At 68.5% G+C, this 51,018-nt stretch carries 75 protein-coding genes (1 of these 75 only partly in view); 14 read left to right on the top strand and 61 right to left on the bottom strand.

Annotated elements, in window-relative coordinates; genetic code table 11:
- Positions 1-255 precede the first annotated feature (255 nt).
- Positions 256-525 (bottom strand): GntR family transcriptional regulator, encoded by a 270-nt coding sequence (locus ABGB08_RS38750; protein ID WP_347601165.1) that lies wholly within the window; start codon positions 523-525, stop codon positions 256-258.
- Positions 526-719: 194 nt separating this feature from the next.
- Complete coding sequence (locus ABGB08_RS38755) at positions 720-1,487, bottom strand: GntR family transcriptional regulator (RefSeq protein ID WP_347601167.1); 768 nt, start codon at positions 1,485-1,487, stop codon at positions 720-722.
- Positions 1,488-1,578: 91 nt separating this feature from the next.
- Between ABGB08_RS38755 and ABGB08_RS38760 the strand changes: the two genes are divergently transcribed.
- The 7 genes from ABGB08_RS38760 to ABGB08_RS38790 all read left to right on the top strand — a co-directional run bounded on the left by ABGB08_RS38760 (position 1,579) and on the right by ABGB08_RS38790 (position 7,809).
- Positions 1,579-2,022, top strand: coding sequence for a hypothetical protein (locus ABGB08_RS38760; protein WP_347601169.1), 444 nt, complete (start codon positions 1,579-1,581; stop codon positions 2,020-2,022).
- On the top strand, positions 2,015-2,464 hold the full coding sequence (locus ABGB08_RS38765; protein ID WP_347601171.1) for a hypothetical protein: 450 nt from the start codon (positions 2,015-2,017) through the stop codon (positions 2,462-2,464). Before ABGB08_RS38760 ends, ABGB08_RS38765 begins: the two co-directional genes overlap by 8 nt.
- 238 nt (positions 2,465-2,702) lie before the next feature.
- Entirely contained in the window at positions 2,703-2,831 is a 129-nt protein-coding gene (locus ABGB08_RS38770; RefSeq protein WP_347601173.1) for a hypothetical protein, read from the top strand.
- Positions 2,832-2,914: 83 nt separating this feature from the next.
- Positions 2,915-4,489 carry a hypothetical protein gene (locus tag ABGB08_RS38775; RefSeq protein ID WP_347601175.1) on the top strand — a complete coding sequence of 525 codons (1,575 nt, stop codon included), beginning with the start codon at positions 2,915-2,917 and terminating at the stop codon, positions 4,487-4,489.
- A complete protein-coding gene (locus tag ABGB08_RS38780; protein ID WP_347601177.1) occupies positions 4,486-6,699 on the top strand; it encodes a hypothetical protein in 2,214 nt (737 codons plus the stop codon). The genes ABGB08_RS38775 and ABGB08_RS38780 overlap by 4 nt, the downstream gene beginning before the upstream one ends.
- Before the next feature lie 164 nt (positions 6,700-6,863).
- Positions 6,864-7,064, top strand: coding sequence for a hypothetical protein (locus ABGB08_RS38785; protein ID WP_347601179.1), 201 nt, complete (start codon positions 6,864-6,866; stop codon positions 7,062-7,064).
- Between the two features lie 94 nt (positions 7,065-7,158).
- On the top strand, positions 7,159-7,809 hold the full coding sequence (locus ABGB08_RS38790) for an NUDIX domain-containing protein (RefSeq protein ID WP_347601181.1): 651 nt from the start codon (positions 7,159-7,161) through the stop codon (positions 7,807-7,809).
- A 207-nt stretch (positions 7,810-8,016) separates the two neighbouring features.
- On the opposite strand, the gene ABGB08_RS38795 is transcribed toward ABGB08_RS38790, so the two are convergent.
- The 7 genes from ABGB08_RS38795 to ABGB08_RS38825 all read right to left on the bottom strand — a co-directional run bounded on the left by ABGB08_RS38795 (position 8,017) and on the right by ABGB08_RS38825 (position 11,240).
- Complete coding sequence (locus tag ABGB08_RS38795; RefSeq protein WP_347601183.1) at positions 8,017-8,289, bottom strand: hypothetical protein; 273 nt, start codon at positions 8,287-8,289, stop codon at positions 8,017-8,019.
- Between the two features lie 117 nt (positions 8,290-8,406).
- Positions 8,407-8,787, bottom strand: a complete 381-nt coding sequence (locus ABGB08_RS38800) for a hypothetical protein (protein WP_347601185.1) — start codon at positions 8,785-8,787, stop codon at positions 8,407-8,409.
- Between the two features lie 281 nt (positions 8,788-9,068).
- Positions 9,069-9,476 carry a hypothetical protein gene (locus ABGB08_RS38805; protein ID WP_347601187.1) on the bottom strand — a complete coding sequence of 136 codons (408 nt, stop codon included), beginning with the start codon at positions 9,474-9,476 and terminating at the stop codon, positions 9,069-9,071.
- Positions 9,473-10,303, bottom strand: a complete 831-nt coding sequence (locus ABGB08_RS38810) for a CHAP domain-containing protein (protein WP_347601189.1) — start codon at positions 10,301-10,303, stop codon at positions 9,473-9,475. Before ABGB08_RS38810 ends, ABGB08_RS38805 begins: the two co-directional genes overlap by 4 nt.
- Positions 10,300-10,449 carry a hypothetical protein gene (locus ABGB08_RS38815; protein WP_347601191.1) on the bottom strand — a complete coding sequence of 50 codons (150 nt, stop codon included), beginning with the start codon at positions 10,447-10,449 and terminating at the stop codon, positions 10,300-10,302. The genes ABGB08_RS38810 and ABGB08_RS38815 overlap by 4 nt, the downstream gene beginning before the upstream one ends.
- Positions 10,450-10,464: 15 nt before the next feature.
- Positions 10,465-10,821: a hypothetical protein gene (locus ABGB08_RS38820; RefSeq protein WP_347601193.1), complete on the bottom strand. Its 357-nt coding sequence runs from the start codon at positions 10,819-10,821 to the stop codon at positions 10,465-10,467.
- Positions 10,821-11,240: a hypothetical protein gene (locus tag ABGB08_RS38825; RefSeq protein WP_347601195.1), complete on the bottom strand. Its 420-nt coding sequence runs from the start codon at positions 11,238-11,240 to the stop codon at positions 10,821-10,823. Before ABGB08_RS38825 ends, ABGB08_RS38820 begins: the two co-directional genes overlap by 1 nt.
- Positions 11,241-11,335: 95 nt before the next feature.
- On the opposite strand from ABGB08_RS38825, the gene ABGB08_RS38830 reads away from it, so the two are divergent.
- Both ABGB08_RS38830 and ABGB08_RS38835 read left to right on the top strand, forming a co-directional pair.
- Entirely contained in the window at positions 11,336-11,941 is a 606-nt protein-coding gene (locus ABGB08_RS38830; protein ID WP_347601197.1) for a hypothetical protein, read from the top strand.
- Positions 11,942-12,033: 92 nt separating this feature from the next.
- Positions 12,034-12,348: a hypothetical protein gene (locus ABGB08_RS38835; protein WP_347601199.1), complete on the top strand. Its 315-nt coding sequence runs from the start codon at positions 12,034-12,036 to the stop codon at positions 12,346-12,348.
- On the opposite strand, the gene ABGB08_RS38840 is transcribed toward ABGB08_RS38835, so the two are convergent.
- The 11 genes from ABGB08_RS38840 to ABGB08_RS38890 form a co-directional block, all read right to left on the bottom strand.
- The gene (locus ABGB08_RS38840; protein WP_347601201.1) at positions 12,345-12,734 is read right to left on the bottom strand and encodes a hypothetical protein; all 390 of its coding nucleotides are present in this window, start codon (positions 12,732-12,734) and stop codon (positions 12,345-12,347) included. The two genes, ABGB08_RS38835 and ABGB08_RS38840, sit on opposite strands and share 4 nt — an antisense overlap.
- Positions 12,727-14,613, bottom strand: a complete 1,887-nt coding sequence (locus tag ABGB08_RS38845) for a hypothetical protein (RefSeq protein ID WP_347601203.1) — start codon at positions 14,611-14,613, stop codon at positions 12,727-12,729. Before ABGB08_RS38845 ends, ABGB08_RS38840 begins: the two co-directional genes overlap by 8 nt.
- 18 nt (positions 14,614-14,631) lie before the next feature.
- Complete coding sequence (locus tag ABGB08_RS38850; RefSeq protein ID WP_347601205.1) at positions 14,632-16,410, bottom strand: hypothetical protein; 1,779 nt, start codon at positions 16,408-16,410, stop codon at positions 14,632-14,634.
- An 18-nt stretch (positions 16,411-16,428) separates the two neighbouring features.
- Entirely contained in the window at positions 16,429-16,929 is a 501-nt protein-coding gene (locus tag ABGB08_RS38855) for a hypothetical protein (protein WP_347601207.1), read from the bottom strand.
- Positions 16,930-16,941: 12 nt separating this feature from the next.
- Positions 16,942-17,385: a hypothetical protein gene (locus tag ABGB08_RS38860; protein ID WP_347601209.1), complete on the bottom strand. Its 444-nt coding sequence runs from the start codon at positions 17,383-17,385 to the stop codon at positions 16,942-16,944.
- Positions 17,385-17,810 (bottom strand): hypothetical protein, encoded by a 426-nt coding sequence (locus ABGB08_RS38865; protein ID WP_347601211.1) that lies wholly within the window; start codon positions 17,808-17,810, stop codon positions 17,385-17,387. Before ABGB08_RS38865 ends, ABGB08_RS38860 begins: the two co-directional genes overlap by 1 nt.
- Positions 17,807-18,049: a hypothetical protein gene (locus ABGB08_RS38870; protein ID WP_347601213.1), complete on the bottom strand. Its 243-nt coding sequence runs from the start codon at positions 18,047-18,049 to the stop codon at positions 17,807-17,809. Before ABGB08_RS38870 ends, ABGB08_RS38865 begins: the two co-directional genes overlap by 4 nt.
- A 41-nt stretch (positions 18,050-18,090) precedes the next feature.
- Positions 18,091-21,048: a hypothetical protein gene (locus ABGB08_RS38875; RefSeq protein ID WP_347601215.1), complete on the bottom strand. Its 2,958-nt coding sequence runs from the start codon at positions 21,046-21,048 to the stop codon at positions 18,091-18,093.
- Between the two features lie 155 nt (positions 21,049-21,203).
- The gene (locus ABGB08_RS38880; RefSeq protein WP_347601217.1) at positions 21,204-21,692 is read right to left on the bottom strand and encodes a hypothetical protein; all 489 of its coding nucleotides are present in this window, start codon (positions 21,690-21,692) and stop codon (positions 21,204-21,206) included.
- Complete coding sequence (locus ABGB08_RS38885; protein ID WP_347601219.1) at positions 21,692-22,150, bottom strand: hypothetical protein; 459 nt, start codon at positions 22,148-22,150, stop codon at positions 21,692-21,694. The genes ABGB08_RS38880 and ABGB08_RS38885 overlap by 1 nt, the downstream gene beginning before the upstream one ends.
- Positions 22,147-22,581 carry a minor capsid protein gene (locus ABGB08_RS38890; protein WP_347601221.1) on the bottom strand — a complete coding sequence of 145 codons (435 nt, stop codon included), beginning with the start codon at positions 22,579-22,581 and terminating at the stop codon, positions 22,147-22,149. The genes ABGB08_RS38885 and ABGB08_RS38890 overlap by 4 nt, the downstream gene beginning before the upstream one ends.
- A gap of 26 nt (positions 22,582-22,607) precedes the next feature.
- On the opposite strand from ABGB08_RS38890, the gene ABGB08_RS38895 reads away from it, so the two are divergent.
- Positions 22,608-22,772 (top strand): hypothetical protein, encoded by a 165-nt coding sequence (locus tag ABGB08_RS38895; protein ID WP_347601223.1) that lies wholly within the window; start codon positions 22,608-22,610, stop codon positions 22,770-22,772.
- On the top strand, positions 22,769-23,053 hold the full coding sequence (locus ABGB08_RS38900; RefSeq protein ID WP_347601225.1) for a hypothetical protein: 285 nt from the start codon (positions 22,769-22,771) through the stop codon (positions 23,051-23,053). Before ABGB08_RS38895 ends, ABGB08_RS38900 begins: the two co-directional genes overlap by 4 nt.
- A gap of 317 nt (positions 23,054-23,370) precedes the next feature.
- On the opposite strand, the gene ABGB08_RS38905 is transcribed toward ABGB08_RS38900, so the two are convergent.
- The 13 genes from ABGB08_RS38905 to ABGB08_RS38965 all read right to left on the bottom strand — a co-directional run bounded on the left by ABGB08_RS38905 (position 23,371) and on the right by ABGB08_RS38965 (position 34,298).
- A complete protein-coding gene (locus ABGB08_RS38905) occupies positions 23,371-23,691 on the bottom strand; it encodes a hypothetical protein (RefSeq protein WP_347601227.1) in 321 nt (106 codons plus the stop codon).
- Complete coding sequence (locus tag ABGB08_RS38910; protein ID WP_347601229.1) at positions 23,691-24,368, bottom strand: hypothetical protein; 678 nt, start codon at positions 24,366-24,368, stop codon at positions 23,691-23,693. Before ABGB08_RS38910 ends, ABGB08_RS38905 begins: the two co-directional genes overlap by 1 nt.
- A 10-nt stretch (positions 24,369-24,378) precedes the next feature.
- Positions 24,379-26,799 (bottom strand): hypothetical protein, encoded by a 2,421-nt coding sequence (locus ABGB08_RS38915; protein ID WP_347601231.1) that lies wholly within the window; start codon positions 26,797-26,799, stop codon positions 24,379-24,381.
- A 26-nt stretch (positions 26,800-26,825) separates the two neighbouring features.
- On the bottom strand, positions 26,826-27,824 hold the full coding sequence (locus tag ABGB08_RS38920; protein WP_347601233.1) for a right-handed parallel beta-helix repeat-containing protein: 999 nt from the start codon (positions 27,822-27,824) through the stop codon (positions 26,826-26,828).
- 18 nt (positions 27,825-27,842) lie between these two features.
- On the bottom strand, positions 27,843-28,289 hold the full coding sequence (locus ABGB08_RS38925) for a hypothetical protein (RefSeq protein WP_347601235.1): 447 nt from the start codon (positions 28,287-28,289) through the stop codon (positions 27,843-27,845).
- 3 nt (positions 28,290-28,292) lie between these two features.
- The gene (locus ABGB08_RS38930) at positions 28,293-28,532 is read right to left on the bottom strand and encodes a hypothetical protein (protein ID WP_347601237.1); all 240 of its coding nucleotides are present in this window, start codon (positions 28,530-28,532) and stop codon (positions 28,293-28,295) included.
- A 76-nt stretch (positions 28,533-28,608) separates the two neighbouring features.
- A complete protein-coding gene (locus tag ABGB08_RS38935; RefSeq protein ID WP_347601239.1) occupies positions 28,609-28,953 on the bottom strand; it encodes a hypothetical protein in 345 nt (114 codons plus the stop codon).
- A complete protein-coding gene (locus ABGB08_RS38940) occupies positions 28,953-29,561 on the bottom strand; it encodes a hypothetical protein (RefSeq protein ID WP_347601241.1) in 609 nt (202 codons plus the stop codon). The genes ABGB08_RS38935 and ABGB08_RS38940 overlap by 1 nt, the downstream gene beginning before the upstream one ends.
- Positions 29,558-29,893: a hypothetical protein gene (locus tag ABGB08_RS38945; RefSeq protein ID WP_347601243.1), complete on the bottom strand. Its 336-nt coding sequence runs from the start codon at positions 29,891-29,893 to the stop codon at positions 29,558-29,560. The genes ABGB08_RS38940 and ABGB08_RS38945 overlap by 4 nt, the downstream gene beginning before the upstream one ends.
- A 1-nt stretch (position 29,894) precedes the next feature.
- Positions 29,895-30,950: a major capsid protein gene (locus ABGB08_RS38950; RefSeq protein ID WP_347601245.1), complete on the bottom strand. Its 1,056-nt coding sequence runs from the start codon at positions 30,948-30,950 to the stop codon at positions 29,895-29,897.
- A gap of 20 nt (positions 30,951-30,970) precedes the next feature.
- Positions 30,971-31,747: a hypothetical protein gene (locus tag ABGB08_RS38955; protein WP_347601247.1), complete on the bottom strand. Its 777-nt coding sequence runs from the start codon at positions 31,745-31,747 to the stop codon at positions 30,971-30,973.
- 209 nt (positions 31,748-31,956) lie between these two features.
- Positions 31,957-32,094: a hypothetical protein gene (locus ABGB08_RS38960; protein ID WP_347601249.1), complete on the bottom strand. Its 138-nt coding sequence runs from the start codon at positions 32,092-32,094 to the stop codon at positions 31,957-31,959.
- Positions 32,091-34,298 carry a phage minor capsid protein gene (locus ABGB08_RS38965; protein ID WP_347601408.1) on the bottom strand — a complete coding sequence of 736 codons (2,208 nt, stop codon included), beginning with the start codon at positions 34,296-34,298 and terminating at the stop codon, positions 32,091-32,093. The genes ABGB08_RS38960 and ABGB08_RS38965 overlap by 4 nt, the downstream gene beginning before the upstream one ends.
- 103 nt (positions 34,299-34,401) lie before the next feature.
- Between ABGB08_RS38965 and ABGB08_RS38970 the strand changes: the two genes are divergently transcribed.
- Positions 34,402-35,346 (top strand): hypothetical protein, encoded by a 945-nt coding sequence (locus tag ABGB08_RS38970; protein WP_347601251.1) that lies wholly within the window; start codon positions 34,402-34,404, stop codon positions 35,344-35,346.
- Here the strand turns inward: ABGB08_RS38970 and ABGB08_RS38975 are convergent.
- Genes ABGB08_RS38975 through ABGB08_RS39015 form a run of 9 tightly spaced genes read right to left on the bottom strand, consistent with a single transcriptional unit; the run spans position 35,290 to position 41,763 of the window.
- Positions 35,290-36,885: a phage portal protein gene (locus ABGB08_RS38975; protein ID WP_347601253.1), complete on the bottom strand. Its 1,596-nt coding sequence runs from the start codon at positions 36,883-36,885 to the stop codon at positions 35,290-35,292. The genes ABGB08_RS38970 and ABGB08_RS38975 overlap by 57 nt on opposite strands.
- Before the next feature lie 36 nt (positions 36,886-36,921).
- Positions 36,922-37,128: a hypothetical protein gene (locus tag ABGB08_RS38980; RefSeq protein WP_347601255.1), complete on the bottom strand. Its 207-nt coding sequence runs from the start codon at positions 37,126-37,128 to the stop codon at positions 36,922-36,924.
- On the bottom strand, positions 37,125-37,589 hold the full coding sequence (locus ABGB08_RS38985) for a hypothetical protein (protein ID WP_347601257.1): 465 nt from the start codon (positions 37,587-37,589) through the stop codon (positions 37,125-37,127). Before ABGB08_RS38985 ends, ABGB08_RS38980 begins: the two co-directional genes overlap by 4 nt.
- Positions 37,590-37,808 (bottom strand): hypothetical protein, encoded by a 219-nt coding sequence (locus ABGB08_RS38990; protein ID WP_347601259.1) that lies wholly within the window; start codon positions 37,806-37,808, stop codon positions 37,590-37,592.
- A complete protein-coding gene (locus ABGB08_RS38995) occupies positions 37,808-38,221 on the bottom strand; it encodes a hypothetical protein (protein ID WP_347601261.1) in 414 nt (137 codons plus the stop codon). Before ABGB08_RS38995 ends, ABGB08_RS38990 begins: the two co-directional genes overlap by 1 nt.
- A complete protein-coding gene (locus tag ABGB08_RS39000) occupies positions 38,221-38,670 on the bottom strand; it encodes a hypothetical protein (RefSeq protein WP_347601263.1) in 450 nt (149 codons plus the stop codon). Before ABGB08_RS39000 ends, ABGB08_RS38995 begins: the two co-directional genes overlap by 1 nt.
- Positions 38,670-38,981: a DUF2829 domain-containing protein gene (locus ABGB08_RS39005; RefSeq protein WP_347601410.1), complete on the bottom strand. Its 312-nt coding sequence runs from the start codon at positions 38,979-38,981 to the stop codon at positions 38,670-38,672. The genes ABGB08_RS39000 and ABGB08_RS39005 overlap by 1 nt, the downstream gene beginning before the upstream one ends.
- A 29-nt stretch (positions 38,982-39,010) precedes the next feature.
- Positions 39,011-41,263: a terminase family protein gene (locus ABGB08_RS39010; protein ID WP_347601265.1), complete on the bottom strand. Its 2,253-nt coding sequence runs from the start codon at positions 41,261-41,263 to the stop codon at positions 39,011-39,013.
- Positions 41,264-41,265: 2 nt separating this feature from the next.
- The gene (locus ABGB08_RS39015; RefSeq protein WP_347601267.1) at positions 41,266-41,763 is read right to left on the bottom strand and encodes a helix-turn-helix domain-containing protein; all 498 of its coding nucleotides are present in this window, start codon (positions 41,761-41,763) and stop codon (positions 41,266-41,268) included.
- A 57-nt stretch (positions 41,764-41,820) separates the two neighbouring features.
- Here ABGB08_RS39015 and ABGB08_RS39020 point away from each other — a divergent pair, with 57 nt between their 5' ends.
- The gene (locus tag ABGB08_RS39020) at positions 41,821-42,471 is read left to right on the top strand and encodes a helix-turn-helix domain-containing protein (protein ID WP_347601269.1); all 651 of its coding nucleotides are present in this window, start codon (positions 41,821-41,823) and stop codon (positions 42,469-42,471) included.
- 19 nt (positions 42,472-42,490) lie between these two features.
- Positions 42,491-42,973 carry a hypothetical protein gene (locus tag ABGB08_RS39025; RefSeq protein ID WP_347601271.1) on the top strand — a complete coding sequence of 161 codons (483 nt, stop codon included), beginning with the start codon at positions 42,491-42,493 and terminating at the stop codon, positions 42,971-42,973.
- Here ABGB08_RS39025 and ABGB08_RS39030 read toward each other — a convergent pair.
- The 19 genes from ABGB08_RS39030 to ABGB08_RS39120 all read right to left on the bottom strand — a co-directional run.
- Positions 42,970-43,317 (bottom strand): hypothetical protein, encoded by a 348-nt coding sequence (locus ABGB08_RS39030; protein ID WP_347601273.1) that lies wholly within the window; start codon positions 43,315-43,317, stop codon positions 42,970-42,972. The two genes, ABGB08_RS39025 and ABGB08_RS39030, sit on opposite strands and share 4 nt — an antisense overlap.
- Positions 43,318-43,331: 14 nt before the next feature.
- Positions 43,332-43,589 carry a hypothetical protein gene (locus tag ABGB08_RS39035; protein WP_347601275.1) on the bottom strand — a complete coding sequence of 86 codons (258 nt, stop codon included), beginning with the start codon at positions 43,587-43,589 and terminating at the stop codon, positions 43,332-43,334.
- Positions 43,590-43,687: 98 nt separating this feature from the next.
- The gene (locus ABGB08_RS39040) at positions 43,688-43,951 is read right to left on the bottom strand and encodes a hypothetical protein (RefSeq protein ID WP_347601277.1); all 264 of its coding nucleotides are present in this window, start codon (positions 43,949-43,951) and stop codon (positions 43,688-43,690) included.
- Positions 43,948-44,349 carry a GIY-YIG nuclease family protein gene (locus tag ABGB08_RS39045; protein WP_347601279.1) on the bottom strand — a complete coding sequence of 134 codons (402 nt, stop codon included), beginning with the start codon at positions 44,347-44,349 and terminating at the stop codon, positions 43,948-43,950. The genes ABGB08_RS39040 and ABGB08_RS39045 overlap by 4 nt, the downstream gene beginning before the upstream one ends.
- 377 nt (positions 44,350-44,726) lie before the next feature.
- Positions 44,727-44,888, bottom strand: a complete 162-nt coding sequence (locus ABGB08_RS39050; protein WP_347601281.1) for a hypothetical protein — start codon at positions 44,886-44,888, stop codon at positions 44,727-44,729.
- Positions 44,889-44,924: 36 nt separating this feature from the next.
- On the bottom strand, positions 44,925-45,299 hold the full coding sequence (locus ABGB08_RS39055; RefSeq protein WP_347601283.1) for a DUF6221 family protein: 375 nt from the start codon (positions 45,297-45,299) through the stop codon (positions 44,925-44,927).
- Positions 45,278-45,700 carry a DUF6221 family protein gene (locus tag ABGB08_RS39060; protein WP_347601285.1) on the bottom strand — a complete coding sequence of 141 codons (423 nt, stop codon included), beginning with the start codon at positions 45,698-45,700 and terminating at the stop codon, positions 45,278-45,280. Before ABGB08_RS39060 ends, ABGB08_RS39055 begins: the two co-directional genes overlap by 22 nt.
- On the bottom strand, positions 45,693-45,917 hold the full coding sequence (locus ABGB08_RS39065; RefSeq protein WP_347601287.1) for a hypothetical protein: 225 nt from the start codon (positions 45,915-45,917) through the stop codon (positions 45,693-45,695). Before ABGB08_RS39065 ends, ABGB08_RS39060 begins: the two co-directional genes overlap by 8 nt.
- Before the next feature lie 64 nt (positions 45,918-45,981).
- Positions 45,982-46,407, bottom strand: a complete 426-nt coding sequence (locus tag ABGB08_RS39070; RefSeq protein ID WP_347601289.1) for a DUF6221 family protein — start codon at positions 46,405-46,407, stop codon at positions 45,982-45,984.
- Positions 46,400-46,552: a hypothetical protein gene (locus tag ABGB08_RS39075; RefSeq protein WP_347601291.1), complete on the bottom strand. Its 153-nt coding sequence runs from the start codon at positions 46,550-46,552 to the stop codon at positions 46,400-46,402. The genes ABGB08_RS39070 and ABGB08_RS39075 overlap by 8 nt, the downstream gene beginning before the upstream one ends.
- A complete protein-coding gene (locus ABGB08_RS39080; protein WP_347601293.1) occupies positions 46,552-47,526 on the bottom strand; it encodes a hypothetical protein in 975 nt (324 codons plus the stop codon). The genes ABGB08_RS39075 and ABGB08_RS39080 overlap by 1 nt, the downstream gene beginning before the upstream one ends.
- Positions 47,527-47,614: 88 nt before the next feature.
- Entirely contained in the window at positions 47,615-47,890 is a 276-nt protein-coding gene (locus tag ABGB08_RS39085; protein WP_347601295.1) for a hypothetical protein, read from the bottom strand.
- Complete coding sequence (locus tag ABGB08_RS39090) at positions 47,887-48,462, bottom strand: hypothetical protein (RefSeq protein ID WP_347601297.1); 576 nt, start codon at positions 48,460-48,462, stop codon at positions 47,887-47,889. Before ABGB08_RS39090 ends, ABGB08_RS39085 begins: the two co-directional genes overlap by 4 nt.
- The gene (locus tag ABGB08_RS39095; RefSeq protein ID WP_347601299.1) at positions 48,459-48,866 is read right to left on the bottom strand and encodes a hypothetical protein; all 408 of its coding nucleotides are present in this window, start codon (positions 48,864-48,866) and stop codon (positions 48,459-48,461) included. Before ABGB08_RS39095 ends, ABGB08_RS39090 begins: the two co-directional genes overlap by 4 nt.
- On the bottom strand, positions 48,863-49,213 hold the full coding sequence (locus tag ABGB08_RS39100; RefSeq protein ID WP_347601301.1) for an HIT domain-containing protein: 351 nt from the start codon (positions 49,211-49,213) through the stop codon (positions 48,863-48,865). Before ABGB08_RS39100 ends, ABGB08_RS39095 begins: the two co-directional genes overlap by 4 nt.
- Positions 49,210-49,482: a hypothetical protein gene (locus tag ABGB08_RS39105; RefSeq protein WP_347601303.1), complete on the bottom strand. Its 273-nt coding sequence runs from the start codon at positions 49,480-49,482 to the stop codon at positions 49,210-49,212. Before ABGB08_RS39105 ends, ABGB08_RS39100 begins: the two co-directional genes overlap by 4 nt.
- On the bottom strand, positions 49,479-49,988 hold the full coding sequence (locus ABGB08_RS39110) for a hypothetical protein (RefSeq protein WP_347601305.1): 510 nt from the start codon (positions 49,986-49,988) through the stop codon (positions 49,479-49,481). The genes ABGB08_RS39105 and ABGB08_RS39110 overlap by 4 nt, the downstream gene beginning before the upstream one ends.
- On the bottom strand, positions 49,985-50,824 hold the full coding sequence (locus ABGB08_RS39115; RefSeq protein WP_347601306.1) for a site-specific DNA-methyltransferase: 840 nt from the start codon (positions 50,822-50,824) through the stop codon (positions 49,985-49,987). Before ABGB08_RS39115 ends, ABGB08_RS39110 begins: the two co-directional genes overlap by 4 nt.
- Positions 50,821-51,018 carry the 3' portion of a hypothetical protein gene (locus tag ABGB08_RS39120; RefSeq protein ID WP_347601308.1) on the bottom strand. Its footprint extends 201 nt past the window's final position, so the window shows 198 of its 399 coding nt (coding positions 202-399); its start codon lies beyond the right edge, outside the window; its stop codon occupies positions 50,821-50,823. Before ABGB08_RS39120 ends, ABGB08_RS39115 begins: the two co-directional genes overlap by 4 nt.

Raw genomic sequence — 51,018 nt, forward strand, 5'->3', positions numbered from 1 at the left:
TTGATGCGGCGTTGAGGCGGCCCGAAATCGAAGATCACGGCCCAGAGGCGGCCCAGGGGCGGCCCAGATAGCGTTCGCGCAGGTGGCACCCGGGGCTCTTGGACAACCAGCACTTCTCCAAGAGCGGGCGCTAGGACCTGCAGGGATCGGCTGGCCAGACAACCTGATCTGCGGAAACGTCGTTGGGCATGATTGGCTGTGGTTGGATGACACCGGGGTTCGTCGGCTGTCTCACGGCCCAGAGACGGCCCCGCGTCATTCCACGGCCGGTTGCTCAGGCCAGTCCTCCACGCGGCTCACGTACGTGCCGCGCGACTGGATCGTGAAGACCCAGCCCTCATCCGCCAGCACCCGCACCGCCGCCCGCGCGGTCTTGCGGGCCACGCCGTGGATCTGGCTCATCTGCAGTTCGGATGGGATCGGGTCGAGCGGCTCCAGTTCGCCGGCGCGGATCTGGTCGCGCACGATCGCGGCGATCTGGAGGTACTTCGGGGTCGGGTCGTAGTGGTCCACCACGGCGTTCATGATCATGAAATTAGTGGCTGTCCCGCCTGCCCTGCCCTTGGACTACGGGCACCCCCGGGTAGACGGGCAGCCCCGGGTATACAGGAGGGACAGGCGATACAGGTAGACGAGATCGCCGATGCATGCCTATAGTGCGCGGACCCGGTCGCTGCTGACCCCACCGTCACAGCGGCCGGGGCAGGTAGGCCTCTGGGCTACTCCCCCACTGGCCCGCTGTAGCCCAGCCGCATCGTGTCCGCCGGCAGAACCATGGTCGCGCACTCGACCACCCGGGCCCCGGCCATGTAGCTGCGCTCGACGACCAGGACGATCGACTCCGCGGCGATCGCCAGCGACTTCGCCTCATCGGCCGACGCGATCCGCGCGCCGACCTCTTCCCGCCAGTCATCGACCATGATCCCGATAGCTGCCATCCGATGCGTCACGCCCTGCCCCGCAAGAGGCCCGGCCTCGGGCAGGGCGATCTCGGTGCCGCGGATGAGCTCCAACGGCTCATGCGAGATGGACGCCATCCACGGTGAGCCGCCGCTGCTGAACAGGTAGCGGGTCCGCATCACATCGGGAGTTCGCCCGTCGGCCGGCTCGTCCAGGGCGAGGCGGGCCCGGATCTCCGGCGGCGCCTGGACCGAGTCCGACGCGTACGTCCACGTCCCCTCGCGTCCCTGTTGGAGGAGGTCGGCGGCGAACGGGGAGCCGCCGCGGCGTTCGCGGAACCAGGTGCGGTTCAGGATCCGGATAGCGCCGCGGTCGCGGACGAACGTTCCGGCGCCCGATCTGGTGATGACGAGTCCTTCGCGGCCGAGGGTGCGTACCGCATCCCGGGCCGAGCCTTCGGCCACGTTGTACTGCGCTGCCAGCTCGTGGCGCGCGGGGAGGCGTGCGCCCACGGCGAGTTCGCCGCTGACGATGCGGCGGCGAAGGTCGTCGGCGACTTTACGGGCTTGTCCGGGCTGCTGATCCACAAGTCCAGCTTGACAGGCTGGACATCCGGCTTACAAGCTGGACATCCGGAAGTGAAGCCGGATATCCGGCCTGACCGTTGTGGCGGTGCCTATGACGACCCTGAGCCAGGAGTACGCGGCCCTTTCAGGCAGTGCCGAGGCCGCGGCGCTGCACGCGCGGACGATCGTCGAGGAGCACCAGCCGGACCGTGCGGAGGCGGCGGCGGAAGTCGTCCGGCTGTTGGTGGCCGACGCGCTGGCCCGCACCCCGCCGGGGGACAACGTCGGACTCGTCACGATCGTCGGCGGCGGCGTCGTGAGGTTCGAGGTGCGCGATCCGGACCTGGTGGTGGATGGCGCCGAACCGCCGTTCGCCCTGCTGTCCACGGTCTCGACGCTGGCGGATCGCTTCGGCGACGGCCGAGTCCGTGAAGGTGCCGGCCACATGGCGTACGCCGAGATCTTCATCCACGCGGACGCCCCCGATTCGTGCGGCGGTCTGGAGTCTCCCCTCCTCGTCAGGGCCGAGCGCCAGACCGCCGACCGCGATGGGTGACCTCTACCGGACCGGAATAAAAGGCGGCAGCCCGATCAAGCACGCCGTCGCGGACGGCAAGCCGATGAGCGTGATGGTGGTCGCCGTCTGCGGGGAGATCGTCCGCTCCGAGTGGACGGTGTGGGACAAGAGCGCCCCCGGCGCGTGCGCGGACTGCATCAACCCGCCCAAGCGGGAGTCCCTCGAATCCATCCGCGCCCGCACGCGCCGGGATCACACCACGGCGGGCGATGTTCGTCCCGAGTACGGCGTCGCCGAGAGTCCCAACGACGACTGGCAGCTTGAGCACGCCCTGGTGATCAAGCGCCGGATCAAGCCCGTCGGTCGCGCCCTGTGCGGCGTGCCAGCCCGGCTGGTGATGCCGAATGCGCAGATGCACGTCGCGTTCGACCCCGCCGGCGAAAAGGCGTGCGGCGCCTGCGTGAAGGCCTGGCCGCCTTAACCCCGGACTGCCCGGCGGCGATGGCCCGCAGCCGGGCACGGCCCCGCCCCGGCAATTGAGGGAGCTGAGGCGGGGCCACCCCGAACGTCCGTGAGCGCGGCTTGACGCGATCAGGCCCGACGCCCCGGACACCGGCCCCACCCGGTTGGCGCTGTGCAGGTGGGGCCACCGGCCGGGCACTTCCCGCCCCCGCGGAGTGCCCGGCCACCAACACACCCACCAAAGGAAAGGACCGGCCATGGCCAGGTACGAGAGTCCGTCCGGGATCGTCTCCCACGACACGGCCGGAGGCGCCAAGGTCCGCTGGCACCTCGACGACTGGGGCTGTGACGGCTGCAACACCGGCACGGAACCCCCCAGGCGCTAGACACGACGGCCCGGTACGGCGATCAAAGCGCCGTACCGGGCCGGGCCCGAAAGCCGCCACCCCACCGACGATGGGACGACCCGATGACTGACTATCTTTACCCGCCCCCCGATGGCGCGCCAGCCCCACAAACCGGACAGGCCGAACCCGCGATCCTCGACACGGTCATCGCCTTCGTATCGGCTAACCCCGTCGGATCGGCGATCCTCGCCGTGTTCGCCCTCGTCGCCATCGCCATCACCCTGTTCGCGCTGCGCGCCCTCTACCGCTCCACCGCCCGGCTCCTGCGCGTCCACGTCGCCCCCCGCCCGCCCGAGGACATCCTCACCGTCGTCGCCGCCAGCATCGCCACCGGCGTGTCCGCGCAGGGCATGTGGCGGTTCTCCGGCGACGTCCTCGGCTTCGACGGCCCCCTCCAGCTCCTGCTGTTCGCGTTCATCGAGGTCGCCGTCATCACCAGCGCCGTGCGGGCCCGCCGCAACATGCGCGAGAACTTCTCGGCCGGGGTGGACGGTCTGGCGGTGTGGGCGCTCACCTGCCTGTCCGCGGTCCTGTCGGCTATGGATGCCCGCTCGCTGCCGGAGGCGCTGTTCCGGCTCGCGGCGCCGCTGGTGGCCGCCTGGCTGTGGGAGCGCGGCATGGCCATCGAGCGGCACCGCATCAGCGGCCGCCAGCGCATCCACTGGCGGCTCACCCCCGAACGCGTCCTCGTCCGGTGGGGGCTGGCGGACGCGAGCGACCGGACCGCTTCCGACGTCGACGCGCAGCGTCGCCTCATCCGATTCGGCCTGGCCATCGAGCGAACCCGCACCGCCCGCACCGGCCTCGGCAAGGCGCTGGCCCGGCGCCGGTACGTCAAAACGCGCGACGCCGCCGTGCGGCACGCCCAATTCGCCACCTCGGACAAGCGCAAGGCCGAGCTGGTCGACATCCTCGCCGCGCTACTCCCGCCCGAAGCTCTCGCCCAGCTGCGCCTCACCGGCTGGTGGACCCAGCTCAAGCACCCCGCGCTTCCGGCCTCCCCCGACCCCGAGGTGGTCGAGGCCGCCTCGCAGGAGGGGCGAGCGGCGGTGTCCGCGTTCGAGAAGTGGTCGTCCACCTGGTCGCGGATTCCGTCAGAAGCGGTCGCGCGACTGGTCGCGACCGCCCCCGTTTTCGCGACCGGCCGCGCGACCGGGTGGGACGGTGCCGGTTTGCCCGCAGACCCGTTCGGTGCCCAGTTGGCGCGGTCGCTGTGGCCGGTCGCCGATGTGGTCGCGATCGACCTGTTCGGGCGACCGGTCGCGCGACCGGATGACGACCGGGCGGGTGGTCGCGTCGGAGACCTCGCCGATGGTGATGTGCCGGTCGCGGAACCGGTCGCCGATGAGGGCGATCCGCGACCGGACCCGCGACCGGCCGACGACCGGAAAAGGCCCAATGAGCAGGACCGACGCCGAGTCGTCCGCGTCTGGGTCAACCAGGTGAAGAAGGGCAACGTCCTGTCCAAGCGGGAGCTCGCCGACCGGTCGGGATTCCGGGAGACCTGGTGCCTGGAACGCATCCGCGAAGGGCGCGAGCAGATGATCGCCGAGGGGTGGACCTTCCCCGAGGACGGACCGCCTGTCCCGCCGGTCGCCGAGCTGGTCGCGGTCGCGACCGGACCGGAGAGCCCGTGAGCGGCCAGCCCGACCAGTCGTGGCAGCCCCGCATCGTCCGCGGCGACCAAGCCCGCGGCCCCGGCGACGAGCCCGCCCCGGAGCAGGTCCTGCACACCGACGCCGACGGAAACACCGGACCGGCCGCCGAGCGGATGGCCACCAAGGAGGAGGTCGCCGACGCCCAGCTGGACCCGCGCACGTTCCTGCCGGTCGAGTACGACGCCGAGACCGTCGACGCCGAGACCGAGTTGGTCACCGACCGGCCCGTCGACCAGGACGACGACGGCGACGAGCCGGTCCTGTACGGCAAGGTCCTCAGCCCCAAGAGGCCGGCGCGCAAGCCGATCGTGCCGGAGTGGATGCGCACCCGGCAGGGCCTGCGGACCGTCGTCGTGCACGAGGCCGGGCTGGCCTGGTATCGGGTGCGCCGGCACGCGTTCTACTCGCCGCTGTACGCCGCCCGGGTGCTGCGCTGGGCGCCGGTCGGCGCGGTCCGCGCGGTGGCGGCCGGGTGGCGGTGGGCCTGGCATGCCGAGTCGGCGCCGCTGCGCAGGCGGGAGGCGTCGCCGCAGACCGGCGACGTCAACGCCTACGTGCAGCTACACAAGGTCCGCGACCAGCACGTCCGCGCCCGCCTGCCGATCGCCACGGGCGCGCTGGCGACCGGCATCGGCGGCGCGTGGGCGGCCTGGGCGCTGGCCCCGGCGCCCGCGCTGGTCATCGCCGGCGGCGCGGCGGCCACGATCCTGGCCAAGGTCGGGAGGCCGATCGACCAGCCGATCGTCGAGGTCGCGGTGACGGTGGAGAAGCGGCGACGGCTGACGGCGCTGGAGGTGCGCGAGGCGCTGTGCACGCTGCGGATCGCCGGGCTGAAGGACCCGGAGGAGATCAAGTTCCCGGTGGAGATCCACCGCGACGGCCCCGGCCAGCTCGCCCGTGTGAATCTCCCGCGCGGTGTCGAGGCGGTCGACGTGATCGAGAAGCGCGGCCGCCTGTCCTCGGCGCTGCGGCGGCCGGTCGACCAGGTGTGGCCGATCGGCGGCCCCGACCACGCGGGCCAGCTCGACCTGTGGGTCAGCTACGTCCCGGTGTCACAGATGGCGCCGCCCACCTGGTCGCTGACCAAGGACGGGGCGCGCACGTCGGTGTTCGAGCCGATCGAGATCGGGTTCGACCAGCGGCAGCGCCCGATCGCCGTCCCGCTGTTCGAGCTGAACTGGCTGATCGGAGGCCAGCCAGGATCCGGCAAAAGCTATTTCCTGCGCGCCATCGCCCTGGGCGCGGCGATCGACCCGCTGACCGAATTCAAGATCGCCGAATACAAGGGGACCGGCGACTTCGCCGACTTCGACGAAGCGGGCCTCTGCAGCTCCTACGTGTGCGGGGTCGACGAGGAAGAGTTCGACGAGGGCGCCGACATCCTGGCGTGGGCGCTGGCCGAATGCGCCAAGCGCGGCAAGCGGATCAAGAAGTATCGGGCGGCCGGCCGAGCCCCGAACGGGAAGGTCACGCCCGAACTGGCCGCCGAACCCGGCTCGGGCCTGCACCCGATCGTCCTGGTCTTCGACGAGGTGCACGAGCTGTTCCTGAACCGGCCGGGCGCGGCGGTGGCGGCCGAGCGGGTCATCAAGCGAGGCCGGGCGCTGAACATCATCTTGCTGATGGCCACCCAGATCCCCGACAAGGACTCGCTGCCCAAGAACATCACCCGCTGCGTGGCCATGCGCGCCTGCCTGGCCGTCGACGACCACATCGCCAACGACATGATCCTGGGCACCGGCGCGCACAAGCGCGGGGTGACCGGCACGACGTTCCGCCCGAAGGTCGACGCCGGGTGGGCGATGGTCGTCGGCCTGGAGGCGCCGATCGCCGTCCACGGCGCCTTCCCCAGCCAGGACGAAGGGCGCGCGCTGCTGAATCGCGCGGTCGAGCTGCGCGGCGGCCGCCGCATGGACCGCGAGGACCTGCCTCGCGTCGACATCGTCGTGGACGTCCAGCGGGTGTGGCCGGCCGAGCGTGCGGGCGTGCAGTGGCCCGAGCTCGCCGAGCTCCTGGCGGCCGTGCTGCCGGAGCGGTACGGCGATGAGACGCCCGAGACGATCAGCGCCCGGCTGCGCGCCATCGGCGTGCCGAGCGTGGACGTCAAGCACCGCGGCACGGTGCTGAAGGGCTGCCGTCTGGAGGCCGTCGAGGCGGCCGCGGCCCAGCGGGAGCTGACCCGTGGGTAGCGGCCGAGACTCCCTCCCAACCGCTGTTTCCGGGGCCTTGAGTACCCATTTCACAGGTGGCGCTACCCGCTACCCTTTCCCGTTTCCGCAGATCAGCCTGGGTCGCGCCCCGGGTCGCGGCTTCGCTACCCCTCCGACCGTGCCGCTACCCCGAAAGGACGCCCATGGACACGCTGATGCCCCTCCTGTTCGTCGCCGCCGTGATCTTCATTCTCTACATGTCGGCGATCCGGAACCCGCTGCGGACGTGCCCCCGCTGCAAGGGGGCGGGCACGCTGCCCGCGCTCATCCCGGGCCGGTTCCGGCCGTGCCCGCGGTGCGGCCGGAAGGGCGAGACCCGCGCGTGGTTCGGGAGGCCGGAGTGACCCGAGCTGACGTTGCGGTCGCGTGCCCGGATCCCCACCCCGGGCGCGGGTCCGGAGCAGCCAGCTCTCACCGCGGATGACGGGAGACCAGCAAATGGGCAATACGACGTGGACGCACCCCGATGTGCTCGACCGGGGCGTGCGGGAGGGGTGGGCGGAATCGGAGCTCGACCCCGCCCGGATCGACTGGGCGGAACGCCGCGGCGGCGCGGCGTTCCCGTTCCCTCTGGTCGACGGCCGCCCGGTCAACCCGCTCGCTCCGACCGGCATCCGGTTCGGCCGGGGCGAGCTGGGCCACTGGGGAGAGAAGCAGGCGGCCGACGCGATCGTGACCGCCTGGCTCGCCGGCGTCCGGCACCTGCTGATGGTGGAGCGAGGCGACGGCCACGGCTGGGCGGTGCCGGGCGGCTTCCTGGACCCGGACGAGGCCCCGCTGGCAGCGGTGGTCCGGGAGCTGGAGGAGGAGGCGGGCCTGGTGCTGCCGGGCGCGGTCTGGCGTGTGCTGCCTGTACGGCTGGTGCCGGATCCGCGCGCGACGGATGAGGCGTGGATGGTGACCTGGCCCGCCACGACGGACCTGGGCGAGGTGGGTGAGCTTCCTGCCGTGGCGGGGGCGGACGATGCCCGGCGGGCGGAATGGGTGCGGGCGGACAGCTACGACGGCCTGGTCGCCGAGCTCGACGCGGTGCACAGGGGCCGGGTATTTCCGGCGCACGCGGCGATGCTCGCCGAGCTGCTCGGCTGACACTGCGGCGGGATCGTCCGGGTGCGCCGGGGCGGCCTCGGAGGTCGGGCTGAGTGGCCGCGCCCGGCCGGTTTGGGGGTGAGAAGTCCCCCGGGCCGGGCGCGTCTCCCAACCACGGGAGGGGTCCAGCGTAGGCGGCGGGATTCCGCCCGGCCCGTGCCGTCCGGGCCGCGCTGATCAAACCCCGCCCTCCGGCATGAGGCCGGATCAGTCGAAAGGTGGCGGACCCGACCCGATGATCTCCAGCTGCGCCTTGGGCAGCCGGGAATCGTAGCTCATCTGGACGGACGCCTCGCCTTCACGCCCATCGGGAAGCCGGATCGTCGACATGTCCATGGAGATCGCCGGAATCCCCGGCGCGACCGGCTCCCCGCTGCCACCCCACGACTTGAGCGGCCCGGAGGTGTTAGCGCGGAGGGTGACGAAGACCTCAACCTCTTGGCCGTCGCCGATAACGACAGCCGGTCCCTGATATGCCATGCGCCCATACTGCCTCCCCCGGGCAGGAGCGGGCACGCGAAAAGCGCCCCGCCACCCCCCACGAAGGGAGTGACGGGGCGTTCCAGTCTCCGGGGAGAAGACACCCGCAAGCGGGGGTCAGTAGGGGCGCGACTGTACCCGAGCCGTCATCGCCGCACCGGCGCCAGGCTCCACGTTGCCGCGAACCCACGTGGCCACCAGAACCGCGAGCAAGCCCATCACCCCGGCCGTCTGCTCGGCCGAGAACGCCAGCCCGAACGTGGCCACCAGCGTGATCAATGCTTGCGCGGCACCCAGAATCGCGGCCTGGAACGACGAGCCGCCGTCCACTGCGCGGGTAGCCCAGGCGGTCACCGCGCCCAGTACGGCTGCCGCCGCGGCGTTGACGACCGCAACCGTCGCGTCGTCCCACTTGAGCCAGAAGGCGACCGCGAACTGCAGGGCCGCCGAGAAGAGGCCGAGAACCAGCACAGGCTCCCGGCCGAAGATGGTCTTCATGCAACCTCCGTTGGAGGAATGGGCCGCGCATCCAACACGGCGGCCACGTCTGTTGGAAGTTCAGGCCCGCGCACGCCCCCGGATCGGGGGCGGATAACCAAGCAGGTGTGATCCAAACGTTTTCCCGGGTCCGGGAAAACGGCAGGTCACGAACCGAATGATCATCGCTGGCATATTTGCTGGCATATTCCGCACCCCTTTTTCCCGGGACCGGGAAAAAGGCAGGTCGGAGAAGGTGTGGCTTCCGCGCCGATAAAATCAGCCGGATTGCCACACCTTGATCAGGATGACGGCGAGGCCGACGGGGACGGCGACGCGCTCGGCGACGCGGTCAGGCTCGGCGTGGGCACGGGCACAGTGGTGCACCCGAAGGTCCACGTGCTGGACGTGACGGACACCTTCACGCACGTCTCCGTAGAGGCGGGCCGCCGGAACACGATCCTGCTGGGCATCCACCCCGACACAGTGACCAGGGAGACCTTGGTCGCCTTGCGCGGGCCCTTCGACGGGCACTTGCCGTACCGGGAGAGAGACAGGTCGGCCCGCTCCATCCACCAGAAGCCGGTGAGCGTCTTCTTGGGGACGCAGCCAGCGATGACCTTCGGCTCCGGGCCAGCAGCAGCTGAAGCAGTCGCCGCCGGGCCGAGAGCCAGCAGTACCACGGCTCCGGCGATGAGAATCTTCTTCACTCCGCGACCTCCAGTCGCACGGTCAGGTTGCTGATGGCCGTCTCGATACGGCGCACCACGGCGTCGGCGTCGATCGCTTCATCCCGGGATGCGAGTGCTTCGGCGAGGGTTCGGATGGTGGCCTGCTGCGCGTCCAGGCGGGTGGAGATCTCGTCTACGGCGGCGATGAGCGTCCGGTCTGCCGCGTACCCGTCCTTGGTGTACGCCCAGATCTGGCGGAGGGCGGTCCTCGGGTCGATCTTGTCGCCCGCCGCGAAGATGCCTTCGCGGACAGCCCACAGATCCTTGTCGAGCGTCTGTGAGAACCGCTCATAGACGGCGTCGGCGTACTCCTTGGGGCTGGGCATATCGTCTACCTCCTCATAAGGCGGGTTCCAGAAGCCCGCGATGACGTTGGCGGCGCGGACTCGTCTCTTGCAGGCGTCGCCGGTGTTGGCCTCGATCGTCTGGACTCTGCCGTCGCCGAGGTTCTTCTCGACGATGCCGACGTGGTCGATCCGGCCGATCGAGTCGGTGCCGTCCCAGTCGAAGAAGATGATCGCGCCAGGCTCGGCGTGCGCCTTGATGTTGGCTGCGGTTCCGGCGTGCCAGCGCTTCAGGCCGCGGCCGTCTTCGGCGTGCCAGACGGTGTATGCCCTGTCTCCCTCGGGCAGGACCGCGTCGGTGTTGCCGGAGTCCCGAGCCCATTCGGTGACTCCCTGGTCACACCACGGCGCGGCGAGGAATTCGCGACCGTTCCGCTTCGCATACGAGCGGGTGATTCGGTTCGGTCGGCCGCTCAGCCCCAGGTCTTTGCGGGCGCGGGCGACCATGGCGGCTCCGCTCACGACTGATCGCCTCCGCCCCGGTAGATCCCGTCGGCGTCGGGCGGGCCGTAGAGCTCCGCCAGGACCGCCTCTTCGTCGTCTTCGGTCGGGCCCCAGTCCCAGGTGTCCACACCGGCCGCGACGAGTTCGTGTTCGGCCCGTTTCATCGGTCAGCCTCCAGGTCAATGGCCATTGGCTTCCTCCCTGTCCTCGGAATCCGGGATCGTCACCGGCACCAGCCCGGCGCCGACCACCTGCCGCATCAGCAAAGCCACCTGCCGTTGCAGCAGCTCGACCTGCCGGCTCAGGCGGTTGATCTCGCGTTGCTGCCGCTCCTGTACGCCGATGTCATAGGAGCTGGCTCTCTTGTACGCGCCGTCCTCGGCCGCCAGCCGGGCCTCACGGGCCGCCAGGTCGGCCTTCTGCTCGTCCTGCAGGCGGGCCGCCCTCCGTGACGACCGGACCGAGTAGACCAGCCCGCCGAACCCGGACAGTCCGCCGAGTACGGCCACCACGATGGACACGAATGCCGGGTCCATCACCGCTCCCGCACAGGCTCCGGCCAGCCGGAGATGCGCAGCACCAGCCCGGCCAGGACGATCTGCACGATGCACTGCCAATACGCCTGCGGGATGGCTCCCACCAGCCCTCCGATCAGATAGACGACGGACCAGAACACGGTCAGCCCAGCGATGGCCCCGAACGCCACCTTGTCGTCGTCGCGGAAGGCGTATACGAGGCACAGCACGCACACGACCGCCCACGGGATGGCCAGCGTCCACAGCGGGGCGATCGAAGCCAGGTAGGTGTATGTGGTGGTGCCGACCACTTCGGGTGCCGGGCGGGCGAGGCGTACGGCGCTGGCGGCGCACTGCAGGGCGAGGAAGAGCAGGACCGAGCCGCGGTAGCCGACAAGATGGTCAATCCGGCGAAGCATGCCGCCTGCGCGTTTCCGCATTCGGCCCCCTTCTGGCCATACCTGGACGGTTACCGGTGACAACCAGACTGTGATCACGTGCGTCTCACAGCCATCGCCCTAACCCAGGAGATGCCATGACCTATCCGTACGAGCAGCCCGCCCAATCGCCGCGGAAACGGCGCCGCGGCGGCGGGAATCTGCCGCTGATCATCGTGTCGGCTGTCGCCGCCATCGCGTTGGCCGCGGTCGCGTTCCTGGCCTACGAACTGCTCCAGCGGCCGGCCGGGCAAACGGCTGCGGCTTCGACGCCGTCGGCACAAGCCGAGCAGGTCGCCGAGGAGGAGCCGACCGGGCCGCCTGCCCAGCCGCGCACCCGCACGGCAGTGAAGGCCGCCGCTGAGGCGTTGTGGGACTCGTACGCAGTCGGCGACTACGGCGCGTACTGGGACGCGTGGGCGGCTGCTGACAAGAAGGTGGTGTCGCGGAAGGACTACCAGCGGCGGCACCGGCTTTGCCCGTCCGCCGCCGAAGGCATCAACTGGACGGTCAAGCGCGTCACGGTCAAAGGCGATCGTGCGACTGTCCGAGCCCAGCGGCTGTACTTGATCGACGACTACACGTTCGTGTACGAGGACGGCCAGTGGCGGTATCGGCTACAGCCCGACATCCGCGATGAGTACCAGACCCAGACGATTGACCAGATCGTGGCTCAGGCCAAGGCCGAGGGCCAGTGCGCTTAGCCGCTCCGTGTCCGGATGTGGACAGCTGTCGATGGCAACCCGGCAGTGATCGCGCACGTCACACACGCATCACCTGACACTTAGGAGCCGTGATGGGATATCCGCCCCAAGGCCAGCCTCCGTACGGGCAGCAGCCGTACAACGGCCCCTACCAGCCGCCCCAGCCGCCGATGATGCCGCCGCAGTACGGGTATGCGCCGGTGCAGACCATGCAGGTGAAGGAGCGCGCCTTCAATCCGGTCACCTTCGGCGTCCACGCCTGCCTGTGGTTCTTCGTCCACTCCTGGCTGACGTTCCTGACCATCGGCTTTTGGCTGTTCGTCGCCATTCCGGTGACGTTCATCGGCTGGAATGTCATCCGTACCGTCCCCGTACAGCAGATCCCGCCCGGGTTTACGCCCCGCTAGCCGATCACGTTGTCGGCCCTCAGGCTGGCCAGCGCGTTGTTGAACTGCTGGGACAGGTTCGCGAGGTCCGTGCGGATCGCGTTGACCTGCGACTGCGTCGGCGGATTCGACACGCTGCTGGACGTCATCGTGTGGTCGGAGACGTCCCCGGCAGGAAGCGCGATCACGTCCCCGGCCGAGGTTTTGAACCGCGGCTCCCCCGACGAGCCGTAGGCCACGAACCCACCGCTCGGCGTGTCCGGTGACCCGTCGGGGATGAAGAACGGCGCCGACGCTCGCGCCACCGGTGTCGCGGCGATGGTCCGGGCGTCGCGTTCGAGGCGGGCGAGGCGTTGCTGAATGTCGGCGAGGACGCGTTCCAGGCCGCCGGGCATCTGGTCAGTCAACGGCGGGCTCCTCCAGGATGAGTTGCGCCTCTTCTTTGCCGGTGGTGCGGGAGATGGGGGTGATGGCGATGCCGATCAGGCGCTGGCTCATGTTGAATCCGGCGGCGCCGTTGGTGCGGCCGTGCCACGGGTTGACCATGACCCGCTTGACTTGGTCGCCGAGTGAGGACGGCGAGATGGACGGGGTTTTGCCGAGCTGGACGGTGCAGGAGTAGACGCGCACCGCGCCGGCGAACGTCGCGATCCACCGGGTTGCGTAGTCGTCGAGTTGGCCCGTGTCGATGCTCTGCCCTGGGTGGTCGACGAGCCGGTCAATCCGCAGCCAGCCCGCGAGCAGGTGCGCGGTGGCGGAGATCCAGGCGCTGACTCTGGGGACGCTGCCCACGGTGGCGTCGGTGGCTTCGGGGGTGCCGCCGCGGACTTTGACGCGGGTGCCGCCGCGCAGCGCGTCGATCTCCTCCCCCCATTCGAGGACGTCTCCGCCGGTCGGGCTCTCCTGGAAGGTGTGGACGGTGTCGCCCTGGATCTTCGGGTAGCCCCAGATCCAGTTGCGGGAGACGGTGTTGCCGGTGATCTGCGGGTCGATGGTCCACTCGAAGCCGCCGTAGCTTTTGCTGTAGCTCCACGCCGCGTCCCCGTAGGACCTGTCGTCGGCTTCCTTCACGGTCAGGGTCCGCGGGGCGGCCCCGGATGAGCCGGGCATGAGGGTGAGGCCGATGTTCGCGGTCGGGTCGGATTGGAGATGCTCGAGCAGGGCGCGCACGTTCGCCACCTGTTCGCCGGTGAACTCCAGATCCTCACTCACGGTTACGTGCAGGAGGTAGGCGTCCAGGGTGGAGCCGCGCAGGGTGATGGTGACCGCGCCGCGGCGGGACCTGGAGATCCTCGCGCCGTGGATCCAGTAGACGCCCCACATGGCTCCGCCGCGCCAGATGTAGATGGCGATCATTCCGGGCCCGCTGGTGAGGTCGTCTGATTTGGGTGGGATGACCTTGGCGATCTGGGCGGCTTTGCGCCGGCTGGGGACGTCGAGGGTGCCGCTGAAGAGGCCGGGCTCGCCGATCCGCCGATCGAAGGTGACGTCGCGTGGAACGACGTCGGCCTCGTAGGTGCCGGTCGCCATGTTGTGCACCGTGTACCGGTAGGGGCTGACGCCTCGCCCCGGTGTGAACGGCGGGATGGGCGGAGGTGTCGGCGCGGAGGAGTCGGCGGACGGGATGAGGATCGTCCAGCCGTGGTAGGCGAACACGCCGGGCGACGGAGAGAAGTAGACCTCGTCGACGGGCGCGGATGACACGAATTCGCGGTGCGCGAAGGTGCTGGCGACGTAGTTCCGCGACTGGGGATTGGCGGCGGTCGAGTAGCCGGAGACGAGCGGCCAGTTCACCGTCGTGTGGCCTTGCGGCGGGAACGCGTCGACCGGGTACCCGATGGCGACGCGGAGTTCGAGGCCGCTGGCTGAGGACGGCGCGGCGGCGGGGGTGGGGAAGGAGCTGATGGTCGGGCCGAAGGTTGCGCCGCCGGTGCCGACGACGATGATGCCGTTGGCTGAGGCGTTCCGGACGGCGATCATCACGATGGCGGAGTCGGCGAGCTCGAAGGGCGAGGCTGACTGGGTGAGGGCGTAGAAGTCGGGCTCGTCGCTGCCCGCGTATCGGCGGTAGATCTTGGTGCCGCCGCCGCCGATTTCAGCGGTCCGTTCGGCGATGGCGGCTGGCCAGGTTGCGCCGCCGGTGATGGTCATGTCGCCCAGGCCGCCGAGGTCGGCGAAGTGGACGACGAGCAGGAGGTCGCCTGCTTGGATGCCGGGCGGGCGGGCGAGGACGGGGTTGTCGCCGAGGTAGGCGAGTTGGGAGGCGGACCGGTAGGTGGCGGGCACGGCCACCTCCCCGGCTGGTCAGAGGATGGCGTGCTTCCAGAGGACGGTCGCGGGCGGGGCGTCGCCTTCTTCGGAGGTGTAGGAGACGCGGACTTGCCCGGCGGGGAAGACGAGGTCGGGGACGCTGGTGGAGGTGCCGGTGAGTTTGTCGAGGTGGTCGACGTCGCCGATGCTGATCGTCCCGAGCTTGACGTCGATGATGAGGTTCTCTCCGTCGGCTACGGTGAGGTCGACTTCGATGAGCCGCTCGTCGACGACCTCGCCGTTGAGCAGGGGCTCGACGAGGATTTGCGGGATGACCGACGGGCCGGGGATGCGGATGAGCGGACTGGTGGCGGTGTTCCCGGCGTTGAGGAGCGTCTGGGTTTCGCCGTCGGGGATGACCGCGCTGTTCAGCTTGGACAGCAGGCGGGGGTCGGAGAGCGTCCACTGGACGACGATCCGGGAGTGTCCGAGCCGGAAGTGCTTGTCGACGGGTACGGCGCGGCGGGTGACCTTGCCCATGCCGGTGTAGATGTGGTCGAGCAGCCGGATCGCGAGCGGGTATTCGGTGTCGTCTTCGCCTACGCCGGTGGCGAGGATGAGGTCTTCGACGGTCTCTTCCCACTGCGCGCGTGGGCCTTTGGTGAGGCCGGAGTAGGTGACGATCCGTTCCTGGCTGAGATCCCTGCCTGATTCCGCGCCGTGCCTGGTGGGGTGGGCGACGTTGCCGTTGTCCAGGGCTGGGAGGTCGTACCAGCCCTCCAAGTTGCCGAGCCCGTACGGTGTGTCGCGGCCGAGGAGGAAGCCGTTCCATTCGATTTGCCCAGCGGCCGTGATCTGGTCGCCGGGGACGATGGGCACGAGTACGGAGGGGGCGGGGAGGGTCCACGGCGCGAGGATCGGCCCCGGTGCGGCGGTGGCGTTCGAGAACGCATCTGCCACGGGCGCGGGCATCGACCAGGGGGCGAGGATGACGCCCGGTTCGGCCACCGTCGGCAGCCCCTCGAACACCTCGGCCACGGGCGCGGGCATCGACCAGGGCGCTTCGATCACGCCCGGCGCGGTGGACGCCCCGGCTGAGGCTGCCGGTGCGGGCATGGACCATGGGGCGAGGATGGCGACGGGGGTGGCTTCGACGTCCACCGAGGTGGGGATGTAGAGGCGTCGGCGGCCCTGCCTCCACGCGATCGGAGGCCCGTCCTCGGTGGCGGCTCCGGAGCCGCCGGACAGGGTGCTCCCGACCCCGCTGTAGTCGACGGTGCTGACGCGGTCGAAGGGATACCAGGCGGTCAGCCCCGTCGTCCGCGCGGGCGTGTAGCTCCACGACTCGCGCTCCAGCTCCGCCTGCGTCAGCGTGGTCCCGACCCACATTTTCAGGGCGGCGACGCAGCCGTTGAGCCACCAACCGGAGGCCGGCGAGCCGAGGTTGCCGATCCAGAAGCGGGTTGCGCTGACCGCGCCGGACGGGCCGTTGCTGTTGGAGATGACCGTGAAGGTGCTGGTGGTGGCGGCCCGGATGACGATGGTCTGGGCGGTGCCGTTGAAGGTCGCGCCTACGTAGTACCAGGTGCCGACCGTCATGGCGGCGATCGATGTGAGGTTGTCGGTGTTGTTGAGGCTGATCGTGACGCCGTCGGGATCGGTGGAAAGAAAGAACCAGGTGGTCAAGTCGCCGTTGTCGATGCCCCAAAAGGTGCTGACCTCGTTACGGTCGACGGAGACTTTGAACCAGCCGCATACGCTGATCTGCGTCTGGTTGCCGAGGCCGAGCGTCCTGGTGTACTGCTGCCCGTTTGCGGAGAATCGGACCGCCACGCGGAACCCCCGATCCGGTCAGTTGCTGTAGCTGAGGCGGACGCCGATCAGCCCGGCCTCGTTGGCGAGGTTGTCGTTGCCGTGCGAGCCGATCCGGCGGACGCGGAGCACGCAGGCGTCCCCGGCGGCGACGCTGTCCAGGTTGGAGATAGCCTGGGTGGCTTTCATGACGCGTTTGCTGGTGGTGCCGAGGTGCGCGTCGTCCCAGGCGTGCTCGGTCGCGAACACCTTGGTCTCGATGTCCTGGCTGTCGGTCTCGGGTGTGATCACGGCCAGCGAGACGCCCCAGCGGACCGAGTTCGACGTCGCGTTGAGCGCGTACCAGTAGAGATCACAGGTGATGTCGCCGCTGCCGTAGGCGTGGGCGTTGAAGTAGAAGAACGCGGCCAGGTCAGCGCTGGCCGAGAACTTCAATCTCGGGACGGGAAAGTTCGTCCCGAGGGCGTTCTCATAGGCGGGAAACGGCGAGGCCAGGAACTGGGCCTCTTCGGGGAGGAAGTACTGCTCGATGATCGCCATTGACCTGCCCTCCTACGCCGGGGTCAGGTCTTGCACGGCGATCCCCAACGAGTCCCAGGTGACCAAAAAGAGGCCGTCCTGGGTCTCCAGTTCCTCGCCCCACCAGACCCCGAAAAGGAGTTGGTTGGCGAGGGCGTCCGCGTAGCCGATGCCGCCCTGGGACGTGATCGTGGAGTCGGCCAGTTCGATGTTGTCGGCGTCGAACTTGATCGACCCGGACACGTGGGTCATGGTGGTGCCGAGCAGCAGCACGCCACCCGCCGAGTAGCCCGCACCCGACGACTCCCCCGAGTTCCACGGGGCGCTGCCGTACGCCGTGTCGGTGCCGTAGTTCGGGGTGACGTCCCCCCAGAACGCGAACTTGTGATCCTCGGCACCCCAGTTGAGGGTCGTCAGCGCGCCAGTGAACACGGCCAGCTGCGTGACCACGAAAAGCCCGGGGGCGCTCCACGCCATCAGCCACCACCCCCCGGGTTGTTCACCTTCGTGCGCGACCTCGCGGGCTTCGGGTTCGCTTCAACCGATCCTGGCGGCAGCGGCAGAGGTCCCGCGCTGGCCTTGAGCTGGTCGAGCTCGGCCAGGAACTCACCGAACCGCCCCTCCAAGGACGCGAGCTCCTCGCCGTGCTTCTCCCGCTTCTCCTCGGGGAGCTTCGGGCCAGCCAGGAGGTCGCGGAGCTTCCGGATCCTGGCCACCCCGCGCACCCACGACCTGAACTCAGCGACCTCGTCCATCGCCGCCTGCTTCGCGGCCAGGTTCTCCGGGCTCGGATCCGCGTCCGCCGCTGCTTTGGCGGCCTTCAGCTTGTCCTGCATGTCGGCGACGACGGTGAGCATCTCCGACTCCTCGGACGCCCGCCTCGCCTTGATCCGCGCGCTCACCGAGGCCTCCGCGCGTCGATCATGCCGACGTTGACCTCAACGTCCTGATGGTCGCCCCGCTTGTCGGACCGGTTGGTGACCGTAGCCGTGGTGGACGAGGTGGTCGGCTTCGTGACCACCCGCATCCGCCGGTTGTTCTCGTCCAGCGGCTCCTTACGGACCGGCCGCGACTTGCCGGTGTTGTACTGGAGCGTCAGGCACTTCTCCCGGAAGGTCAGCTCTCGGGGCTCTTCGGGCATGCGGAAACCGCCTCTCGTACGTTGGGTGGTGGAAGCGGCGGTCAGCCGCGTGCTGCGAGGACCTCGAACGCGAACGTCGCGCCGACCCGCTGAATGTCGGCCTCCTCACGGACCGTCGTGCCGTACATGTTCACCGTCACGCCGCCCTGCGAGCCCTCCACAAACCCGGGACCAGCTGGAGCTGCGGTCGGTCCGTTCATCGGTTGCAGGATCTGCGCCTTCGGCATGCCGATCTGCATGCCTGAGGCGGCGTTGACGGCCTTGCCCATCACGCCGGCTACCGCGCCGATGGTCGTCGCGGCCAGCGACTTGATGCCCAACTGGAAGCCGAGCAGGGTGTCCTTGCCGATCCCCATGAACACGCGGCTGGGGCTGTGTGAAGCGAGCTCCTTCTTGGCTGCCGCCACGACCGCGCGGGCGATGGCGGCCATCGCCCCTTCCATCTGCTTGAGCTGGCCTTTCAGCCCGGCCAAGAAGCCTTGCCCGGCCTGCTTGCCGGTGTCGTAGAGGGCGTCAGCTGCCGTTTTGCCGAGCGTTTTGCTGATCTTGTCGATCTGCGTCTGCGCCCGGTTGATGGCCTTCAGGTCCGCGCCGGACGCCCCGACGAGCATGTCGGCGAGGGTGCCGCCCTTCTCCGGACCGGCGTCGATGATCTGCTTGAGGATCGTCTTGTTCAACCCGCGAGCCGCCAACTCCTTGATGTTCTTCGCGAAGTCGCGGATCGAGGCGAGCCGGTTCGCGAGGCCGGTGGTGAGGTCGCCGATGCCGGAGCCCTCACCCAGGTCGATCGTGGTGATCGCCGCGAAGTCGGCGGCCTGCCCGGCGATCTGGGTGGCGTAGGCCTTGGCGTCGGCGATCCTCTTGATCAGCTGTTCGCGCCGGTCCGCGAGCTGGCCGAGGACGTCGGTGTTGGCTTTCACCCAGTTGACGAGGTGGTCGCCCCCGCCGGGTGCGGCCTTGAACGCGTCCTTCACCAGGGTGACCAGGTTCGTCACGGTGGTGCGCATGCGTTCCTGGCTGCCGGTGATGCCGAGGATGAACCCGTCGACGGTCCACACGCCGAGGCGCTGCATCGCCCGGCTGGGAGAGTGCGCCTCGATCGCCGTTGCGGCCGCGCCGAGGACGTCGCCCCTGAGTAGGGATGTCACGACCTTGGAGACCTCGGCGGCCTTCGACTTGATCCCGTTTATAAGTCCTTGGATCGCGTCTTTTCCGACCTTGAGTAGCATCTTTCCGAGGTCGCCTAGTGCGCCGACTATTTTTTCCGGTAGCTTTTTAACCCATTCGACGAGTTGGCCGAATTTGTCGGTGGCGGCGGTTTTGGCTTGACCTACCCATTTCCCGAGCAGGCCCGGCAATTCGCCGAACCAGGCGAGAATGGATTTGACCTTGTCGACAAATCCGAGGACTATCGCTTTGCCCTGATCCCAGCTGGCGCGGAAGTCGTTGACCCATCGCCGGACTTGATCTGTGACGCCTTTTATGGCCCACACCAGAACCGTTACCAGGATCTTCGAAATCTCCGTCGTGATCTTGATCAGGTCGGTCATCACTGGAATGAGTGGCGTCAGTGCAATAACCAGATCCACGACCGGGTCAATCAGCGGGATCATGGTCAAAAGCAGTTCGCCAAAAGCGGCTACTAGATCCGGTAGGTGCGGCGTGATGGCGAGAATCGCTTTCGAGAGCCCGCCTACTAAGGCGGCTCCGATTTTCACCAGGACGGGAATAAGCGGTGCGAAGCCTTTTAGCAGTCCGGCTATTGCTTGACCGAGCAGAAGCAGCGACGACGCGACGATCGGGTCAGCGAAGGCTTTCGCCATCGCGTCAGCTATGGCCACCAGGCCGGGACCAATCGCGGCCAGGGCAGGACCCAGCGCCTTTATGAGGGCGGCTATCCCGGGACCTAGCGCGGCGGCCACGTCGGCGATCACGGGTGCCACGAGAGCGGCGGCTGAGGCGAGTTCCTCAAAAATGGGCCAAAGCGCGTCTACTACTTTTCCGAGCGACTGAAAGATCTTGACGAGAACGTCTTGACCCCGCGCCGAAGCGAAGAATTCGTTGACCTTGCCGAGCAGCATTCCGATCGGGCCGAGCGCGGAAACGCCCGCCTTCTCCATCGCCCCCATGACGCTGGAAACGATGCCGCCGATATCGGAGAAGACCGAGCCCAGCTTGGCCAGGACGTCGAGAGCGGATTGAATCCACTCCATCGGCTTCCCGGCAGCCGTCGCCGCGTTCAGCCAATCCGTGAAGGATTTCGCCGCGCCATCGATTCCGGCACCGAGACCCTTGAAAGCGGGGAGTGTCGACTTGGCGAAATTCGATATCGCTTCCAGCAGCTTCTGCAAAGTGCCGGACTGGATGGACCCGATCTCGGTTTTGAGGGTGCCGAATACGCCTCGAACCAGATCGACCGCACTGCGGGACTGCCCGAATTTCGCGACATCGACGGCCAGCCGTCCGAATTCGCCGCTGACGCCGGTCATGCCCTGCTTGAGCGGCCCCAGCAGAACCTTCGCGGTGGCGTCCAACTCGCCCTTGAGCGGCCCCAGGAACGCCTGCTGGACGGAGGCCTTCAGCCCATCCCACGCGGGCTTGAAGCGCTCCAGCTCCTTGGCCAGCCCCTCGAACGCGATCTTGAGGGTTGCGCTCGCGGCCTTCGCTAGAAGAAACGCGGCAGGCAGCGCGGCCACCAGGCCGACCGCCGGAGCGAGCCCAGCCACCAGAGCGCCCGCACCCTGCGCGGCGGCGAACAGGCCACCCGCGACCAAGCCGACCTTGGCCAGGTTGCCCACCAGGCCGAGCACGCTCTTGCCCGCGCCTAGCGCGAACCCGCCGGCCTTCTTCAGCGCATCGCCGACCTTGCCGCCGAGTTGGGAGTCGGCCAGGCGGGCCGTTTCCTTGAGCTGGCGGTGGATGCCGCCCAGGCCGCGCTCGAACTGGTCGTCGTCTACAGAGGCGTAGGCGACGAGCTCGCCAACCGTCAAAGCAGCCACGGGAGTTCACCTCCCGCGCGCCTACAGGTTGCCGATGAAGGCGCGGGCTTCCTCGCCGCGCAGCTCTACCGGCTCATTCGCGGTCAGCCTGCGGAACACGGCTTCGGGTGACAGACAGGCCAGCTTCACCCCGAACTCGCGGAAGGAGAGGTCGGCTATTTCTTCCGGCGTGTAGCCGTACTCGCGCCGGAAGTCCGCCTCGATCGCGCCCCAGTGGCGGCGGATCTGCCGTTCCTCGTGGCTGAGCTCGCGGCTTTTCCCTGGCTGGCCTGCAGTTCCAGATACTGCTCGTACGCCTCACGGAAGCTGCTCTTCTTGCCTTTGCCGTTGAGGGTGCCCCAGAGCAGGACGACCTGGAACTCCTCGGCCTCCATCCCGGCCTCAACCCAGGCGTCCAGCACATCGGCTCCGAAGAGCATGGCGAGGGCGGGCTTGGCGTCCTCCGAATCGCTGACCTGCTCGATGAGCCGGTCGTACTTGAGCGGCAGGCTGTGCGGGACGGTGACGGCGACGCCGCGAATGACCTCGGTCCTTGGCTTGCCCTGCTTGGCCTTGACCTCAGCCCAGAAGGAGTCCCAGGTCTCGTGCGACTCCTCGGGCGCGTTGTCGTCCAGCAGTTCCTCGTCGTAGATCTCGTCGGTCATCAGGCGACCGCCGCCGTGGTCGTCGGGCCGCTCTTGGTGATGGTGGCCGACCAGCTGGTCTTGTCGTTGCTGGCGCCGCCCTGCTCGCCGAGGCTGAACGTGCAGTTCCAGATCTTCCACTCGGTGTCCATCGGGTGGCGGAAGCGGATCCGGCCGAGGCTGTCGTAGCCGACCTTGTCCTCCCCGGCCATCTCCTCCACCCGCGCCCGGCCGGGCTGCAGGGAGCCGGTCAGGCGGTCCTTCTTCGCCATGCCCTCCAGCTCCATGCTGGCACCGCGCTGCATGACCTCCTGCTCGTAGACGCCCTGGCTGTCGTAGTCGGTGGTGTCGACGGTTTCTTCGTTCTCGCTCTTGTTGATGACGGCGCTGGCGAGGTTTTCGATGCCGAGGAAGGTGTCGGGGGTGGCGGATTCGACCTCGATGATGATGTCGCGGGCGTTGATCTTCACCTGGCTCAAGGGTTGCTCCTGTTCGTACTGGCCCGGCTGACCTCAGCCCGGAAATTGACGGTGTATTCAGGGCGGTCGTTCTTGTCCTGGCCGATCCAGATGGGGCCGGACTGGAGGCCGACCATGAGCTGCAGCCAGGTGCCGCCCGGCAGTTCACGCATGCCGAGCCCGTGGAAGGCGTCGTAGACCTGCTCGGCCCACTGCTCGGCGTCGCGTACGTCGTCGGCGGGCCCGCGCGTGCGGAACTGCAGCCTGGGCTCGTCGTAGTCGTCGGCGAGGCTGCTCTCATCGCCGCCGTAGCGGCTGATGATCAGCACCCGGTCTGGGGCGTCCGGGACGCGAGAGAGGAAGATGTCCCCGCCGACGGAGCCGTCCGCGTTGTAGATGCCGAGGCCGAGCAGGTCGGCGAGGGCGGCGAACTCCTCCAAAAGGGTGGCCACGACCACCTCCTGCGACAATGGCGGCCATGTACGCGATGAGGTGGTGGCAGCACTGGTTCGGCCGCCGTATCCGCTGTACGCGGTGCGGTGCACGGCTCGACCGGGGCGTGCCGATCCTGCGGCGCGTCTCCCCGTCGCGTATCGTCGTGCACGCCTTCAGCTGCCCGGCTGGTGCGACACTGGGCGGGTGAGCACCCTGGACGAGATCGCGCGACGCCTTGAAGCGGTCGAAGGAATCGACTGGTCAGAGACGGCCGAGGAGCACGCGGCGGAGTACTACGGCGACTGGCTCAAGGTCGGGCCCGCCTGGGTGCTGACCGACCTCACGCCATCCAGTCCGGTAGACGTTGCGGACGCAGCTGAAGGCCGCGCGGTCGCCGAGTTCCTCCAGCACGCCGTCGCCGACATGCGAGCCCTACTCGACGCAGCGCGGGCTACGTCCTCAGGCTCCGCCGAATCTGGGCGCGAATGATCTCCCGCATCGTCCCGTCCTCGGTGGCGAGAGGCTCCTCCAAGTACTTGGCTCGTCTCGGCTCGTCGTGCTGAAAGTCCAGCTCTTCATGCTGTCGGACGGCGGATGGTAGGGGGTGCCGTAAGTTACGGCACCCCTCAAACCTCCTTCGTCCACGGACGCGACTCCCGATCGGGACAGCGTCCCTTCTTCCAGTGGCACGATTTCCCGCGACACCTGCAGCAGATGCTCGACTGCGAGCTTCAGCCCCCGCGCCGCGCCCTTCCGCTCGGCCGCCTTCACCTTCGGGCCGTTCCATTTCACCGTGGCTCGCTTAGTCACTGAAGGAGCACCTCCAGATGCGAGGGCAGGGGCAGCCCGCCGCCGTCGTGGCGCTTGGCCTCAAGGACCGTGGACGCGCGCCCCGCGTACGTCACCCGCGAGCCGACCGGAAAGTCCGCGACGTGGTCGAGCTGCGTGTAGAAGGTGCTGTTGGAGACGACCTCAGCGCCGTTCTTGTCGCGGATCTTCCGCCGCTTCTCCTCCATGAACCCGGACCGCGTGACAGCCGGGCCGAAGGTGTCGCCGAACGCCCCCGCGCCCGCGAACGGCTCCACGCTCACCTCATGCACCAGCAGAAACTCCGGCAGGCCCGCCATTAGTACGGCATCCCCGGGCCGAAGCCGGTCAGGCCCGCCTGCTGCAGGATCATCAACGCCTGCGGGGCGAGCTCCTCCGCGACCGAGCCCTTATCGGAGCCGCCACTGGAACCGCTGCCCCGACTGAGCGAGGCCGAGCCGAGCTTGACGCTGCCGTAGTGGTCGGTCACCCCGGTGCCGTCCTCGCCGATCGGCGACCACGCCGCCACCTGCTCCACCGTGGCCCGCATCATCGCGTCCGCCACGGCCGCGTCGGTCGGCAGGCCGTCGTCGTCGGTGTCGTAGATCGCACACAGCAGCTTCTCCTCCACCAGCCGGGAGGCGCGCTCCAGCAGGACCGGCGCGTTCAACGGCGGAGCCTTCTGCAGCTTGTTCGCCAGGTCCGTGGTCGTCGCATAGGAGCGGCCCAGCGTGGTGGCCAGCGCCGGGCCGACCGGCACCTGCTGATGCTCGACCCCCGCGCCCGTGCCCGTGACCGACCACGACAGCACGTAGAGCCCCGCCACCGGATAGGTGACGGCGGCCGACGCGGTGCGGGTGCCGTCGCTGCCGCTGATCGACACCGACGGCGTACTGGTGGTTCCGTCCGGGGCACGCACGGTCAGGACAGCTGCCGTGGTGCCGTCGCCGGGGTCGATCGTCAGCGAGGCGATCTGGGGGTCTCCAGCGTCCGGCATGCGTCACCTCCTATGGACTGGTGGTGGCGACCAGCACAGCCGCGCCGACCGCGCTGGCCACCAGTTCGGGGCCAGCTGACGTCGCCGTCAGGGACGGGGCGACAGTGGCCGGGGTGAGGACGCCCGGCGCCACTGGGGTCGCGCCGCCGGTGGAGAGGATCGGCACCGCGGTGTCGACCTCGATCGCTGTGCCGAGCGGGCGCCGCTTGGCCCGGCCGAAGGTTCCCGCGCTGTCGAGTTCGGCGGCGGCGGCCAGTGCCCGGGCCTTACCCCGTGGCAGGACCACAGCTGTGCCCGTCTCGGCGGCCAGCGTGAGCGGCCGGGTCTTGATCCGGGCCAGTAGCACCGCAGCATCGAGCTCGATGCTCGGCGCGAGCATCCGCGTCTTGGCTCGTGTGACGGCCTGGGCGGTGTCGCTCTCGACGGCCGCCTCGACCGCGATGACGGGACCGGCCGGGCCGAGGGAGACGGCCTGGTCGGTCTCGGCCGCAGCGCTGATTTGCTTGGTCTTCGCGTGGCTGAGCGCCTGGGCGGCCTCGGTCGCGCCGGCTGCCGGGAGGCCGAGGTTCTTGGCGACGCCCAGCGCGTGCGCGGTGTCGTTCTCCGCGGCGGCGGCCACCGCGGTGGTCTTGGCGCGGGCGAGGGTGATCGCCGCATCCGTCTCCCCTGCGGCGGCGACCGCGAGGGTCTTGGCGCGACCGAAGGGCTGTGCGGTGCCGGTTTCGGCTGCGGGGCTGAGCGCGACGGTCTTCGTCCGGCCGAGCGGTTGGGCCGTGCCGACCTCGGCGGCCGTGACCAGAGTGGTTGTCTTGGTTCGGCCGAGCGCGAGGGCCGTGCCGGTCTCCTGCGCTGCCGTCACCGCGCGGGCCTTCGCTGCTCCCAGCGTCTGCGGGGTGCCGGTCTCCACGGCCGGGGTCAGGGCGAGGGTCTTGTGGCGGCCGAGGCTGGCGGCGGTCTCGACCTCAATGGCGGGGCTTAATGCCAGCGTCGTGTCGCCGCCGACGGTGACCTCTATGGCCTCGTCGGTTTCGATGGCCGTCCCGAGTTGGCTGGTTTTGGTCCGGCCGAGTTCCTGCGCAGTCTCGCTGCTGCTGGCCAGGGTGAGGTTCGCGGTCTTGGCGCGGCCGAGCGGCTGCGCCGTACCGGTCTCGCTGGCTGCGGTCAGGGCGCGCGTCTTGGCCGTGCCGAGGGCGGCGGCGGTCTCGAGCTCAGCCGCCGGCGGGGTGGTCTTGGTCTTCAGCCTGCCGAGCGCGAGGGCGGTGTCGGACTCCAGGGCGGGGTCGAGGTCGACGATGGTTTCGCCGCCGCCGACGTTGGGCGTGTAATCGACGGACACCCACAGGGCTGTGACCTGGATGCGCTGGGCGTTCGCGACGGTCAGCTTGACCCCGGCCTGCGCACTGTCCAGCGTCGCCTGTGTCCACGCGGCCCCGTCGGGGTCGGCGTAGGTAACCAGGGAGTAGTTTCGCGGCTCGACGGGCGAGTTGGTCGCGAACGCGGTCGAGTTCGAGACGATCGCGGAACCCTGGGCAATCGTCCCGGCGGAGGTCTTCTCGATCTGCGTGCGGACCGCCGCCGTGGGGTCGGCCGTGTTGTTCCTCAAGCGCAACCCGACCGCGACCACGCTAACCGTGTCCGACGCCCCGATGCCGGAGTCGGCCAACGCGTACATGTCGGTGGCGTCGGGCGTGCCGGTCTGCACCAGGTCGGTGGTGTCGTTCGGGGGAGACTCGTCGACGAGCTGGTAATTGTTCGCCGACCCTGCCGCGTTGGAGGTGTTGGACCAGCCGTGGCTGTCCCCGTCCCCGTTCGGGATCAGGTGGAGGATGCCGCCAGGCCCGGGCCACGAGTTTTGTGCCGAGCCGGAGGCGTCGTTGATCGCCCAGTCGTCGAAAAACAGGTCGGCTGTGGCGTTGGTGGTGATGACGCCCAGGGTGATCCGCGCCCAATCGCCCTGGCTGCTGTTCGCCCCGGAGGCAAAACTGACGCCGTCGAGACGGCCTTCCAGAGTCCCCGATCCTGTCGCGTCGGTGCCGAGCTCCACCATGTACCAGGTGTTGGTGGCCAGAATGTCGGAGTCGGATCCGATCTGGTTGCCGTTGGCCGTCATGAGCTGCAGACGCCCGGCGGTGGTGAGCCGGATCGAACCGGTGGAGCTGTTGGCGGTATCCAGGAACCGGCAGATGTACGTCGTCGCAGATGGCAGGCTCGCGACGAACAGATAGACCCGCTGGAAGCCTGCGACCGCCTGGTTGCTGCTGAAGACGTGATACCGGACGGAACTGGTGGTGTTGGTTGTGGCGATCCGTAGCGCCCGCGACCCCGTTCGCACCGTCGTCGTGGAGAGCGCCGTGGTGCCCAGCGTGGCGGTGATCTCGACGTTGGCGGACAGGGTGCCGAGTTCGAAACCGCACTGCCATAGCCGGGCCATCAGTCACCCCCAGGCCGGTGGGCGTCTCAGGGAGCGCAGGCGACGTTGGCGAAGCCGAGCAGCGCGCCGGTGACGGTGTTGCCGCAGTACACGACGTTGCCGGTCGTGGCAGGGTCGTGGACGTAGAAGCCTCTGCCCGGTCCCTGCACGTCCGCCACGTTGTCGGTGAAGGTGTTGTTCAGGCCCCAGTTACCGAGCCCGTTCTTGGTCAGGTTGCGGTGGTGGGTCTGGAAGCCGTCGAGCAGGCTGTCGTGCCCCTCGTTGCCGATGATCAGCCAGCCGTTGCCCTTCACGTCCACCCAGCTGTCCGCGCCCTCTTCGGTCTGGCCCGACCCGTCGAAGGAGTTGCCCGACACGATCCCGTCCGAGGTGCCTTCCTTGATGTCGATGGCTTCGGCGGTGACGTCGTAGATGGTGTTGCCTGTGACGGTGTTGCGGTCCGACGCGTCAGGCTGGCCACCAGTGAGCACGCCCCAGTTCGCGTCGGAGCTGCCGATGTAGACGCCCTCGCCGAACTTCTCCCTGCGGTTACCCGTGTCGAACACCACGTTGCCGGTGACCAGGCTGTCGGTGGTGAAGGTGCGCAGGTGGATTCCCTCGTCGCCCACGCCGTGTACGGCCAGGCCCTCGACCGTGACGTGCGCGGACCCGTCCACGATCACGCCCTTTTGGGCGTTCGTGACCGTGAAGCCGTACAGATGCCACCAATCCGCGCCGACCAGATGCAGGCCGTAGCCGCTGGTGATCCCGTCGTCGGCCAGAACCGCGCCGGGGCCGCCGCATAGCCAGATCGGCTCCGCCTCCGTGCCGGGCGTGGAAGCCGTCCAGCCGTTGGCGTAGATGCCGTCCGCGACGTGGATCACGTCACCCGGCACCGCGACGGCCAGCGCCGCCCCGAGCTCGGCGGGCGTGTCCACGGTGACGGTCGCCTCAGGGCACGGGCTGTCCGCGTGCGCCGGAAGCGGGACGGCGACGGCGGCGAGGACCAGGCCGATGGCGACCAGGACGCGGGGAAGGTTCGGCATTGTCGCCTTTCAGGCTGCTCAGGCTGCGCTGGTGGCGCGGAAGAAGTCCGTGATGGTCGCCGTAAGGTCAGACCCATCCGGGATGGCGGAGAAGTCATGCTTGGTCAGCGGGCGGATGTTCGTGTCCGTGCCGCCGGTGGTGTCGTTGTCGTAGCAGAACAGCAGCGCGGCGATCTCGTTGCCCGACGCGGCCACCCAGGTCTGGTCGGCGATGTCGACCTCGACCCTGTTGTCGGTGTCGTTCACCGTGACCGTGACCGACGTGACGGTTTTGCGGCCCATGGTGCTTTGCTCGTTGTTCGCCGCCGCCAGCAGCGCACCCAGGTCGTCGTAGTCGCGCAGCGTGTTGTCGGCTTCGATGCCGCTCGCCTCGATGGGCACGATGATGAGGGCGTCGTTGGTGCCGGGCAGGGTCATGTCGTAGGCGACCCGGCCGAGCGACTGATTGAAGACGATGTTCCCCATCGGTCACTCACCGTCCCGGGTGACATGCCAGGAGGTCGGCGCCGACTGCCCGTCCTCGTTCTCCAGACCGGCCAGTCGCCACGTGATGGGGCCGCCCTCGGTCTGCAGGGTGAAGGTGACCTCGCCCTCGCCCGCGGCGATGCGTTCGGCGATCCACCCGGCCGAGAAGTAGTGGTCGTTCGGGATGTCGCCGTCGATGCGCAGCACGCCGTCGCGGGTGCGCCGTAGTCTCAGCTGGGCCATCGGCCTCGCCCTTTCTTGAGGTTGTTCGCGGGCGGGCGCGCACCCTCACGCCCACGCCCGCCCGCGAGTACGTGGGTCAGAAGACCGCGACCATCACGCCGGTCGGGGTGGTCCCCGCGTAGTTGACGTGCACCGTCCCGTCCGCCTGCCGGTGCTCCGGCCCGAAGCCCTTGATCAGCCGGTACTCCCCGGCCGGGATCGTCACCGTCGAATCGGCGACGGCCAGCGCGCCGGAGCCGACGGTGACCGGAGTAGGGAACGTGAGCGTGAGCGCGGCGTCGTCCCCGTTGAGGCAGTAGAAGATCACTCCCTCGCGCCACGCGAAGGAGTTGCCGTCCGTCAGTTCCGCCGCGACGTCGACGTCGCCCGGGTCGATGCCCGCGAGGGTGAGCGCGGTAGGGGCGATCAGAGTGCGGGCCATTAGGTGGCCACCACGTACGGAACGCCAGCGATCGCGGTCAGCGCGCCGAGAGTGGACGGCGCGGTGTCCGTCAGCGACGACCCGTTGGAGGTGCCGGACAGGACCAGTTCGCCCGACCCGGTGACCATCAACGCCGACAGGTTGGCATGGTGCAGGGTCACGCCCGCGAGAGTCGGGACCGCGGTCGCCTTCACCATGATTCCCACCCGATGCCAGCCGGTCGTGGCGATCGTGACCGGAGCGGTCAGCGCCAGCGTCTTGACGGTGTTGGCAACCCAGGCGTCGTCTTCCTGGTCTGCGGTCTGCCTCAGCAGCGCGCCGCTCGGGTTGTACAGCGCGTACCAGTAGTTGGTCGGCGTGTTCGCCGCCGTGGTGGCGCTCATCGTGGTCAGGCTGGTGACCACGTCACCGGCCCGGAGAAAAAGCGGCACCGAGGTCATGACCTGCGTGGTCAACGCCGCGGCGTTGCTCATCGCCTGGATCCGGCGCATGTTGGCCCGGTAGAGGCCGTCGGAGAAGTCGACGCCGGGGAAGTCCTGCGCGTCCATGTCGAACGCGTAGGACAGGTCGTCGCGGAGGATGCCGGTATACCGGCCGTGAACGGTCACTGGTCGTCTCCTTCAGATGCGAACCGCTCGGCGAGCTGGTCCCGGGTGGACTTCTCGGCCTCCTCGGCGGGCACGCCACGCGCGACCGCGTACTTGACCCAGGCGGTCTTTGCGGCCGACTTCGCAGGCCTGCCGTCCCCGCTGTCCTGCGGCTCCTGGTCCGCCGCCGGGCCGTCCAGGGCCTCGACGGTGTAGCCCTTGCGGCGGCAGTAGTTGAGCCCTGCGGAGTGGGTGCCGCCGTCGACGCATTCGGCGACGCCCTTGTAGAAGCCGATGCCGCCGACCTCGCCGGTGTACTTCCGGTCGGGCGCGGTGATCTTGTAGAAGGCCATGTCAGGCCACCTTTGCGCCGCGAAACACGCCGCAGCCCTTGGTGTTGCGGACGACCAGGGCGCCGGGCCCCATCTCGACCTCGCCGGACTTGACCGCGCCGGAGGTGGAGAAGTCGGGCAGCCAGGTCCGCACCAGCGGCTTGCCGGCCATGGTGGCGCCGTGCAGGGTATCCAGCCCGAAGGTGACGGCGTACAGGTCGGTAAGGTTGGTGATGGTGCCGCCTCCGCCTCCGCCGTCCGGGTCGCGGGACTCGATCGGGATGATCGGGGCGCTGCCGTCGGACTTGTCGCCGATGTTGACCAGCACCCAGTCGCCGTAGCGCTCGATGAGCCGCCCGAGCTCGTCCTTCTCGGAGGTGTACATCGACGCCCAGCGGGCCAGCGCACGGAACCGGGCGATGCTGCGGGTGTTGCCCAGGATCGCCTTCTCGCCGGGCGGCAGCGCGCCGGGCTCGCCCTGGTCACCGCCGCCCACGGTGGACGGGACGATCGAAGCCAGCCACTCGTCGATCTCGTCCAGGCGGGAGTTCGCGAGAGCCTGGGTGTTGACGGTCGCCGCGCTCCAGTCGGCGTACATGGCCGAGCCGCCCGGAATGTACTCGGTGCTGCTTCCCGTGAGCAGCTTGTCCAAGCCGTCGAAACCGTTGGCATTGACGGCGGTGTCGCCGTTGATGATCTCCTCCTGGGCGCGGGCCCGCGTGCTGGTGAGGAGCTGCTGCATCTGGAACATGACCTCGTTGGTCTGCGCCGGGCCCAGGTCCGAGAGGACCCGGTCGACGGTGAACGAACCGCCCCACGGCTTGAGGTTGACCGACCGCTGCTCGCGGACGGCGGAACCGGCCGTGTACTCCTGGTTGAGTGCGCGGAATTCGGCGGTGCGGGGCTCGGTGAGCAGCGTGAAGCCGTAGGAGAGAGCGGCGCCGCCCGTGCCGGGGGTTGCGGTGTCGTCCCAGACGATCCGGTCCAGGACGTAGGAGTAGCGGCGGAAGTTGTCGATCACGGCGTGGTCGATTTGGGACCGGGCGTTGATCTGCGCCTGGGCCAGCGTGATGGGCACGGGTGTCCTCCTCGTGCGGGTCAGGTGTTGTAGTGGGCTTTGATCGCGCCTGCGAGGCCCACGGGCTTGCGGGGGCCGGTGCCGGCTGCGCCGTTCATGCCGTCGCTGCCGGACTTTTTGGCCGGGGGCGTGGGCTGGGTGGCGGCGAGCTTGGGGTTGTCCTTGACGGCCGTCTTGATCGCCTCGGCGACGGCGGCGGTGAAGTCCTTCTCAGCCGGGTCCAGTTCGGCGACGGCGTTGAGGAAGCCGCGAGAGTCGAGCAGCGCGTCGGCGTCGCCGCCGTTCTTGCCGGCGGCCTTGTAGACGGCCAGTTCGACGCGGGCTGAGCGTAGGTCGGCTTGGGTTTTGCCGAGATCTCCGGTCAGCAGTTCGATCTGCTTGGCCGGGTCGACCTGCTCGCCCTTCTTGAGGCCGAGGGCCTGGGCGATGGCGTCGAAGGTGTCCTGGTTCTTCTTGGTCGCCGCGTCGAGTGCCTTCTTGTTCTCCTTGGCTCGGTCCTCGTTCTGCTTGGACAGTGCCCGCCATTTGGCCAGTTCGTCGTCGCCGTCCTTCGCCTTGCCCGTTTCGGGCTTGCCGTCGGTGGCCGTGCCGCCCTGGTCGGCGGGGCCAGTGCCGGTGTCCGTGGTGGTGCTGGTGTCGGCGCCGCCGGTTCCCGTTTCGGTTTCCGTGCCGCCGGTTTCGCCTCCACCGTCGCCTTCTCCGGATCCGCCCATGACGGGCCAGATCACGCGGCCGGACGGCAGTACGCCGATGGCCTGGAGGCGGGTGTACGGGTGGATGGGCAGGTCGATGTGCATGTGCGTCTCCCGTTTCGGGATCAGAGGTCGCCCGTTTCGGGCAAGGGGTCCGCCGCGTTGCGCGGCGAAGATCAAAGGGGCATGCGTCAGGGCATGCGAAAGGCCCGGTCCGCATGGGGGTTGCGGGCCGGGCCTTTGCGAGACCGCGCGACGGCGGGCTCCGGGCATGAAAAAGGCCCGCTCAAGGCGGGCCTTCAGGGGTGCGGAAGCTAGGGTTCGATCCAGTTCTCGACCGGCTGCTCCGGCACAACCAGGATCTCCACCGGCTGCTGCTCGGCGTCACGCCACCGGTCCCGGATGGACGTGGGCTCGCCGGTGAGCTCTGGCTCGGGAGCGTTCGTGCTCATGGGGCGATCACCTCCACGTCTATGTGACGCCTACCTTCCGCATCGTAACCGCGGTCCGCTACCACGCGATAGTGAATCCCGCGACCGTTCAGCAACTCGGCCTCCTCTTCGATGCTGAACGGCACCCGGTCGGGACCGACCATGTCGGACAGGCGGATGGCTTTGGAGCCTTTCGGTGCCAGGATCCGCATGATCAGGCCGGGGCTCTCGGCGAAGTTCTCCGCCACACGGACGTCGGCCGAGCTGGATCCGTAGGCTTTTTCGACCCATTCGAGGCCGGAGACGTCGACGTCGTTCCAGCCCGCCCCGAACACCACGTACGGGTTTTGGATGCCGCGGTACACCAGGGCGTCCCGGGTGGTCTGCGAGCTGTCCATGGCGCGGTCGATGGCGTCGACTTGTGGGTGGTCGGGGTCGTCGGCGCGCAACCACGCGTTGATGTTCTGGTAGCCGCTGTTGCGGTACCAGTCGAGCGCTTTCTCGCTCTCCCTGATGTGGTCGTCGGCCCATGGGGGTGCGGGTTCGAGTTTGTACGGGTGGCGGAGGGCGAGCCGCCTCGGGATGACGTTGAGGGCGTCGTCGCCTGTGGCTGCCGTCTTGATGGCCTTGTCGTAGGCACGCTGTCGTTTCGCCGCCGCCTTGACGCTTGTGAGGCGCTTGAGGAGGTCGGTGCGGCGGGCGATGAGGGTGTCGGCGACGCTGTCGGGCAGGCCGGACTCGCGCACGATTCGGCGGATTTCGCCAGGGGGCACCTGCTCGACCCGCTTGAGCGCCGTTTCCTGTTCGGCCGGGGTGAGGCCGCCGAACAGCTGCGCGGCCTGCTCGGCTTGTTCACGGTCGCGGAGGGTGAGCCACTCGTTGACCGTGTTGCCGAACTTGTCGCCCTTCGGCTCGCCCTGCGCCCGGAAGAGAAGCGAGCCGCCGGTGTCGATCCGAACCACGCTGCCGTCGTCCGCGAGCAGCATGTTGTCGAACGTCAACCCGGCGACGTCCCAGTTGGCCAGCCACGCATCGAGCCCGAAGCCCTCGCGGGCGGGTGCGCGGAGCTCGTCCGGAGAGGCTTCCCGGCCTTCGATGACACGGCTGGCGGCCTGCGGCCCGTCGGGCAGGCCAGGCGCGCCGCGGCCCGCGTGGATCTCGGGGGCGAGGATGCCGGCGGCGGTGTACAGGCGCGCGGCAGCGATCTCGTTCGCGGCGTGAAGCTCGGACTTCTGGGTCTTGACGTACCAGCGGGTGCCGTCGGGCGCCTCGTACAGGCCGCCCGGGTTGGAGCCGCCCTGGGGCCCGATCTGGCGGAGGCTGCTGAAGTCGCCGTTCGGCACGGTGGCCGCGGCGCGCGCGGCGGCTTCGGCTGTGAGCCGGTCCTGCTCGGCGCGGCGTGCTTCCTCTTCGGCTCGGGCGCGTTCTTCCTCGGCTCGGCGTTCCGCCTCTTGGCGTTCGGCTTCCAGCCGCTCCAGTTCGGCCTGGGCTTCGGCGTCGCGGCGCGCCTGTTCGGCGGCCTGCTCCTTTAGCAGTCGCTGCCGTTCACGCTCGGCCTCTTCGGCTTCCCGGTCCGCCTGCTGCCGCTCGGCCTCCAGTCGGACGCGCTCCGCCTCGGCAGCTTCGGCTTCGACCCGGAGCCGCTCTTCCTCGGCGGCCCGCTCCGCGGCTTCGCGTTCGGCCAGGACGCGGGCGGCTTCCTCGGATTCCAGGCGGGCCTTCTCCGCCTCGGCCAGGACGCGCTGGCGCTCGGCAGCCTGCTCGGCCTTCTGTCGCTCTGCTTCCAGAGCGGCGGCCTGAGTCCGCGCCTGCTCCTCAAGCCGCCGCCGCTCTGCCCGCTCCGCCGCCAACTGCTCGCGCCGGGCGCGCGCCCGATCGACATCCAAGTCCAGGACCTGCTGCACCGGCCCGGGAGTGATGTCGGCGACCGGCGCGACCTGGGAGTCGCTCGGCACGCGCGGGATGCTTCCGGCGCCGATGGCCTCGCGGTGGCTCTGCCGCTTGAGTTTCGGGTTGGCCTTGAGGTGGTCGCGCATGATGCTCTGCCACTGCTTGACCTTGACCTTGGCCGCGGCCTTCGCCTCCGGGGTGAGGGCCGCGAGCTCGCGTTCCTTGTACTGGCGGATCTTGCGTTCGATCGCCCGCTGCCGCTGGCGGGCCCGGTCGCCCTCGGGGTCGGCGGTCTTCGTTGGCGCCTTGGTGACGCCCGGCAGGTAAATGGACAGGGAGTGGCGGTAATCGGCAGTTGGGGTGGAAAAGCCCCAACTGCCTTGCCTCCTCTACTGTCGCGGCAACGTGGACCGTCACCATCTCGTCATCGCGAGTCGCATGCTCGACTTCGATGTCCCCAGTCGGCCCGCCGATCGACAACACAGCGCCCTCGACCGGGCGGCACAAAGCGCATTCGCCCAGGTGGTCGGAGACGATGACGAGGTCGTGGTCGATAGCGGCCAGCCGGTCCTGCTGAGCCTGTACGGCCGCCCGTGCGGACGCGGTACGCGCGACCATCTCCACGTAGGACGAAAGCTGCCACCGGCGCCCGGCCGTATCGGTGAACGACACGATCCCCTGGTCAACCAGGCGCTGCCACATCGCCTGCGACGCCTGACGCCGCGTGGAGGTCCCGGCGAGGATCCGGGCGGCGCCGGCGGCCTGGACTTCCCGGTACGCGTCTTGCGCGGAGCGGAGGATGTTGGCCTCGACCCGACCGAGGTCGGCGTACACCGCCCCGGCGACCCGCTCAATCGCGGCCGCGTTCGGGATCGCCTTCACGGCCTTGGCGACGAGCGCCTTGTTGCCGTGCAGGTCGGCCAGCGCGGAGGTCCAGCCCGCGTTGTACGCCTCGGACACCATCGCGCGGGCAGCTGGCCCTTTCTTGCCGGCCAGGCGCTTGATCAGGGTCTGGACGGCCTTGCCGAGCTGCTGGATTCCGCCGAGTTTGGCGGCCTGCTTCTCGGTGGGCAGGTCGCGACCGAGGCGGTAGGCGATCGTCTTGATGAGCGCGGCTTCGAGGTCGCGGTAGAGGTCGGCGAGCGATCCGGCGATGGCGTCGAGGAGGTCCGGGTCGGCGGGCATGCCAACCTCCCCGGCGAACTATTTCCTTCGGGTGAAAGGTTGCCCGGCCGCGTCCCTGCCGTTGCCGAGCTGCGCCTGGTCCACGCTGTGCCAATTCAAGCGGGCATGACTGGCTACCAGGGAGGTGGGGGCGCGGGATTCCTACTCTTCGGGCGGGCCGTCGTCCGGCGGCTCCTCATCGCCAGCGGGAGGCTCTAGGGCGGGCGGGCCGGGCTGGATCGCGAACGGGTCGCCCACTAGGGGCGGCTCTTCGTTCTCCTCCTTGATCGCCTCGACTTCCTTGTCGATGGCGACGTCGTCCCATTCGGGGTGCACGAGCCGTACCCGTTCGCGGGTGGAGGCGGCCTGCGCGCGGAACAGCAGTTCGGCGGTCTCGGCGAGGCTCTTGGTGTCCTCGGACACGGTGTCCCCGAAGGTGATCTTCGGCCGTTGCGGGGCGATCTCGGCGCCGAAGATGGCCGCGGCCAGGTGGAGGTGGGCTTCGACGCGGTCGGCCAGTTCCGGCAACCAGTAGTTGATCTTCTTGTCGCGGGTGATGAACGACCGGCGTTCCTTGGCTTTCGCCTCCGTAGCGGTCATCGCCACTTCGCCGGTCAGGCCGAACGACTGGGCCGAGTACCCGGAGGAGCGGACGATCTGGACCACCAGGTCCTGACTGGTCGCCAGGTGCTGCTCGACGCGGATGTCGAACTGGAACTTCTGGATGTCCAGGCCTTCCTTCGGCAGGCCCTGGAATGACTGGTAGACCTCGCGGTCCTGGAACAGTGCGCCCTGGCCAGGGCCGAGGTTTTGCAGGTAGCTGTCCGGGACCACCAGGCGGCCCTTGCCGATCCGTACGTCCCGCATGAGGCTGCTGTAGGTCTCGTCGAGGGAGTCCATGAGGCCTTCGGATCCGGCGTAGTCGCTGCGGCCGAGGTTGGCGGCGGCGGGCAGATTGCGCCAGAGCCGGTTCGGTCTCACGTTGGGGACGTAGCCGCAGGTGAGCATGTCGATGCCCGTCTCGACCCGGTTGCCGTCGATGACGACGTCGGCGAGCGCGGCCGTCTCGGCGTACTCGGTCAGCGGGATGAGGTGGCCGAGCTTGTCGGCGGTGCCTTCGTAGACGCCGTGGAAGATGGCGCCTTTCTCGTGCCGTTCCAGGTGGCGGACCACGATGTGATCGTCTTCGTGCAGGACCCGCCAGAAGGTCGCGGCCTGGAGTTTCCCCCACCGCCATTCGGGGACGGCGGCGTCGGCGTGGACGACGTCGATCCATGGCCGGTCCCGGATGTCGGCGTCCCAGCAGTTGCGCAGGTAGACGCCGCCGAGCGCCGAGCAGAGTTCGGCCCCTTCGAGGAGGGTGGCCTGCAGGCCTTCGTCCACGAATTCGTCGAGGGCGGCCTGGGTGGCTGGGTCGTCAACGGTGAAGGTGGGCGGCTCGGAGAACAGCAGGTCGGCCGAAATGGATGCGATGTCGCCTGCGAGCGGCACGTGCACCTTGGTGCGGCGTTCGCCGACGGGAACGGGCTGTCCCCACCACCAGCGCGCGAGTGCGCCTTGTGCGCCGCCGCGGTACTGGGAGGGCCGGTTGAGGCGGGCTCGGGAGACGGAGTCGAATGCGCCGTCGGTCTCGCCGCCGTAGTAGACGGCGAGGTGGTGCGGATCGCCTCCGTACCAAGTCGCCCATTCGGTGATTTTGTCGAGGACCGGGGTGAGGTTGGGGGGTGGCCAGGGGGTTCCGCCGTCGGGGAGGGGCACGCGACCTCCTGTCTGGGGTGGTCGCGGGCCGCGGGGTCAGTACTCGCGGTGAAAGCCCAGGCGGAGCTCGTGCGGCTCGTCTTGGTAGGCGTGCTGGGTGTCGGCGATGGTGAGGCTGCCCGCGATCCCGGTCTCAGCTGGCTGGGGTGCGGGGTCCTGGTCGAACTGGGCCAGTTCGGCGCGCACGTCTCGGACGAGGGCGGCCACCTCGCGGATGAGGTGGCAGCGGAGGCGGCTGATCACTCGCGTGGTTCCGGAACGTAGGACTCGGCCGGGGCCAGGTCGTCAGGGTTGATGGCGACCAGCTTGCACAGGACGAGCCGTTCCCACTCGCGGGCGTGCGCGCCGTCGGCGAACCGGGCGCGCGCCTCATCCGGGTCGGTGGCGACGGGGTCGGGTCCGTGGACGGTGTGCTCGGGCTGATCGCCTTCCCGGGTGGTCCGGATGATCTCGTAGCCGATGGCCTGGTCGGGCGGCGTCCAGCCGAGCGTGATGAGCGCGGCGCGGGTCTTGTCGGGCACCTCGATGTGGAATTCGCCGTCGATTTCGACTTCGCGGATGACGAGGTCGAGGCTGAGCTGCGGCTTCTCGTGCACGCTGGCGGTGAGGTTGATCCCCCGTACGCCGGTGAGTCGCTGGCCGTCGATCACGACATCGGACCGGCTGCCGGGTGTGATGACGAGGTGGGCTTTCTTGGCGGCCATTCAGTTCTCCGGGTTTTCCAGTTCGTCGGCGGCGCGTCTGAGCAGGTCGGCGAGGCGGCCGGGTAGTTCGTCGTTGTCGACGTCCGCGTGCAGTCCGTGCCTGGTGGTCTCGAAGGTGATGGGCACGTCGAGGGTGCCGAGGTCGAGGGTGGCGGATCCGCCGATGTGGAGGGTGACGGGGAGTGGGGCCGAACCGGCGGGCATTGGGGAGGTAGCCATTACGCCTCCGGGATCTGGACGAGTTCGAGGTGGACGTCCAGGTGTTTCGCGTACCTGCCCTCGGGGTTCGGGAGCGTGGCGACCGACTGGCGGCGGATCTGGAAGTGGTCGCCGTCGATCTCGAACACCGCCCCCATGTCCAGCCGGAGCGGCGCGGGGTCGGAGGTGTCTGAGCCGGGGGCGGTGGCCTGCTGGGCGAACCGCAGTTCCTCAGCGATCGCGGCCGGATCGGCGTTGCCCCTGACCTGAACGGGCCCGGCCTCGGCGGTGGGCGTGCGGAGTGCCTGCGCGAGCCGTACCCAGCCGTCCGCGACCGCCACCAGCGCGGTCGCCGTCTCTGGGTATACCGCCGCCTGGTCTTCGGCCTTGGTCAGTACCTCGGCGGCCCGGTCCGCTGCCTGTTCGGGGGTCATCAGGCGCGCATCCTGGGATCGGCTACGACGATCACTGCGGGCTGGTCGGGTCTCTTCGGCTGAACGTTGACGGTGATCTTGGGCTCCGGCTTCTGCTCAGGCACGCTGATCACCCCGTCCCGGATGAGCGTGTGCGCGACCGCGATCATCAGGCGCTTGTTCCCCCAGGGCACGTCATCCCAGGGGACGGCGGTGGCCTCCCGCGTTTTGTAACCATGGTCCGGAGCGAGCCGCTCATAGGCCTGGTGAAAGGCGCGGGCGACCTTCTCGGCGGCGGTGTAGGCCAGCTGGTCGGGGTCGCCCGGGGGTATCTCGCTGACCGGCTGGGGCTCCGCCTCCCTGCTGCAGACCGCGCATATGCGAGGACCGCCGCATCGGGCTACCGCATTCGGCCGGGGCTGGCTGGTGTCGATCATCCCGTAGGCGTGGCCGTGGCTTGTGTAGGGCATCAGGCGGTCGTCCCGTCCTGCCACACGATGTCGCCATCGGGGCTCGCCGCGAGCCAGTCGTCAGCCAGCACGTCGCTCACGGTCGGAGCCCAGGGCACGAACGAGCCGTCGGCCGTCCGCAGCACCAGGTACGGCCGGAACGCGCACACCGTGCCCTCGGGGATGCCCGTCGCGTTCGCCGTGTTGGCGTTGATCGCGACGCCGTCCGGGTAGCCATGCTGGAGGACGACGTACTGGCCGGAGGCGTTCCAGCCGTCGCGGGTGATCTTCATGCCCTGCTTGAGGTCGATCAGGGCGGCGCTGAAATCCATCACGTGCGTCTCCAGGGGGGGTGAGGGTGTCAGGCGGCCACGAGAAGCTGCGGCTCGCACAGCTGGTATTGCCAGGTCGCCCGCGTCGTGTGGGCTGCGTACCGGATCGCGTCGCAGTTGTGCACGAGAACTCCACCGGCGAAATACTCCGGGCAGTCAGCCACCGTCAGATTCCAAACGGCCTGACGCCCGGGCATGGCGGTGACTCGTAGAACACGAACGTCCGCAGTAGCGGACGCGTGTGTACTTGTTGACGCGGAAGGCGCGCCCGCAGAACTCACAGGTGCGGTCCTCGTCGTCAACGCCGGAAGCGCGCCGCCAGGCCGACTTGCACGCATTCGAGCAGAACCGCTCATTCCGGCTCTGGTTGGTTGTCTCGAAATCGTCTCCGCATTGCTCGCAGACGCAAGAACGCCGCGCGCCAGGGCCGAAACCGCGCTTCGCGGCCAGTTCCCTGTGCCAGGCCCGGCCTTCCGTGGATCTGTGCCACTCGGCGGCCAAGGGGCGGATGCGCGCCAGGTGTTCTTGATGCTCGGGAGATCTGGCGCGCTCGCGTCCTCGCTCGCGATGCGCTTCCTTGTGTTCGGCGATGGTGAGGCAAGCGAGGTTGGCCAGGTCATTGTTGAGAGGGTTGAAATCGACGTGGTGAATCTCACACCCATCAGGAATGGGTCCACGCTCGCGCTTCCAGATCTCTTCATGTAGCCGTCTGACGCCCTGCTGCCTATCGGCAACCCCGGGAACGAAATAGCTGCTTTCGGCCCAGTTCGGCGAGTCTGGATAGCGGCGGAATTTGATGCCATTGAAGACGATGAGGTCAACGCGGATTCCCATGTAGAAAGTTTATCCGCATATCGCAAAGCGTCCAAACGGGTCCAGCCTTTATCCTCCACCCACACCGGGTGATTCCCGGTGCCCGTGAGAATGCCGCCGTCCGACATTTCCACCCGATAAACCGTCGCCGCGGGATCGGTCATCCCGGCATCAATTACGGGCTTCCAGCCGGACCGGGTCAGCACCCGGTCACCCGGTCGCACAGACTCGATCGGGCGCACCCCTCCGGCCGTCACGACCGGGGTCCCGGCGACAAGGCACCCATGGTCGTCGACCTTGATCGGAGCGTCGTGACCTTCCGCGGTCTTCTTGTCGTCCCAGCTGTAGCCCGGGAATTCCTCGATCAGGTCCTTGCAGCTGCTGTGGACCTTCAGCCGCTGTGTGGCCAGCAGGGACGCCACGGTCATGATGCCGGGCAGTACTTCGTTGTCGCCGAGATGCGCGCTGATCCCGTCCTCGTGCAGTTGCGTCCTGAACGGCGCGGCGGCAGGGTCGACGACGGTGAACATCGGGCGGACGCCCTTCGCGTCCGAGCCCGGGATCGGAACCGTGTCGAGCCAGGCCCGCAGGCGGCGCGAGTACTCGACGTCCGTCAACCGGCGGTGCGCGAGCTTGGAGTCGTAGCGCCAGTCCCGCACGATGTACAACCGGCGATCGACGCCCAAACCGAGCAAACCGGCATGAAGCGGATTTGTTGTTCCATGGTCTATGCCGAGCGCGATCCAGCTCGTGATCTGCGGAACGATGTCGACAACATGGACGTCCTCGTCCCACATGTCGTAGACCGCACCCTCGGCTGCGACCCATTCGCCCTTGATGAACCGCTTGTACCAGAGGCCGACATACTCGTTCTTCAGCGAGGCGACGTAGGCGGGGTCCAAGGCGTGGTTGTCGTCGATCGAGAAATGCCAGGTGCGCAGGTCCAGGACGCCCTTGCGCAGCAGGAACCGCTTCCGCAGCCAATGCGCCGGCGAGTCCGGGTTGGTCGTGGCGAACAACTTCGCGCCCGGCACACTCAGCCGCGACAGGAGCATGTCCCAGAAGCCCTCGGGGATCAGCGTCGCCTCATCCACGTACGCGCCCGCGAACGTTCCGCCGCGCAGGCGGCCCTCGGCCGTCTTGTCGTTGGCGGTGATGATCTCGATGCTGCGGCCCAGGATCTTCGCCGTCGGCGCGCCTCGCGTGTAGACGACCAGCTTGGCTGCGGGGCCGGTGATGGCGGGATCCATGAGCGGGCCGAAGACGTTGCGCCACACGGTGTCGAAGGTCTTGCCGATCACGACCAGCTGGCCGCCGCGCGGGGCTGTGGCGACGAAGACGAGCCAGCGCAGCAGGCTGGCGATCGTCTTCCCCGACCTCACAGATCCAGCCCAGATGTTCAGGCGGGCGGTGGAGTGGGCTATCGACTCTTCCTGCTTCTCCGAGAGGCGCAGGTCGATGCCCTGCACGCTCAGTCGCCCGTCCCGTGCTTCTCCTGCAGGCTCCCGAACAGGCTCCCGAGGAGAGATCCGACCTTGGCTGCGTCGTCGCCGGTGTCGTAGTCGGTGAGCCGCAGGCTCTTCTCGACCGCGATGGCCATGCTGCGGAGGATTTTCTCCTGGGCTGCGAAGTCGGGCCGCTCCATGTTGTGCTCGGCGTAGGTGTTGTCTCGGCCGCCGAAGTTGAAGGCGACGCATGGTTCCCACAGTTGGGCGCGGATTTTGAGTGCGTCGTCGATGAGGTGGCTGGATAGGAGGGCGCGTTTGGCGGCGGCGTCGAGGGCGTGGGCTTCGGTGGCGGCTTTGGTTTGGGAGCGGTCGAAGGTGACGCCCATTTTGGTGGAGGCGCGGCTGATGACGGATGGCGCGCGGCCGAGTTCTTTCGCGATGGCGTTGCAGGAGAGGCCTTGTTTGGCGAGTTCGCGGATGCGGTCGCGGTCGTCGTCGGAGAGGGGGCGGGGGGCGGCCATGTTCACCCCCGGAACCAAACGTGGACGCGAGCTTGGGGGGCGCATCAGGCTTGCGGCATGGGTTCAACCGAGCGCGCGGAGATCCGCAGGTTTGTCTATGGATGGGTCTCGGCCTATGAGGCACTGATGGCGGACCTTTCCGAGCCCGTTCACCAGCTGCTCCTGACATGCACGCGTCGCGAACTGCAAACAATGCTCCAGGTGGGCCGCTACATCAAACGCCGCTATCCCGGACGTTTTGGCTCTTCCTCGTCCATTGACGAGGGCGTTGCCGATGCCGTCGCCATCCTGTCGCGGGATCTTGTTGGAACTACGTCTGACGTTGCCCACGCGCTCGGCATCTCTGATCGCGCAGTCCGGAAGGCCCGGGTAGAAGGCAGGATCTCCGCCTTGCGGTGCCAGCACGGCTATCTCTACACAACGGCTGCCGTCGAACGGTTCCAGGCCAACCGCAACCGGTCAGCACACTGTGCCCGCTACGGCCAGCCTCGTCGACCCGTCGCATCTATGCCAGGCATGCCGGTCTTGAACCAAGAAGCAAGTCAGGTCCTAACTGCACTTTCGCAGCGTTTCAACTTCTTACTTTCCCAGCTCGACATCATGCCTTTGGACTTTTACCTCCAAGTGGCCGACATGTGCGACAGAGCTGGAGAACACGCCTTTTTTAACCACGAGGTCGACCCGTTGATCCGACCGCTGACCCACTGATAGCGAGGAGATTTTTCTCATGTCTACATGGACCGACCGCAAAGCCATCGGTGACGCCCACGAAGAGCGCGTCGCCCGCGAACTCGAATCACGCGGCTGGACCGTCGCGCCGTGGGGGCAAGGAATCATGCCCGCCCCGATCCAGACCGCGATCACCCGCAGCCGGACCCGCTTCAAGCACTTCCCCGACCTCATCGCCGCAAGAGAGGGCGACATCCTGACCATCGACGCGAAGGACCGCATGTCCAGTGCCGAGACCGGCCGCTACGCGATCTCCCGCGACTGCATCAGCTTCGGGCTCCAGTTCGTCGCCGCGTTCGGCCTGCCCGTCTTCTACGTCTTCGGCAACCTCGGCGTGCTCACCCCGACCGAAGTCATGTCGTACGGCCGAGTCAACCCGCGCGGCGTGGGCGGAGGTGCCTACCACCTGGTCAACGGGCGGCTGGCCCACCAGTTCGACGACGTCTTCGGCGCACCCGCCATCCGCGACCAGGCCGCCTAGTTGAGGTAGAGGCCGCTCGCGGTCCTGTTCGGCTTCGGTCGCGCCTGCGCGGGAGGAGTGCTGGCGGCTGCAGCTTTCGCCGTCTTGATCGCGGCGATCGCCTTGAGCACGTGCGGCTTCAGCTGCTCTTCGCTGATGTCCGGCCGTTCGATGGTGATGAGCGGCGCGCCGACGGCCTCGTTGAGGGCGATGGATCGGCCGACGAGCATGAGTACCCAGACGGCGCGCGGCCCCTGCGGGGTCGGCTTCATCGTGGGGATGATCTCGTACGTGATCGGTTCGCTCAGGGCGTGAACGTTGACCAGGTTTTCGACGTGGGCGGCGATGTGGTCGCTGATGCGCATGAGGGGTGCGGCTTTCAGGAGCGGGCGAGGGCGAGGGTGTCGGCGTGTATGCGGGCGCGCTCGGCGGGGGTGGGCGGGATGGGGATGCCCTCGCGGATGAGCCATTCGATGAGCGTCAGGTCGCGAAGGTCGAAGTAGGCGCGGCCTTTGTCGTGTCCGGCCCGTTGGGCGTTGTAGCGCGTGGCCCAGGAGTAGATGGTGCCGGGTGCGCGGCCGAGGAGTTCCGCTGCGTCGGCGACGGAGATGGGCTGCGTGTCGGGGTCGGGGGGCATGTTCACCCCCTGGATACGACGATGCCTCCGCGAGCTTGGTAGCTCCGGAGGCATATGTGTCCGTGTGCCGCGATTCTTGCACGCAGGTGGCCGCTAGATCAACTGGTGTTGAGCGAAACTCGCGAGATTGTGAGTTCGGCTCGAATTCTGTCGCGCTCCTCAGGTGTGGGCGGGACCGGGATCTCGTTCACGATCAGCCACCGGATGACCGCCAGGTCCAGCATGTCGAAGTACAACTTCCTATCGACGATGCCGACCTTCCGGGCTTTGTACCGGGTGCCCCATACGCGGATTGTCGAGGGCGTCACATGCAGACGCTGGGCGGCGTCGAAGACGTTGATCGGACGAACGACCGCGCTCACCCCCACTGGATTGCCTTGTTCCGGGCGCGAACATCGGCGATGTGAGAGGTCAAGGGTTCCTCGATCCTGAACCACTCGCCGACGACCCACAGCGCCGCGAACTGCGCGTGCCGGGATCTTTCGAGGGTGAACCCGCCGGGTTCGATGGCCAGCAGCCTGTCGTGCGGAACGTCCAAGAGGCGCTGCGTGAGGTTGCGAGTAGTTCCGATCTTCACGCGGTCGCTGAACTGCACGTAGTACACGAGGTCGATCTTTGGATCGATGGGCCCATTGGCGAGTTTGCGCCGTACGGCCGCAGCGCGGGCGGCGGCATGGGCGGCGAGTTGGGCGACACGTTCGGGACCGTCGGGCACCTCGCCGAGGTCGGCCGCGACACGATTCGCGATGTAGGTGTCCACCTCGTCGGGGGCGATGAGGCCGAGGGTGTCTCGCCAGTCTCGGTTGTGGTCTCGGCAGAGCGGGATGGGACTGTCGGGCTGTGGGGTCTTCGCGCATCGCTGTGCCCCTACGGGGGCTACACAGGTGTTCGTCCGGTAGGCGGAGCTGTTGATCTTGATTCGGCTTCCGCATCCGCACCGGAATGCGCCGCGTCCTCGTAATGCGTCAAGGGCCATGTCTCGCCCGCATCCGCAGCGGACGGTAACGTCCTGCATGTCGACTCCCAATCAGTCGGCCACTCCCGGGGCGGTGCCAGCCGTCGCCGGGGTTTCTTGTGCCTCAATTGTCCCAGAAATACCCGATCTTTGCGACTTTTTCGGGCGCACGTTCCCGCAGGTCAGAGGGCGTTTTTGCGGGCCGTTTCAAGCGCGTCGAGCTCCTGAAGGCGGCGGATGAGCTCGCGCCTCTCGTCGGCGCTCATGCGGGTGCTCACGGTTCCGACCGGCACCATGATGACGTCGCCCGTGATGGGGCACGGGAGGAGGTCGGGGAGGGCCATACCGGCAATTCTGGCAGGCCCCACCGACGTTTCGGCTCACGGATGTTCAGGCGTGGCGGTCGGAAGCCGCCAGTGCTTCCGGTACCCGTCATGCGCTGCGTACGGGAGGGCGAGCAACCTGAGCACGTGAGCTACCGTGCCGGTCTCGGGTTCCGCGACATCCCATTCGCCGGTCGAGAACACTTCGGCGCGTTCGACGCAGCGGTTCACGATCTGCCGCTTGGACTCGATGTCGTCGAGGGCGCGCTTCTTGCCGATGGCGAGGACCTTAAGCCAGGGGTAGTTCGTTTCCTGGTAGACCTCGATGCCCGTGACCTCGTTGCCGTCGAAGTCGTCGAGGCGCTGGACGACGAACTCCTCTTCGTCGAGGCGGGCGCGAACGAATTCGATCAGCTCGTTGATGTCCGCCACTCCTCTCGGAATTCCGGGTGGTCTACGTACGGCGCGGCGAGGATCTTCAATGGTTCGGTCTCGTCGTAGGTCCACAGGTTGTTGCTGGCGGCCCAGTCCTGGGTGCGTTGGAGCCAGGCCAGCAGCCGCCGCTTGGCTTCGAGGTCGCGCAGCACGCGGGCGGGGTGGTGGCGGGCGATGTGACGGGCCACGCCCTCATCGTCCGACGCCTGCGGGTCAACGTGCGAGACCACGCCGTCGTCCATGGAGTCCTCGATGTACCAGCGCTGGGACTTGCCTCGGGTTTCATACGGGGTTGGTTCGGCGCGCCATGTTCCGGCGTCCTCGTGCCATGTCGCGCCGCGCGCGGCCTGCTCGTCCTCGTCGAGGCGGGCGCGAAGGAAGGCGATCAGCTCATCCACTTTGCGTCTCGATTCCGCGTAGTCGGGTCAGGTAGTCGATGGTCGCGGCGACCAGCTCACGCTCGCCTTTCAGGTGTTTGCCGCCGGTGTCTTCGAGGATCTTCGCTACCTCGGTCAGGTCGACTCTTTCGGCGAGGCCGAAGAGGCTGACTGCGACGTCGTGGAGCACGCGGACGACGACGGCGCATTCTTTGTGGGTTACGGGTGGATTTCCCATCGGCCGCGTACCTCCTCCAGTTCGCCGCGCTCGTCGGCTTCAACTTCGACATTGCGGGTGACGGTCACGGCTTGCGCTCCTGGCCGGTGTGGGGTTCCCAGTCTTTCCAGCCTGGCCGGTGCCGGTATCCGCGCGCCTTGATGACGACCGCCTCGCAGGGGGCGACCTGGTCGCAGCGGGTGCAGTCTCCGGCGAAGTTGGGCTGGTGGCGGTCGAGTTCGGCCAGTTCCGCTTCGCAGCGGGCGATCGTGTCCCGAGGGTCGTGCAGGGCGATGTGGTGCGCCACGTCCGCGTCGTAGACGCCGCCGCCTTCCCACCCTGAGTCGATGATCGGGCGGCCGTCATCGAGGATGGCCAGCTCGTCGAGTTCAGCACGACCGGCCTTCGCCACAGTCCATACGCCCGCGCCGATGGCCTCGGCGGCGGCCTTGTCGCCTTCGATCGTGGATCGGAGCCATACGGCCACCTCCGGCATTCGCTGATCAACCACGTCGTGCCCTCCTCCTGGCCTTGCGGCGGTACACGGTCTTGATGCGACGCATCCTGGCCGCCAACGCGATAAAGGGCTCGTCATAGATGAGCCAGACGAGCGAGAAGCCGCGATGGTGTAGCCGCTGCGGATCTGTGGTGGCCATCAGCCCTCCCTGCTGAGTTCGCCCGCCAGCCGGGCCAGCGCGTACCCGGCCTGTGCGACGCGCTCCCGTTGCGCCGCCGACAAATGCGCAAGCGCCTGCCGGGCCGGGCCGGTGTCGCCCCGGCACAGATGGTGGACCGCCAACTCAGCCGCGCGGGCGCGCTCGATCTCCTCCCGCTGAACCCGATGCGCAGCCATCCGAGCCGCCTCCTGGGTGCGGGCGTCGGCGGTCTTCTCCCCCTCCAGCGCCACCAGCTGCTGCTGCGAATGCTCGGCCCGGCACTGCCTGCACACCGCGCCGTCCGGCCGGTCCTCGAAGTCGAAGATCTGCACCAGCTGCCGCAAACCGCACCGGCACGGCACCTTCAACGGTTCCGCCGGCGCGCTGGTGTCGGTGAGCACGGCCCGGCATTTCCAGTGGAGTTGGAAGAGCTCCAGTGCCGCATCCTCGCCGTCCAACTCGACGATCTCGCCGTCCCGCATCATCGGCTCGAAGTCGAGGGCGAGTAGGGCGTCGACGCGCGGTTCCAGGATCTTGACCGCCTGCTGCAGGGCGACGCTGTCTCGGCGGCGGCGCGAGAGTTCGGTGTCGAGTGGGGACAGGTGGGCGACCTCGCGGACGCGTTCCTCCCAGGAGACGAGCGTGAAGGTGAGGAGGCGCAGGAGTTCGTCGGCGGAGGTGTTGATGAGCAGGCCGGGGCTTTTCGACGTGGTGACTTTCGGTCCGCCGTTCGAGCTTGCGCCGGCGACGAGGAGGGCTTGGTGGACGCGGACGTACATGCGCGGGAGTTGGCCGATGGCGACTTGGAGGAGGTCGCGGTCGGTGTCGCAGAGCGGCCGCGGCGAGTGGGCGGGTTCGCGTCGTCCGGTGTCGGGGTCGATGGTTGCGGCGCTACAACGCTGGTCGCGGGCGCAGGGCCGGTCTTCGTCGTGGGCGCGTGGGTCCGGCCGGAGCGTTGTGGGGTTGGTGCTCATGCGGTCCTTCCGGGGGGTGTGGCGGCGCGTGGCGGGCGCGTCGGGTGTGGCGTGAGGGGATTTTGGCGTCGATCCGGCAGATTTGATCTCAGAGCTTCAGTGGGTGGGCTTGGAGGTGTTCGCGGACGATGCGGCGGGCGTGCGTGACCTGGTCGGCGTATTTGCGTTCGTGGGCGGTGAGAAGCTCGTCAAAGATCACGAGGGCTGTTGGGTCCGTCCAGCGGCATCCGCAGCTGTAGCGGCGTTGTTCGGGCTGGCTGATGCTGCGGCTCATCTCGGTGAGGGTGCCTTTGAGGCAGGTGGGGCAGAGTCGCCAGCAGCCGATGCGGTGGCCGCGCAGGGCGCGGCAGTCGCGGCAGGTCATCGCTGTTCGCCTGCCGCTTCTGAGTCCAGCCAGCGGGCCATCTCGGCGCCGGTGATGGTCTTGCCGCTCGGAAGTGTGACCGTGGCCTCGGGGCCGAACTGCGCGCCCGTCGGCATCCGGATCGCGGCGGCATCGGCGGGCGTGACCTCGTGGGCGTGGAGCGGGGCGTCAGGCGCAGCGGCCGATGGCGCGGCTGTTGGGCGGTCCCCGGTCAGAGTCCTGGCGAGTTCCCGCAAACCGGTGACGATTCGGCAGGCGTGGTCGTCGCACGGCTGGCCGTCGACGTGCGGGCGGCCGAGGTCGGGGTGCTCTGCGACGAAGGCAGCTGCCGCGTCGTACAGGTCGGCGAGTTGGGGTCGGGCGTCGAGGATGCGTACGAGGTGGCGGGCTACGCCGCTGTAGCGGGTCTCCAAGATCCGGCATTCGGGGCATGGCCCGTCGTGGGGTTGGGTGTTTTCGCAGAGGGCGATGGCGACGACGTGTTTGCGTCCGCCGTCTGTGAGCTGGGTGGCGAGGGCGGAGACGGGGCCGCGCAGGATCTGGGCGGCGGCGGTGAAGTCTTCGGGGGTCACGGCGTGATCCCTTCGTATTCGCACCACGCCCGCGCTTGAGCGAGCAGCCCGGCGAGGTTGCAGCCGTAGAGCGTGATCGGCCCGTCGAGGTCGAGGGCGACCCGGATCACGGCGGTGCCCTGGTGTTTCGCGGCGCCGATGGTGATGTCGACTCCGGCGGCGATGAGCCAGTGCAGGAGGGCGGCCGGGCAGTCGAGGCGCGACGTTGCTGCCCGGTGGTCGTCGGCTCCCAGGGCGGCGATCCGCGTCAGGACCTGGCCGACCTGAGCATCGGGGATTTCGATGCTGTGGTGGCCTGTGCCCGGGTGGCGGCGGGTTTCGAGCAGGACGTCGCCGCCGGTGGTGCGGACTCCGTACAGGTTGAGTCCGCGCGGGTCGTGGTGGATCAGTTCGGGGGTGGTCATCGCCGTTCTCCGGTGGTCCACGGCAGTGCCAGCCCGTCGCCCTCGCGGCGCGGAACAATGTGGAGGTGCAGGTGGAAAACCGTCTGTGTCGCCAGCTCGCCTGCCGAGGTGATGATGTTGCACGGCCACATGGTCCGCCCCAGTTCGGCAGCGGCGGACATGGCCAAACCGGTCGTGTACGGGTCTTCCGTCGCGTCCTGGACGTGGACCTTCGGCACCACCAAAACGTGGCCCTCGGTGACGGGGCCGAGCGGCACGAACGCCACGGCGTCAGGCCAGCGGTAGACGATGTCGGCGGGTGCGTCTCCGGCGACGATCCGGCAGAACACGCAGTCGGTTCGGCTCATCGTTGGTCTCCAGCGGGTGTGGACTTGGGCGTGGCGTTGAGGAGTTCGCGGATGCGTGCCTGCATGCACGTGCCGTCCGCGAGCCGGTCGTGTTCTTGGCATTCGCCGTGGTGGTCGTACCGGCACGGGTAGGGGTCGAGCTGTTGGCGGAGGATCGCCTCTGCCTGCTCGGCGCGGGCGCGGAGGTCGTTGATCTCGCCTTGCTGTTCGAGGAGTTTGGTGGTGGCTCGCCGGTTGAGGTCGCCGTAGTACTTGTCGGGGAGGCTCATCGTTGTTCTCCTGCCGCTGTGATGGTGGGTCGTGCGAGGTGTACGACGTACGGCGTCCCGCACGGGCCTGTTCGAACCGCGACGCCGTAGCGGGCTCCGTGCCAGTGCATGCCGCCACACCCGGGGCAGAGGATGACGGCGTGTCCGGGGCTGGGCCACAGCACGCTGGGCGCTCCGCGGACCAACACGGCGGTGACGTGGTGGACGATCAGGCACACCTCGGCGCGTGCGGGCTGGTGGGTGTGGACGCAGACGACCGCGCAGCGTGAGGGGGCGTGGCAGAGGCCTTGGCCTTCCGCCTTTCCGCAGGTCAGGCAGCGCGGGTCGCAGGGGAGTTCGTTCCACGCCTTGTCGCGTTTGGGCCGGTCGAGGTCGAGGAGGTGGCGGCGGCGGGAGCGCGGCTTTGCGGCCGCCTTTGGGGAGGGTGAAACCGGCTCTTCGGGTTCGGGTTCCTCGATGGGGAGGTCCCAGAGTCCCGGGTGGTCGAGGGCGGCGGCGCGGCTCATGCCAGCTCCAGCGGGGCCTGGGCGAGGCGTCGGGCGGCCTTCTCGGCGTACGGCTCGTGGGCTTCGATGCCGATCGCGCGGCGGCCGGACAGGCGGGCGGCTTCCAGAGTGGAGCCGGAACCGGCGAACGGGTCGAGTACCAGGCCGCCCGGCGGGCAGGCGTAGGAGATCAGCGGCGTGAGCAGCTCAACAGGCTTCTCGGTGGGGTGGATCGCTTTGCCGCGCATGCTCCGCGCACTGATGACGCTGGTCATCAGGCGTGTGCCGTCGTCGGTCCAGTCCACGGCCCGGTACGCGCCTGCATGCGGGATGTCGTTGGGGTTCTTGCGGACGATCTCCCCGGGCTTAGTGCGGGACTTCACGCCGCCGGGCGGGATGTGCCGGATCGCCTCGTGGTAGATCTCGTCACGCCATCCGCCGCCCCGGTACCAGTGCAGGACGTGCTCATGGATACGGCGGAAACGGTCGGCCTGGCGGCCAGAGCCGTTGTTCTTCTCCCAGATCACGCAGACGTCGCCGATGGCGGGCTGGCCGTCGTCGTCGCGGCTGACGATGTCCTGGGACAGCCGCCATCCCGCCGACTGGAATTCGTGCAGGTGGGCGAAGAACATCCGCTGACTGCCGAAACACCACATCGACCGGCTTACGTCGGCGGCGACCTTGAGCCAGCCGTCAGGCCAGCGGTCCCACGGGAGAGATGTCTCCTGGTAGGGAGGATCCGCACAGATCAGGTCCGCCTGCAGCCCCAGCGCCGGAATCACTTCCCGCATGTCACCCAGGTAGAGGGCGACCTGGTCGTCGGCGTAGTACGGGACGGGCAGGGCGAGTCGGCTCATGCGTTCCACCTCAGGTACATGCCGAGCGCGTGCCTGACGCCGGGGTAGGCGGCGTTGGCGTTGGTGGTCCGCTGGAACTGGAAGTCGATCGGCAGGCCGGTGCGGATCCGTCCGAGTTCGCTGATGGCGGCGCACAGCAGCGACCACCGGTCGTGCGTCCGCCCGGGCGAGTGGTAGCTGGGGAACAGCTGGTC

It is taken from the genome of Acrocarpospora sp. B8E8, from assembly GCF_039871605.1.
Lineage (GTDB): Bacteria > Actinomycetota > Actinomycetes > Streptosporangiales > Streptosporangiaceae > Acrocarpospora > Acrocarpospora macrocephala.

Bases quoted from the DNA above. Each gene is read 5' to 3' on its own strand.
- ABGB08_RS39015 (WP_347601267.1), bottom strand. From the start codon at position 41,763: ATGGCCGCCCCCCGCCCCCTCTCCGACGACGACCGCGACCGCATCCGC.
- ABGB08_RS38955 (WP_347601247.1), bottom strand. From the start codon at position 31,747: ATGCACATCGACCTGCCCATCCACCCGTACACCCGCCTCCAGGCCATC.
- ABGB08_RS39110 (WP_347601305.1), bottom strand. From the start codon at position 49,988: ATGAGCCGCGCCGCCGCCCTCGACCACCCGGGACTCTGGGACCTCCCC.
- ABGB08_RS39080 (WP_347601293.1), bottom strand. From the start codon at position 47,526: ATGAGCACCAACCCCACAACGCTCCGGCCGGACCCACGCGCCCACGAC.
- ABGB08_RS38945 (WP_347601243.1), bottom strand. From the start codon at position 29,893: ATGGCCTTCTACAAGATCACCGCGCCCGACCGGAAGTACACCGGCGAG.
- ABGB08_RS39105 (WP_347601303.1), bottom strand. From the start codon at position 49,482: ATGAGCCTCCCCGACAAGTACTACGGCGACCTCAACCGGCGAGCCACC.
- ABGB08_RS39115 (WP_347601306.1), bottom strand. From the start codon at position 50,824: ATGAGCCGACTCGCCCTGCCCGTCCCGTACTACGCCGACGACCAGGTC.
- ABGB08_RS38895 (WP_347601223.1), top strand. From the start codon at position 22,608: ATGTACGCGATGAGGTGGTGGCAGCACTGGTTCGGCCGCCGTATCCGC.
- ABGB08_RS38750 (WP_347601165.1), bottom strand. From the start codon at position 525: ATGAACGCCGTGGTGGACCACTACGACCCGACCCCGAAGTACCTCCAG.
- ABGB08_RS38820 (WP_347601193.1), bottom strand. From the start codon at position 10,821: ATGGACCCGGCATTCGTGTCCATCGTGGTGGCCGTACTCGGCGGACTG.
- ABGB08_RS39030 (WP_347601273.1), bottom strand. From the start codon at position 43,317: ATGCGCATCAGCGACCACATCGCCGCCCACGTCGAAAACCTGGTCAAC.
- ABGB08_RS39000 (WP_347601263.1), bottom strand. From the start codon at position 38,670: ATGCCCTACACAAGCCACGGCCACGCCTACGGGATGATCGACACCAGC.
- ABGB08_RS38930 (WP_347601237.1), bottom strand. From the start codon at position 28,532: ATGGCCCAGCTGAGACTACGGCGCACCCGCGACGGCGTGCTGCGCATC.
- ABGB08_RS38770 (WP_347601173.1), top strand. From the start codon at position 2,703: ATGGCCAGGTACGAGAGTCCGTCCGGGATCGTCTCCCACGACACGGCC.
- ABGB08_RS38990 (WP_347601259.1), bottom strand. From the start codon at position 37,808: ATGGCTACCTCCCCAATGCCCGCCGGTTCGGCCCCACTCCCCGTCACC.
- ABGB08_RS38815 (WP_347601191.1), bottom strand. From the start codon at position 10,449: ATGAAACGGGCCGAACACGAACTCGTCGCGGCCGGTGTGGACACCTGG.
- ABGB08_RS38920 (WP_347601233.1), bottom strand. From the start codon at position 27,824: ATGCCGAACCTTCCCCGCGTCCTGGTCGCCATCGGCCTGGTCCTCGCC.
- ABGB08_RS39005 (WP_347601410.1), bottom strand. From the start codon at position 38,981: ATGGATTTCAGCGCCGCCCTGATCGACCTCAAGCAGGGCATGAAGATC.
- ABGB08_RS38970 (WP_347601251.1), top strand. From the start codon at position 34,402: ATGCTCGACTTCGATGTCCCCAGTCGGCCCGCCGATCGACAACACAGC.
- ABGB08_RS39050 (WP_347601281.1), bottom strand. From the start codon at position 44,888: ATGGCCCTCCCCGACCTCCTCCCGTGCCCCATCACGGGCGACGTCATC.
- ABGB08_RS39035 (WP_347601275.1), bottom strand. From the start codon at position 43,589: ATGCCCCCCGACCCCGACACGCAGCCCATCTCCGTCGCCGACGCAGCG.
- ABGB08_RS38880 (WP_347601217.1), bottom strand. From the start codon at position 21,692: ATGACCGACGAGATCTACGACGAGGAACTGCTGGACGACAACGCGCCC.
- ABGB08_RS39020 (WP_347601269.1), top strand. From the start codon at position 41,821: ATGGGTTCAACCGAGCGCGCGGAGATCCGCAGGTTTGTCTATGGATGG.
- ABGB08_RS38825 (WP_347601195.1), bottom strand. From the start codon at position 11,240: ATGCGGAAACGCGCAGGCGGCATGCTTCGCCGGATTGACCATCTTGTC.
- ABGB08_RS38905 (WP_347601227.1), bottom strand. From the start codon at position 23,691: ATGGCGGGCCTGCCGGAGTTTCTGCTGGTGCATGAGGTGAGCGTGGAG.
- ABGB08_RS38785 (WP_347601179.1), top strand. From the start codon at position 6,864: ATGGACACGCTGATGCCCCTCCTGTTCGTCGCCGCCGTGATCTTCATT.
- ABGB08_RS38960 (WP_347601249.1), bottom strand. From the start codon at position 32,094: ATGAGCACGAACGCTCCCGAGCCAGAGCTCACCGGCGAGCCCACGTCC.
- ABGB08_RS38985 (WP_347601257.1), bottom strand. From the start codon at position 37,589: ATGGCCGCCAAGAAAGCCCACCTCGTCATCACACCCGGCAGCCGGTCC.
- ABGB08_RS38870 (WP_347601213.1), bottom strand. From the start codon at position 18,049: ATGCCCGAAGAGCCCCGAGAGCTGACCTTCCGGGAGAAGTGCCTGACG.
- ABGB08_RS38760 (WP_347601169.1), top strand. From the start codon at position 1,579: ATGACGACCCTGAGCCAGGAGTACGCGGCCCTTTCAGGCAGTGCCGAG.
- ABGB08_RS38915 (WP_347601231.1), bottom strand. From the start codon at position 26,799: ATGGCCCGGCTATGGCAGTGCGGTTTCGAACTCGGCACCCTGTCCGCC.
- ABGB08_RS38925 (WP_347601235.1), bottom strand. From the start codon at position 28,289: ATGGGGAACATCGTCTTCAATCAGTCGCTCGGCCGGGTCGCCTACGAC.
- ABGB08_RS38830 (WP_347601197.1), top strand. From the start codon at position 11,336: ATGACCTATCCGTACGAGCAGCCCGCCCAATCGCCGCGGAAACGGCGC.
- ABGB08_RS39095 (WP_347601299.1), bottom strand. From the start codon at position 48,866: ATGACCACCCCCGAACTGATCCACCACGACCCGCGCGGACTCAACCTG.
- ABGB08_RS39025 (WP_347601271.1), top strand. From the start codon at position 42,491: ATGTCTACATGGACCGACCGCAAAGCCATCGGTGACGCCCACGAAGAG.
- ABGB08_RS38765 (WP_347601171.1), top strand. From the start codon at position 2,015: ATGGGTGACCTCTACCGGACCGGAATAAAAGGCGGCAGCCCGATCAAG.
- ABGB08_RS38800 (WP_347601185.1), bottom strand. From the start codon at position 8,787: ATGAAGACCATCTTCGGCCGGGAGCCTGTGCTGGTTCTCGGCCTCTTC.
- ABGB08_RS39100 (WP_347601301.1), bottom strand. From the start codon at position 49,213: ATGAGCCGAACCGACTGCGTGTTCTGCCGGATCGTCGCCGGAGACGCA.
- ABGB08_RS38795 (WP_347601183.1), bottom strand. From the start codon at position 8,289: ATGGCATATCAGGGACCGGCTGTCGTTATCGGCGACGGCCAAGAGGTT.
- ABGB08_RS38790 (WP_347601181.1), top strand. From the start codon at position 7,159: ATGGGCAATACGACGTGGACGCACCCCGATGTGCTCGACCGGGGCGTG.
- ABGB08_RS38995 (WP_347601261.1), bottom strand. From the start codon at position 38,221: ATGACCCCCGAACAGGCAGCGGACCGGGCCGCCGAGGTACTGACCAAG.
- ABGB08_RS38910 (WP_347601229.1), bottom strand. From the start codon at position 24,368: ATGCCGGACGCTGGAGACCCCCAGATCGCCTCGCTGACGATCGACCCC.
- ABGB08_RS39085 (WP_347601295.1), bottom strand. From the start codon at position 47,890: ATGACCTGCCGCGACTGCCGCGCCCTGCGCGGCCACCGCATCGGCTGC.
- ABGB08_RS38855 (WP_347601207.1), bottom strand. From the start codon at position 16,929: ATGGCGATCATCGAGCAGTACTTCCTCCCCGAAGAGGCCCAGTTCCTG.
- ABGB08_RS39075 (WP_347601291.1), bottom strand. From the start codon at position 46,552: ATGGCCACCACAGATCCGCAGCGGCTACACCATCGCGGCTTCTCGCTC.
- ABGB08_RS38835 (WP_347601199.1), top strand. From the start codon at position 12,034: ATGGGATATCCGCCCCAAGGCCAGCCTCCGTACGGGCAGCAGCCGTAC.
- ABGB08_RS38935 (WP_347601239.1), bottom strand. From the start codon at position 28,953: ATGGCCCGCACTCTGATCGCCCCTACCGCGCTCACCCTCGCGGGCATC.
- ABGB08_RS38775 (WP_347601175.1), top strand. From the start codon at position 2,915: ATGACTGACTATCTTTACCCGCCCCCCGATGGCGCGCCAGCCCCACAA.
- ABGB08_RS39065 (WP_347601287.1), bottom strand. From the start codon at position 45,917: ATGGGAAATCCACCCGTAACCCACAAAGAATGCGCCGTCGTCGTCCGC.
- ABGB08_RS38860 (WP_347601209.1), bottom strand. From the start codon at position 17,385: ATGGCGTGGAGCGCCCCCGGGCTTTTCGTGGTCACGCAGCTGGCCGTG.